A 57,671-nucleotide genomic window follows, 5' to 3' on the forward strand; every position below is an offset into this window, starting at 1 on the left:
CCTCCAAACTCGCAGACAAGAAGGTCGTCGACATCATCAACAATGTTGAAGAATGTCTTCAATGTCCAAGCAACATGTTCGACTACGAACGGGGCTGCATATACATCCGCTGCCGCGACGACTCTGCCTTGGTCCAAAAAGAAGTGCAGGTACCCGCGTTTGTTCAACTCGTTGAGGCGGGCTAACAGGGCTGGACTGGCTTCGACGCCGAGAACCAACGGCGAATGCATCCGCACCAAAGGCGGGTCGGCCTGGTACCGGACAAAGACGATGGCGGTGCCGACACGTATGGCGATATCCCCGTCCTGATCAAAGGCTAAATCGTTGAGATTTGTACACCCCTGAACAGCGGACAACAGCCGTTGGCGCATTTGATCCGGGTCTTTGTCCGCTGGACGTGTCTTGCGCTTCACTTTCAGGTTGGGGAAGGCCAGGGAGTTCCGGTCCGCGTCGAAAGCGTCATATTCAAGCCAGCCAGGATGGGTCACCCGAAGGATCGCATCAAATGTCCTGACCGTCAGGTCCGCTACTGTATTGTACGCCACGGGCAGCGGGTGATCGATGAAAAAATTCGGCGAGCCTCCGGGATCATCTTCCGGCAATGCCTCCGGGGTCCTTGTCGGGCTGTTCCAGCCATTTTCCGTGAGCAGGGCAATCTGCTGTTCCGTAAGCTGATCGGACTTCAAAAGGTAGTGATTGCTCGTAGTTTCCATCCGCAGCCCGTACGCGCCTTGGCCGGCGAACTGGATGTACCGGTTGGATCGCTTGGCTTCAAGAATCAGGTACTGGTCCTCCTGCAATCCCGCGAGCACCTGGGCCAGGTTTTCGGCAAAAGCCGTCCAGACGGACGGCACGCATTGCGCCGCATCAATATTCTTCTCCAGCCGCTGTTGCATAAACCCTCCTTTGCTCAATGCCTTTGACCTCTTTGGGAACTCCTGACCAGCCTGGAGCCGCGGCCATTACCTCGTGCACCGTCAGTCGCTCTGAAGGCGCAAAGGTGCAGGACACGATCATTTGCCACAAGAATACCGCCTCTAACGGTCTTGGCTGTAATCCGGACATCCTGACCAAGCCCCAGGGCATCGAATGCCTCCATGGACGATTCAATGATCTCCTTGATAAAGGCTGCAGCTTGGTCGTTGGCAAACTGCTCTTGGTCCTTGGCCCCACGTTCCAGGGCGTCAATGGCAAAGCTGCGTACGATCTTTACATGAAGTCTTGCGTAGGTCTGGGCACTGTCGAAAGATTCCAAACCGACTGCCTTGCCATGCATCCCGAAAACCGCGCCCACCTGGTTTTCAACTGCAGGCAACGCTGACACATAGCCTTCTAGAAGATCCTCGGATTGCGCATAGGCATCAGCCATGGCCGCGGAAGGGGAATGCAAGGACATGCGCTCCATCTTTCGGGAGATGTTGTCCCACACATCTCGCTGATCCGCCTGCCTGGACCGGCTGGTCCTGATGTTCTCGGACACCTGAGACATTCTGGCCGCGCGGCCTTCGGCAAAATGCATTTGTCTGGTCGGAGCGAAGTCCATCCCGTCATGTCGCCATCTTCCGGCTTCAACGCAGGATACGGGAATTTTCATTTCACTTTTGGCAGATGCGAGGATGGTCAGGTTCATCACGCGGTTTTGTTTTGCCCCTCGGATCTCCTCACCATCCAGGAGTAGCACAGGACGTTCGCAGTGGTTGACGAACAGCAGTTGGTTGACGTTGCCCGACTCCGAAACCTCGTCCACATGGGCGCAGCCGGACTTCAGGGCCTCTTCCAGAAGCAGGTAGTCAGGGTCGGTTGATTCGCCGAAGAGCGGAACCATTGCCAATCCTTGAAATGCAACAACATCTCCCAGCTCAAACGACGACAATTTTTTCTTGATCGTTTCCATCTCCCTCTCCCTTTGGCTCTGTTCATCAACGGAATCCATACTTCCGAGGAAGATAAAATTTACACTGCCCCTGTTCCATAATCAGGAACGGAACCAAAATTATTTTATTCCAGAACGACAAGATGTTGCATGAGGGTCAAAAAAAGAGATTTGGACCCTCAAAAAATGCTTGCACTTGAGGGTGATTAGCGGTCATGTTCACGCCACCACAAAGGGGGGATCATGCCGCCGAAACACGATCAGTTCGCAAAGCCGGCCCAGAAGCTTCTTGGCCTCTTCGGGGCCTTGCTGTTCACTGGGAGGGAATATTCCTTGACCGGGTTGGCCACGATGCTCAATTGCTCCAAGCAGACCGTTCTGCGGATGATGGAAAGCATCGAGCGCAGCAGGGAGGTCAAAATTGAAAGCAGGCTCGCCTCCGACGGGCAGCGCTGGTACCGGGCCAAAGCCCCTCGAACAAAACCCTGCGTGTCCTTTTCGCCGGAACAGATCCAGCATCTGGTGCTGTGCCGGGACATGGTCATGCACCTCTTGCCCAAGGGGTTGCGCGACGAGATCGAGGGCACCATTGCCCGGTCCACGGTTCTGCTGCCGGACATGCAGGAACGATCTGAAGCCTTGATCTCCATGGCCCGTTCCATGGTCAAGGGCTCCATCGATTATACGCCGCATCAGGAAACCATTGAAAAGCTCTTCCTGTGCATTCGGGAGAAGGTTGTCTGCACCGTCGTTTACCAGGCCTCACCAGCTTCACCGGAGAAATGCCACAGCTTCGCGCCTTTGCGCATGGTTTCCTATCGCGAAGCCTTGTATGTCAGCGGGTTCAAGGTACCACACGAGGGCAGGCCGGAAATCGTCAACCCCATGACCCTGTGCGTGCATCGGATCAAGGATGTCGTTCCGACCATCAGGGTACATGATCACCATGCGGATCAGGCCAACGACGGATACTTCGGATTCCAGCGCGAAACCCCTTTCCGCGTGACAGTCAGGTTCAGCCCCGAGGTGGCAAACTATGTTCTGGAACGCACCTGGAGCGAGGATCAGAAGTGCACCCAACGCAAGAACGGGTCAGTGGTGCTGGAATTCACCGCCCAGAGCAGACCCGAGGTGGTCTCCTGGGTACTGGGCTTCGGCGGTCATGCGGAATTGATCAGGCCGAAGGACGTGAAAGAGGATATCATGAAGGAAGTCGCGCGAATGTATGCCTTATATCCGTTGGCGGAACAGGGAAGCGAGTAGCAGGTCCACAATCAGACGTCGAAACAGGAGAACTCTTCATGGGCGCAATGACCGCACAAATCCTGATCGGTTCCGGGCATCCCAATCACGACGGCATCGGGCCGAGTCACTACCTTTTTCTTTCAGAAAACAGCAGGCCGGCCTGGTTGCTGGTGGAACAGAACCTTTTCCAGTGCGCCAGGAACAGGAAGATTGTCTGGATTCCCACGGTAGAAGACATGCTTGAAGACGCCCTGTTGATGATCGCCGTGCATGTGGTCAAGGATCAGGAAGTTGTGGATTTGATTAAATCGCTCAACAATTCCGCGACATCCGACCGGTTGGAGATGTATGACAGTTTCGATGAAGCCCAGCGGAAGATGCTTTACGAGAAATGCCGCGCCGTCGCGTTGCCCAAACTGGTTCTGTCCGTTTTCCGGGGATCGTCAATATTGACCCAGTTGTCGGCCATCGATAACTACATGATGGACATTGAGGTCTGCGTTGCGGTCTATTCCAGGTTGTCGTCGCAGTGGTCACCGGACAGAAACATCCAGGGCAGCCTGAATGTCTTGCAGTACAGGTAGTTTTAATGAATATTCAAAGGGAAGGCTTGAATGCAGATGACAAGGAAAATCCCGGAACAGGACTGGAAGTATCTCTTTGCGATACGTGATGACCTTCTTCAGACATTATGCCGAAGGATCAATGCCGAGACCATGGGCATTCTGCGGGAACAGGGACTGACGGAGCATGAGCGGTATCTCAAGGCCTTCAAGCAAATCAAAAATGCAGATCAGGCAATCAGCAAATGTTTCGACGACTGGCGACGGTCGTCCATGCATATGACACTGATCAACCTTTGCCAGAACAAGCTGCTGACCCAGGAGCATCTTGATCATTTCACCAATGAAACAAGCGATTTTCTTCTGGGGATTATGCGGGATATGCCATGATTTTCGTGGCATTTTCCGGATCGCGCGAGATACAAAAAGATGCCATTGGGAATGCACAAGATACGGAAATCTTCCGGCCGGTTAGTTCCTCTTCATCAGCAAATTCAACAAACAAGGTGTCAAGTCATTCTCTGGGAATAAAATACAAGCACCCGCGTTCGGTGAATCTAAAACGGGAGGTACGTGATGCGCGTCGCCGTATTCAGCACCAAAAAGTATGACCAGGTATTTCTGGACGATGCAAACAAGCAGGCTGGCCATGAACTGCGCTATTTTGAGACACGGCTGACCTCGGAAACCTGTTCTCTGGTCCGTGGGTTCGACGCGGTCTGCGTGTTTGTCAATGATTCGGTGGACAGAACCGTCCTGCAGTGCATGGCTGAAGGTGGAGTAAAGCTCCTGGCGCTTCGTTCCGCCGGATTCAACCATGTCGACCTGAAGGCGGCGAAGGAATTCAATATTACAGTTGCCAGGGTGCCTGCCTATTCACCTCATGCCGTGGCAGAACATACATTGGCCCTTGTGCTGTCTTTGAACCGGCATATTCACAAGGCCTATAACCGCGTCCGCGAAAGAAACTTCGCCCTGGATGGGCTTTTGGGATTTGATATTCACGGGAAAACAGTGGGCGTCATCGGCACCGGACAGATTGGGTCGATCTTTACTAGGCTGATGTCCGGCTTCGGATGTGATCTGCTTGGATATTCTCCCCATCCCAGGGAAGAATGCCAAGCACTCGGCATGAAATACGTCCAGCTTGATGAGTTGTTTGAACGCTCCCACATTATCAGCCTGCACTGCCCGCTGACTCCTCAAACACGTCATCTGATCAACGGTGAGGCCATTTCCAAAATGCGCAAAGGGGTGATGATCATCAATACCAGCAGGGGAGCCATCGTTGATACCCGGGCGCTTATTAACGGCCTGAAAAGCGGCAAAATCGGCAGCGTGGGCCTGGATGTCTATGAAGAGGAAGCAGACCTCTTTTTCGAGGATCTATCTGACGAGGTGATCCAGGATGATGTGTTTGCTCGGCTCTTGACCTTTCCCAACGTCCTGATCACCGGACATCAGGGTTTCTTCACCGAAGAGGCCCTGCGCAACATCGCTGAAACCACTCTTGAAAACATCACCGCCTTTCAAACAGGCGGAGACAATATCCATTTGGTTATTCAAGAGCGGGTCAAGGGTTGATCATTTAGCTCTGCCCTGCGGTATGGTGAATCACGCCATTTGAAGCCACACAGTCCAGTGTGGGGCATCGCCATCATCCGCTTCACGCAGACAATAAATGAGACTATCAAGGGCGGTTAGACTTCAGACGCAACAATAGAAGGCCCTGATTCAGCTGTTTTGACAGGCAAAAGGGTTTTTGGATGAGCAAAGTTAAAAATAGCCACCCTTTTCATCATTTTGTCGGACAAATCACGCCCGGAAAATCGTTTGCATTCAACTCCGAAACTTTTGATGCCTTTGTAGATTTTTGTTCGCGGTCCTGGGAGCATACTTGGATTTTGATTGCCAAAGTTTGGGAAACGCAGTCTCAGCGAAGTAAAAAAATATTTTGATTATGGTTAGTTAGATGCCCTAAAGCACTGGAAGAGACAGCTTGCAATATGTGCGGACGATTTGGCCTGTGGGTCACCTTGATCATCCATGAACACTACGGCCTTTCCACGCTCGGAGAGCCAATCCTGCCAAGCTACAACATTGCGCCGGGGCAGGAAGTTATGGGGGTGCACCAAGATGCTTCTGGCCGCAGACTCGCCCGCTTTAAGTGGGGCTTGATTCCATCCTGGACCCGCGATCTGGCCAAAGCTACGAAGTGCATCAATGCCCGGTCCGAGACGGTTTGGGACAAGCCGTCTTTTCGTTCCGCCATACAGCACAGACGTTGCCTAATCCCGGCCAACGGGTTCCTGGAGTGGAAGAAGTCAGGAACCAAAAAGCAGCCATACTTGATTGGCTTCGAGAACCTGGAACTATTCTCCATGGCCGGAATCTGGGAGTCCTGGAAGAACCCGGCGACGGGTGAGGTTTTCGACTCCTGCGCCATCCTGACCACCAATGCCAACGAGACTGTGGCGGTCATCCATGACCGAATGCCGGTGATCATCAGACCCGAGGATTATCAAGCATGGCTTGATAATCCTCGGGTTCAGATCGACGCTCTACTTCAACCCTTCAACGCCATGCACACCTTGATGATGCCGATTAGCCCCAGGATAAACAGCCCGAAAAACAACGATCCGGAATGCATCGCTCCGGTTCTGCAACAGAATGCCACTCAAGGCTGAACATGCCACCTTCGAAGATCTTCGCCCTGATGGACTGCAATAATTTCTACGCTTCCTGCGAGCGGGCGTTCAACCCCAAGCTGCGGGGCAAGCCCATCGTGGTCCTGTCTAATAATGATGGATGCGTCATTGCCAGGTCCAACGAAGCAAAAGCCTTGGGCATCCCCATGGGCGCGCCGGCCTTCAAGTTCCAACCCTTGTTCAGGAAGCACGGCGTTTACGTGTTTTCCTCCAACTTCGCCCTGTACGGGGACATGTCCCGGCGGGTCATGGATACGGTTTCCCGGTTCACGCCGGACATGGAAATCTATTCCATTGACGAAGCATTCCTGCACCTGGACCTGATGCACGACCACCCCCTGGAACTGGCTCGCAAGATCAGGGCTACTGTTCTGCAATGGACTGGCATCCCGGTGTCCATCGGCATCGGCCCGACCAAGACTCTGGCCAAGGTTGCCAACCGGGTGGCCAAAAAGCAGCCGGAGCATGGCGGGGCTTTCAGCCTTGTGGATTATCCTGATCAGGACCGCATTCTGGCCGGCATCGACATTGAAGACATCTGGGGCATCGGGCGGCGATACAGCAAGAAGCTACGAGAGTTTGGCATTCGTAATGCCTTGCAATTCAGCAAGCTGGACAAGGACTGGGTGAGAAAACGGATGACCGTCTGCGGAATGCACACTCTGCTGGAACTTCAGGGCATCCCATGCATCCCACTTGAACAGACAGTGGCTACACCCAAGAGCATCGTCTGCTCACGGACCTTCGCCAAAGCCGTCACGGACAAGGAGCAGCTTGAGCAAATTCTTTCCGGGTATGCGGCTAGAGTAGGGGAGCGCCTTCGCGCTCAGGAATGCGTAGCTGGACAGGTCCAGGTTTTTGTGCTGACGGATCGCTTTCGTTTGGACAAGCCCCAGTACAGCAACGCAGCCACCGTCTCCTTGGCCGTGTCCTCATGCTACACGCCGGACATTATCCGGGCGTCCCTGAGAGCCTTGGAGCAGATTTTCAAGCCGGGCTACGAATACCGCAAAGCTGGGGTGATGGTTTTTGGCATCGAACGCGAACAGGGCCGTCGACTGCACCTGTTTGACCCGCCCCAAGAAGAACGCGCACGGAACAAGGCGGTGATGGACACCATGGACCGGATCAATGCCAAATGGGGCTCAATGACAATGCGACTCGGATCGGAAGGCACGGGAAAGCGCTGGGTTATGCGTCAGGCCCACCTGAGTCCGAGATACACGACGAACTGGAAGGAGTTGCCGAGGGTAAGTTAATGGAGGTCGTTAATGCAGAAGCGAATCTGCATCCCAACCCAATCATACCAGGACTGACAGCGCCTGCTCGTCTGCTCGTCGGTTACGATCTTCGAGTGCACTGGGGCAATTGCTTCAGGAAGGCTCCACTTCCATAAAGCAACTCTCCAGATATTGGTGCCGACTAAAGGCCATAGTCATCACGAAAAACAACGTCTTGATCTCTTTCCCTACTACCCAATCCATCAGGCGCAGGCCAGAGATCCAAAGTCCACTTGAGCCGCCTCTCCGCCTTTAAATCCAGAAAGATCATGGCCGAAGGTCCTGGCTGATGCGTCTGAAGAAATCGCTTCATTAATTTGTACGCACCGATAAAGCCATGATCACGCACCAAGCACTGATGAGTGGCTACCCCGGAGATGCCCAAGCTGGCCCACTGCAGAACCTGAGTTGCGTAAGGCTTTACCAGTGAGTTCCGACATTGTTGCTTCCCCTCCGGGTTTGGAAAGTTCGTCAATAACGTCATTAGCAGGAATATCCGCCCCTGGTTCCAACCATCCGTGCTCACTAGCAAGGCGCGTAACCTCGAAGCCTTGCTTCGTCCCATCAGACCATCCTTGGCTATTTGACGGTCCGTCTCCCCAAGCCGCATTCTGACAATGACATCGCATGTCTCGTGCACCGAAACCTCCTGTTTGCCATCATACTCCTCCTTTGTTGAATTCGGAGGGTGATAGCAGGTTGGGAAGATCGGAGAAGACGGTTCGATCAACAAAGTGGCTCTATTAATGCGGCCATCGACTGGACTCATTAGACCGGCCCTCAGGTGGCTCTATAGTGGTGGCCGCCAACACCCCCTGACTGAATCAACCCTTACGTCGGTCAATGCCAAGCCCACCAACTTCCCCGGCCGGAAAGTGTGGCATCTGACAACGCGATCCATTCGCAGTCGTGATATTTTCCCGTCATGTGAAAATGGAAATGAGCGAAGTACCACTTCTTCGGGCGCAAGCGCAAAAAAGCTTCATCAAGAACATCTCTTGTTGTATCATCAGTCATATCCCAACCTTCATCGAAATGAGGGCTGTTGTATTTATTTATGTCAAAAAAATTCGGTGCGGTGTGTGATATCACAATATCAGCCAAAAAAGGCAGCAATTTTATTGTTTCCATTGTCAACAATTCTTCATTGAACCAATTAATTCCTTCCGTTCCATATGGCCTGTCTACTGACCTGGCCCCACCCAAGAAACACGCTCTTTCACCGTTAGGCAGTTCAAGCACGCTTCCCCTAGGCATCCAGTAGACTTCCGGAGCTATCTCAAAAGGTTCAAGTTTGCTACCGGCAGCATGCCATTCTGAAAATAGTGTTGAAAAATCCTCGTGATTGCCATCGCAAAAATAGATCGGAACGCGTCGACCGTCTGGAAGTGTATTTGGGACCCGAAGCGCGGGGTAATGCTTTTCGGGAAAGTATCCAAAATCACCACATTGAATGATGATGTCAGGGACTTGTTGATTGATAAAGTAGTTCAGAAGATCAAAATACTCATGTAGATCCCCGACTATTGCAATTTTACTCATAAAATCACCACAATGATGTGAATCATGTAATGCAGCAGCTAAGGGCTAAAGGTTTTTGTTCAAGAGTAATTTCTGGAAATGCCGTTGATGTTTAGCAGCTGTGTGAATGGAGGGCAGTAACTTGGTATCCTGTCAGCTTGCCCAAAGAAGTATTTCGTCATCTGCTTCGAACAAAGATTAAGTCACAAGACCGCATCAATCAACTCACTGACCTTCCTCCCCAAAATTCAAGAATGTCTCAACGTTTGGTTTTCAAAAAAATATAAAGAATTAAAATATTTGACTGTGCTTTTATAGATCGGACTATGTGAAGGATCACATTCAGAATTTGCCTATCTTGGTCTGCTAAGAACAGCTGCTGAAAAATATAATTTTCCAATGCTAAAAAATTCTGAGCATCGTAAATATGTGTGCGGTATAATCTTTTTTATTTAATTTATTCAATGGTTCATTTCAGACTCATAAGTATAAAATTTGCTCACAGATAATTATACACAGAGAACATAAGAGCATTGCGCTTGTGAAAGCGCTATATGAAAAATAAAATTTGAAATTTATAATCAATAAAAAAATAATGTTTTATATATAATTTGATAAGTTATGTATTGTAAATATGGCAAAAAAAATAAATATAAAATAGAAGTACAAATTTACTATTGACATAATGCAACAAGTATGATAAGATGAGGCCGGGTGTTCTATAAATATTAACATTAACACGGAGGTTGAACATGTCTATTGAAAAAGAAATTAGAGATTACATTATGGAAAACTCAAGAAAAGATAGTAAAAAGGATCGTAATTTTGAGCTAGTTGCGTATCACTATGGATTCCGAGATCAAGCCTGGCCAACCTACGATGTGACAAAAAGTAAGTTCGATATAGGTACCAAAGAAGCAGTCAGGATTATCTTGAACAGATATGCTCGCTCAATAACGAATACATATAAAATTCCTTCTGTTTATCACATCATTGATTTGATATCTAGCAAAGATTATTGGGTGTGCTCTGAACTAATGGAAAATATAAAGAAAACGGGATTGGTTGGAGACAATTTTAGCATACGTGGACTTCTTAATCTTTTTAGTGATTTAAAAATTGATCATGAGTATGAAATATATGATTGTGATTTGCAAAAATCATCAAGAAGAATTATTGATAATGTAGATAAAACATTTGTAATATCAGATAAAATAATTGAAAAAATGCAAGGTTTGTATAGCTTAGTTGTTAAGTTGCCTGGGCAATGCGGCATAGCTAATATCAACTATTTAAAGAATTACCTTGTTGACAACGAGATGTATAGATTAATTTGTCTTCTTATTCAAAAGTCTGAAAATGCATGGTGTTTAGAAGAAGGCGAAGGGTTGTGGTATATATTAGAAAATAGAGAAAACACATTAAATAATTATAGCTCAAAGTTATTCGGTGTTGTAGATGTTGTAGATTATGAAAAGCTTTCAGATTGTTATAAAAAAGCTTTGCATGGCAGAAAGTGTGAATACCCATATCCGCCTAGAAGAGTAATCAAAGAATACATTAGAACATCCAAAAAATTTACGATTAAGAATAATGGTGCGCATTATTTGGGAGAGATTCGAGAGCTATGTGATATCGAGAAGTCTGTGGTGGATTACTTACAAGAAAAAGAACAAGTCTCACATGCGGAAATTCGTGATTACTTGTTAACAAATGGATATACGATACCATATATCAACAAAGCTGTGTTTTTTTCACCGCTCGTTTACGTTGATAAATCTTTAGGTAAAGGCTCGCATATGTATAGTTTTGTTGGAAATTCAAAATATAATAATTGTACGAGAGAAATATTGCGTATCAAATACAATAAGAGGTTGAGTAAAATCTATAACAAAGGAAGTGATATTAATTCGAAATCAAAAATAAGGAGAGAACAGTCTATCTTGAAAGATTATATTTTTAGCGGCAAGGACCATGTGCGCTGTGCAATTTGTGGTAAGAATTTTATGAGAGATTCGATTGTTGCTGCTCATAAAAAGAAAAGAAGATATTGTACAGAAAAGGAAAGATTAGATATTAATATAGTTATGCCTCTGTGTAAATTTGGTTGTGATCATCTGTATGAAAACAGATATTTAATTGTTGTCGATGGAAAAGTTGTTGCTAATAAGGTTGATGAATTACTAGCTTCTGAGGCAAAAAAGGTTCGTGAGCTGGACGGTAGAAACTTGCAAAAATTTTGGCTTCAAGGTGATAAATCATATTTTGATAACTGAATTGCTACTATCAAGACTTATAAACGAAATCGACATTTTTTTTAAACATTAAAAGCCCGGAACAGCAAATGGCTGTTCCGGGGGGAATCAGAGTACTCATGTAGATGTGCAGAATTCAATTGTATCGACGCGGGTCAATCCTTCGCTTCGTAATCTCCCGCGTGTTTCGTGGACACTATATTTCCCACCTCTGTCAGCCTGTTCGGTGCCTCGTGGCCACCCACAAAAGGGAATTGCTTTTCTTGCTCGAAGCCTAGCCAATAAGATTTCAACACGTTTACAACATGATAACAACACAAAAACAACATGAATATTATTTCATAATCACCTTTTATTTCAAGTATTTAATATTTCCTGAGCCTGAACAATCAACATGAAAACAACTTGAAAAACACATGATAATAACGTGTTGCTACTCGCTCCAGGAGCGATCAAGCTCCGGAATGCAGAGGATAACCTGCGCTTGCCAGAACTTCAAACCGAGTTAACCAACTGTTTGCCCTCACGCAGCAACTCCACAACCACTGTCAGGAGGCGGTCAAGGCGATCATAGAAGCAGTTGCCGAACCACGGCACAATCCTGAGATGGCCCGTCCCTGTTTGCGTTAGCTTCTTTTGGGCCGTGATCCCGTTTCCCTTGATCAGTGCGTGTTATGTATGCCAAGGAAGACATGCCCACGGACTCTTTGCCACATTACAAGCCATAGTGACCGTTTGCCCTCAACGCTCAGAAACTTTTGAGGAGCTTTTTTGGATTACGGCACCATTGATATATTATCCTATATTTCGATTTCTCAGATAGAATGATCCACAGGACTAGCGACGACGCAGGCCAGAAATACATTTAGTTCATAGATTTTATGAAGATGCCAGACTGCCGACAATACTCGTCCTGGGGGGGCCGCTTGATAGCCATTTGTCTATGTGTTCAAGCCAGAAATTGATCTTTTCGGGATTAGATGCTCTGCGATTGATAGCTGCTGCCATTTCGAATCCTTCTCGCAGGTTGGTGAGAGGATTACTATGGCATAATCGGAACGCGTGCGGAAGAAGTACCTGTTCTAACGCTTACGTTTAAACGTTTAGTTTCCCTTGAAGAATTCGTTGACATACCACTGAAGCTCGCCATCGTCGGTCAAAACCATTTTCAAAAGCCGCACAGAACCGAGCAGACGCCCGATATGCTCAAGCTTGTCCGTCAGGCGGGAGGTGTCGTATTTCCTCATTTCGGCCTTCAGCAGGTCGCCTTTGTGTTCGACTCGGAACCCCATCCTTTGGAGGATCATGGCCATCAGTTGGGCTCTTCTCGTTCGTCGACCAATGTCAGCGGCTCCGCCCTTGAAGGTGAAAGTCACGAAATTCGAATTGACCTGCTCAGAGCAAAAGGAATCTATGGTAGCGAAGTGGCAGCCGAGTCGGGCGTTGAAATTGAGATACCTTTTTGAAATTATGGCATAATTCGGCTCTGTCAGTACGTCGCGTTTATGAAAATCGTTCGCCACAGCTCTTGAAATCGCCGACTCCAACGACCTCGGGTTTTCCAACAATGGACCAGACCATTGCACGCCCTCATGGGTCACGCCCTTGAGCAGGGCCTTAAAAGGGATGGAAGAGATATCTTTCGCCGCGATATCGATCGAATCTTTCACGAAGATTTCTTTTTTTTCGATTCCCCCGCCGAGATCCAAAACATATGCGTTAAGCGGCGTATCGCGAATTTTTCTTCCTATTCGTCCAATATTGTCCTTGAGCCCGTCTCCCAAATGAAACATCTCATGCATTGCCATTTCGTGAGCGAACCGGATGACGTCGTGCAGTGAAGTGCAGCCTTCTGGTACGAACTCAGAGCTTCGCGGGTCCAGAAGATTCAGGGGAACAACCTTTTTCAGCACCCCGCGGACGTGGATATACACAGGACTGTCCGCGATCAGATTGACCGGAGCCTTGTTCCTGAGAACTGCTGACACCTGATCTTTGTAGATGGTTCTGCGGGTGGCGTCCAAGGTGATGGTTTCTCCGGATCGAATAGTCGCTGTCCCGGTTTCGGTCCCGACCAGCGTCGGAATCTTGAATTCCCTGGCAACGGAAGCCATGTGGCCGGTGACGCTGCCCACATCCGTCACAATTCCCTTGACCCTGCTCATGGCCGGAACGAGCGTCGGCGAGGTCTGCCGAGCCACGAGAATGCAGCCTTCCGGTATATCGGCCAGGCTTTTGTCATCCTCTAGAACATAGGCCGGTGCGCAGGCCGCGCCGGGAGCCGCGGTCATCCCCGCGTGAATCAGGATATGCTCTTTGGGGACATGGACGTCTTGTTCCAACTCCACGACCGGAACATCGCCCGCAACTCTCTGCAGAGGGCGGGCTTGAAGGATGATGATCTTGCCGGCTTTATCCAGTGCCCATTCAATATCCAAAGGCGAATCGAAGTATTCCTCCAGCTTCAACCCATAATAGGTCAAGGTGCGCAACTGATCCGCGCTCAGACACGCGACGGATTGTCTGGCCGATGGCACCGTGATCAGGCGTAGATGTTGTTCGCGCCCCATGACCAACATGCTGTCCTTTTTGGCGATCTCCTCCACCAATGCCGACTTGCTCTCCCGGCAGATCCGCCAATAATCCGTTCTCGCCGATCCATCCACGATGCTGACCCCCAATCCCCAATTGGCATTGATGCAGATGTCGTCGGCCAAGTGATAATTCGGGTCAATGGTATACATACAGCCGCTGGACACGGCATCAACCATGATCATGCACAGAACGCTCATCAGGTCATCGATGTCCCGGTATCCTTTCTCGCGCCGGTATAAGACCGCTCTGGGGTTATATATCCCGGCCACAACCTCCTTGTAGGCAAAAAGAAGATTTTCGACAGAAACGTTCAAGACGCTGTCGTATTGCCCGGCGAAGGAAGACAATATGAAATCTTCTGCGCTGGCGCTGCTGCGGACGGCGAAACGTACATTGCCGCCAAAATCTCCAGCCAAGACACCGGCTTCATGGAGGACGGCCTCTGAAATTTCGTCAGGTAACGGTGAGCCAAGAATCAATGCTTTGATATCATTGCAAACCGCTTCAAGGCGCTTCATGTCGCGGACGTCGAGATGCCGCAGCTTCCGGCTGACCTTTTCGTAGATTCCCATCTGCTTCAAAAAGTGGTGACAGGAATAGGCCGTGACCACAAACCCCTTTGGGGTCGGCAAGTGAACCCGATTTGAAATATCAGCCAAATTGGCCGCCTTGTTGCCTACCAGGGCGCTTTTCTCTCGGCTCAAATTGGTCAGAGAGATGGTCCAGTTGCTCTTTTCCAGTTTTTGTCGCCCGCGAAGTTCCTTGAGAACAGATCGGCCGATCCTGTCGGCGATACTTTTCAGACCAGCATGCCTGTTCAAAGACAGTACATGCAGGTCGGATGAAAGATCCCGGACAATCGCCACGAGTTGCTCACAGTGAGCGACAACATCATTGTAATCGAACGTGTCCGGATTGAGCATCATGTCTTCAACGTCGTTGATAACTTTGAGCGCGGAATTATTTTTTTCCAATAGATCCTTGAACACCTTGTACCGTTTCGCAAAAACACCCGTTTTGTTTTCGGTTTTTGCAGCGAATCCAGGCAACTCTCTGAGAGATGTGGTCATTTCATCCTCCTTCCATTATTTGATAATCCAACGTATTCATTCATACTGGAACAAGGCTGCTGTTCCGCCTCGCACCCTGCTTGTTCGCCTCGTATTTTCCCTGGTCAACTGGATAGTCCCAAGAGCCGCTTCTCAGCTCAACCTTGCCTCCAAAGCCTGTCTTGAACCGGTACAGTCCATGAAACCGATGACGCGGATCCAAACCCGGCGATACTCCTCCCATGTCGTAGGCCGTGCATCCATTATCTCTTGCGTAGAGCATGGCTTCCCAGTGCAAGAGATATGGAGCCATGAAGTTGCGTTTTATATCCGCTGAAGCACCGTAAAGATAATACGCGATCCGCCCTGATACGGCGACGATGGCTCCGGCCAGAAGATCACTGCCATGGTGCGCCAGCAGCAAGGAAACTTCCGAGTTCTTCTGATTGCGGGCTTGAACGAGGAACATAGTCGCAAACTTTGAATATTCTTGAATGAAAAAGCCATTCCGCAATGCGGTTTGCCGGTAGAGATCATAAAATGCCGGAAGTCGCTCCATGGACGTTCTCTGGACCAGGACATCCTTGCGTCGGGCCAAGCCGATATTATACCGAGTCTTGGGTTTCATGCGCGAAAGGATTGTTTGCTCTGAGCCACTGATCTCTACAACCAGAGAACTGGGTACGGACATGTCCATGGGCGCTTTCCTCAACTTCCATTTTTGTGTTCCCATGTTCATTCGCAATTCCTGAAGCCTGATTTCGGGAAAAGCACTCCATCCATTCTTCTGCATTTCCTCGGCATACGGAGACACCCAAGGCAGGTCAAAGCGGATAAAGGCGATGTCTTGATCAAAATTATCAATCAAAGACTCGGATAAGTTCTCGAGAAACGGCCCGTATTCGTCAATTCTCGGAGCGAACTCTGGACCTTGGGGAATGCAGGCGAACAGGTCATTGTCTTTGTTTCGCTGGATAAGCACCAAAACATAACCCCAGTTTTTTGATGAAACGATTTCGTAAGCCAAGGTCTGCAATCCACTTTTCTTTTTAACCTGTGCCCAATATCGGCTTTGATAAAGAATGTTTGTTGGGTAAAGATCGCAGGTACTTTTCGAAGAAAGATGAATCATTTAATGTACTCCTTCTTTATGTTTTTCAAGAAAACAAAAAAATGGGCTCCGGTAAAAACCGAAGCCCATCATGCAAAAAAGTGCAAAATTTTTGTCGAGAAAAATTAGATCAATCTTATACTTGCAATTCAAACAAAGCAAGCTTGCCGGAATTAATTATTTTTAAAACAAAATGTTTCGCTTTGATTATTTTATTGTTGTTTTAGAACCTCTTAATCCTTTGTAAAATCAGATCTTGATGAAGTCAAACAGAAACATGAAACAAAAAAGCACCATCCCCACATCTTCAATTTCTTTTGTTGAAAAACCAAGACCACGGTTTTACAGGCTGATACTGTGAGAAAAGCCATATGACGATACAATCACCCAAGAGATGCAAGCCGCCCACTTTTTCCCGTAGGTGTTTTCTTGCCGTATCCATCGCCCCTTTTGTGACCCTGACAGTTAGAACACCTTCGGAATCAACGGAAAAAAGCGTTCCGGGAAACAACCCGCAGCAGCAGCACGGAAGTATGGAAATATGCCTTCAGTCGGCATAGCCCTGGGATCCGGGGGAGCCAACGGGCTGGCGCATATTCCCATGCTTGAGGTCCTGGATGAATTGAACATAGTCCCCAGAATGATTTCCGGTTCCAGCATCGGGGCCGTTGTTGGCGCCCTCTACGCCGCTGGACTTTCAGGAGCGGAACTGCGCAGGCTGATGACCGACATCTCGTCCAAAGACAGGCACATAATATGTTCCTTGCTTAAAGGGGGCGAGGGATTGAGTCTGTTCGACTTGATTCGCCCCGACCTGGACGATGGAGGACTGACTAGATAGTCAGGGGGTTCTCGATTTCCTGCACAAAAAAATTCGGGTCTATACCTTTGAGGAACTGGCCATTCCCCTGAAGATAGTGGCAGCGGACTATTGGAAACGGGAACAGGTGGTCCTGGATCAAGGCCCGCTGATCCCTGCTGTCAAAGTCAGCATGGCCGTCCCAGGGCTGTTCGCCCCTGTTTCGTTGAACGGAAGGCTGCTGGTGGATGGCGGGACGGTGAATCCGCTGCCCTTTGATTTGCTTCAAGGGAAGTGCGACATAATCGTGGCCGTGGATGTTTCCGGTGACGTTGCCGAGCCGGGTGAGGGCAAGCCCGATGTGCTGGATTCCCTTTTCAACCTTTGAAATCATGCAACGGTCCATTGTCACGGAAAAAAATGAAGCACATCCAGCCGGACATCTTGCTCAGACCGAAAACCTCCGGAGTCCGCCTCTTGCACTTCCATAAAGCCGAACAAATATTTTCCCAGTCCGCGTCGGCCGCCGATGAATTCAAGTCTGCTCTACTCGGATTATTGGACTAGTAGTATGTTTTAACCAGCACTTTTCTTGTGACATGTACACGGAATTCACCAGAGAGAATGTCGCCAGGGGTTATGACACCAACACTGTTCTCAACGACATGCACGCCATCACGTTCTTTATACACGAAAATTTGATGCCCTTGACAGGCATAAATATTTTGCTCAAAGTGTGTCTATTGGAGGTGTATTATGCGAGCAACCATTGCCATTGATGATCAACTCTTGTCGGAAGCATTCAAGGTCACGGGAGTAAAGACCAAAAAAGAGCTTGTGGACATTTCCCTGCGCGAACTGATTCGCAAAAAACGGCTAGAGCAGCTCGCCGGAATGTATGGCTCCCAGGCCGTGACCATCTCACAAGAGGAACTGGAGGAATACCGTGCCGGGGATGAATAGGCCGTTTTTTCTGGATACGACGGTATGGATTCATTTTTTGCGCGGGGCCGGCAAGAATATCGAAGAGCGAGTCACCTCGCTGCTCATGGCCGACAACCTGGTCACTTCCAGGATCGTCATCCTGGAACTCCTGCGCGGTGCCCGTTCCCGCAAGGAATATGCCTCACTGCAAGCTCGTTTTTCCGCAGTGCGCTGTTTGGAAATGACCGATTCGATCTGGGAGCGGGCCGGGAAGACCGCCTATCTCCTCCGCAAGGAAGGGGTGAACGTTCCCTTGACCGACACGTTGATCGCCGTCCTTGCTCTGCACAATGAAATGATTTTGCTGCATGACGACCGTCACTATGAAATGATCGCGTCGGTTGTTGATCTGCGGCAACAATACCTGAAACCGGCGCTATAGTGAGCAACCGCCCCCATGATCCCCTTATGATCCCCCCCATCCTCTCCTTCCAGCTCTAACAGGAGTTTAGCAGATCGCACCTAGTTTTTTTGAAATAATTTGAAATTCCGGCATATTATCCGGAAAATTCGTAACTGCTCAATAAGGCAGGGCAACCAACCACCGCGGATCCGTGCTGCCTGGATACCGGCCTGCGCCGGTATGACGGAGTGGAGTACCTCGAAAGCGAGTTCTCTCGGTCGTCACCCCGGCGCAGGCCGGGGTCCAGGTGATTTTTCTAGGATTCACTGCCCGGAGTTATTGAGTAGTTAGGGGTATAGAAAATACTAATTTACCGTTATTGGCTGGATGAGGATATCGTACAGTGAGAATTTTGAGGAGCGCTTCAAACGTTGCTCAAGGGCGGCCTTCTCCTTTCTGCAAAGAGTGACACCTTTTTCATAAACACTGCTCATCAGATTCACCGTGGCACGAAAACCTTTCCAAACAAAATTAGCGGTTCTGTTTATAACAGCTATTGGCGTATCCAACAGGTAACCATTCCATGATTTTTCAAGCCCAGCCCAATAGCGCTCAATTGCATTGTACTTGCTATGATAAGGCGGATAGTAAGTGAGCCGGACAGTGAGTTGTGTCATGTCGGCAAACTCAACCATGCGTAACAAAAACTGACTGCGGCGCCCACTGCACTCCGGACCGTTGTCCATATTGACCACAAGATTTGTCACTTTTGAAAAATGCTGCTTTGCCTTATTTTCATTCCACCAAAGCAGAAGCCCATCAACCATAAAATCGCTAGTTTTGTTGCTGTTGGTGTAAAAAATGAAGGCTTTGCCAGTCACTGGTTCAAGAATGCCGCCAGGAACAAGTTTTTCCTTGGTGTACATGTCATGATCCAATGCCTTGACGGCCTTAAGGCCACGGGACTGACCTCTTCTTGAATATTCGCCAACATGGACGGTCGCTTTCGTATCCATACTGATTCGCAACGTTGCAGGGTCCGCATCGGCCATCATATTCACCTCCCTGACGTTTGCGAAGATCGCATCGGTATCTGCCGTTTTTTTTTAACCTTTGTCTTTTCAACTGTGCGTAACCGATAACCGTGGCGCTCCAAAATGTTAGAAATTGTCCGCATGGTCGGCAATGCCTCTTCAGACCAGCCCTTTTCCAGCAAAGCGCCATATACTGTTTTTGCCGTCATGTTCGTATACAACAGCGTTGTTCGTAAATGTGATTCGGATTGGCAGTGAGGCTCCATGATTTCACGAATATCAGCAAGCAATTCAGGTTCTCTCTCCTCTGCCTTGGGCCTTTTCCGAGTAGAGATGTCATTCAAACATAAAAGCCCCGTTCGAAGTTCGTTCATGCCTAATTCGACCACGGAACGTCCCCAGCCAAATGCTTCTTCGGCGGCACGATGCTTGCCTTTGAGGAGCGATAAGGTCACATCTGCCATTGCTTGCCGTCGCAGGGGCCAAGGGATTAAGTTAACCAGGCGAGAGATTAAGGGTACGACTTGTTCAGGAACCTTGTTTTGTGTCAACGTCGATGTCTTCATGCATTGCACCTCTTTGGTTGAGATTGGTTGCATGAAAACATCATTAACGGTAATTTAGTATTTTCCAAGTCCCTTACGAAAATTCATCTAAAACTGTAGTGGAAATGTATAACAATCGCTCAATCTAGGCCTGGGTCTTTGGCAAGCGTGTCAAAGGATGACAAATGACGGCAGGTTCCATCAAAGTGCCAGCACAAAATTTGAGTGAACAACTCGGCGATGGACGCTCCTTTTGAATTTTTGCGGACTCTCCCGAAAAGCAGTTCAATCAAGGGGATGATCTGGATTGCATGCAGATACTCTCGTGAACAAGTTGATGCCGGCCCGGCTGGTCAAGGTCTCGTTGGTGGCCTCAACTTTTTTCACGACATGGGCCTTGTTGCGATTGTTCTTGGACATATTCTCCTCCATCCAGTGGGTGCATTTCCGTAATGGCCTGAATGAGAATAATTATAAACAAAAACAATATGTTATGCAAGAGAAACTGTGCTGAGAATGTATAACAATCGCTCAATCTAGGATGAAGTCTATTTCTCAAGAATTGCTAAGGGGCTTGGTCATGTCCGAACTAGTATGTTATTGTTTTTTATACACAAAATATGATATTGAACAGGATGTTCTTCAAAGCGGAAAATCTACTGCTTTTGGACACAGCCAAAAAGAGGCTGGGAGGGGTTGATTTTACTTGTGCGGATACTCGTTTTTTGGGGTGGGATTTTGAACACAACCTGGCGCGGAGCAAATCCAGACCGCTCCGAACACCCGGAACCTGCTTAACGTGCTTTATTTTCCAAATTCTGAGCGGCCAAAAAAGTAAATATCACGTACCAGGATTGACTTCCCTTCAGTTGCAATACATGTATCCCAAATGGAGAATATGAGCATGCAACAAATGGGACTGAGATTGCCGGCAGACGTTATTGCCAGATTGGACAACCTAGCCAAAGAGACCGGACGCTCCAAGGCATATTATGCCCGTGAAGCCATCCTTGAGCATCTGGATGATATGGAAGACCTCTATCTTGCGGAAAAGCGTCTGGAGGACATCCGGGCAGGCCGGAGCAGGTCTTACTCACTGGAAGAAGTAGAGAAAGAACTTGGCCTGGGCGATTAAGTTCGACGAACCGGCCAAGAAAGAACTGGCCAAGCTGGGACGGAACGCGGCGAAGGATATCTTGGATTTCCTCCGAACGCGCATCGCCACGGAAGAAGATCCCCGGCGCATTGGTGGACCGTTGCGAAAAGACCTGTCCGGCCTCTGGAAATATCGCGTCGGCGCCTTCCGAATTATTGCCGACATCCAGGAAGAAGAGGTCATTGTCCTGGTGGTCAGGGTTGCCCATAGAAGTAAAGCCTACGGCGGACATTAGCCTCCGCTTGGCCATGGCTTTGAGCCATTGCCTGCTATGCCCTTAACCTTTGCTTGGATGTCAATCAATCGCTTTCCATCTTCAGAAGAGGGAGTCAAGGAAAAAACTGAGAGACATTGGTGAATTCATGAAGTCTCAATTCCCTCAAGCCGGGACAACTTTTCCGCTTCAAGCTCTAAGGTTTGTCGGGAAATATGATCGAACAACAGCTTGGCTCCTTCGCCCAGATCGTTGCGCAAGGCTGCCTGAATAACATGGCGATGATGCACGAGAAGGTCCTGGCCCGTCATTAATCGCCACATCCGAAACGGGCTTTCTGTTTATCATCAAGCAGGTCACTACCTGAATCGGATACGTCTAAGGGTTCAGGGTGAAACAATAACACCTGTATCGCCCTATACGCTTATATTCTTTCTCCATGTCCTTCCTGCACGCCCAAATAGAGCGCATCACCTACGCCAACGAGGAAACCGGTTATGCAGTGGCCAAGGTGTATGCCAAAGGCCATGACGGCTTGGTCTGCGTTGTCGGAATCCTGCCTTCACCCAACCCAGGCGAAATTCTGAAGATGCAGGGCTGTTGGGAATCTCATCCCAAGTACGGTCAGCAGTTCAAGGTTCAGACCTGTGAAACAGTCCTGCCCGCTACGGCCAATGCCATTCAGAAACGAGGAGCATCCGCTTTCGGCTGATCTTCTTGTCGTCGACGAGGCATCAATGATCGATCAGGTGCTCATGTATCACCTGATCCAGGCAGTGCCGCTGGGCTGCGCCGTTGTCCTGGTCGGCGACATCGACCAGCTGCCTTCTGTGGGAGCGGGCAACGTGCTGCGCGACATCATCGCTTCCGGCGTTGTTCCGGTGGTTACGCTGAACGAGATTTTCCGCCAAGCCTTGGACAGCTCCATCATTATCAACGCCCACAAAATCAATGCCGGCCAAATGCCCGATCTTCAGCCCAGGAAAGATCCTGATGATTTCTACTTTATTTATCAGGAAGAACCGGAACAGGCACTGCAAGTCATCATCAACATGGTCAAGAACCGCATTCCCGCAAAGTTCGGATTGGATCCCATCAACGACGTCCAGGTGCTTTCGCCAATGCACCGGGGAATTATCGGCGCCGGCAACTTGAATCAGGTTCTCCAGGAGGCCCTGAACCCCACCGGTCCATGCGTTGAACGTGGAGCCCGGAAGTTTCGCGTCGGCGACAAGGTCATGCAGGTCCGCAACAACTACGACAAGGAAGTGTTCAATGGCGACATTGGCCGGGTGGTCCGTCTGGATCAGGAAATGCGTGAACTCATCGTCCGCTTCGATGGCCGGGACGTGCTCTACGAGTTCATGGAACTGGACGAACTGGTCCTGGCCTACGCAGCCACGGTGCATAAATCCCAGGGTAGCGAATATCCCGCCGTGGTCATGCCGGTGCTGACCACCCATTACATCATGCTCCAGCGCAATTTGATCTATACGGGGATCACCAGAGGTAGACGACTTGTGGTCCTGGTGGGTACGAAGAAAGCTCTTGCCATGGCTGTCAGGAACAACAAGACCGGGAAGCGGTTTTCAAATCTCGATGGAAGATTGCAGGGGATGGGTAGGTGATCAATGTTGCTGTGGTTCTATGAGTCGTAAATAATTGTTTATCAGTAAAGAGCAAATATTGACCGAATCGATTGAACCAATTCTGAAAGAGCTGTTAATTTCTAAATAAGCGAGTCCTGACGTGGGCTGATGAACGGTCCTGATTGCGGCTTGGCCAATCCAAACTGATTGCGCTTGAAAGCGATAGGGATCACAATGAAACCTGACTGTATTTCTGCAGGCCAAACGTAGTATCAAGATCACGCGCGAAAGGATTTAACCTCCATGAAAACAATTGGCCTTCTAGGTGGTATGAGTTGGGAATCCACTGCAACCTATTATCAACTTTTAAATCAGCAGGTCAAAGCCAAGTTAGGCGGGTTCCACTCAGCCAAGATCATCCTGCACAGTGTGGACTTCCATGATATCGAAAAGGAAATGAGAGCTGGTGATTGGGATAGGATTGGTGAACATCTGGCCGCAGCCGCCAAGGGGCTTGAAGATGCCGGCGCAGAAATACTTCTTCTGTGTACCAACACCATCCACAAGATCGCTCCAAGAATAGAAGAGGCAATTTCGATCCCATTTTTGCACATCGCCGATGCTACTGCCCAAGAGATCAAGCGATGTGGTCTTGATACCGTTGGTTTACTTGGCACCAAGTTCACTATGGAGGAACCGTTCTTGATCGACCGGTTCCGGCAACTTGGGATCAATATCCTTACTCCCATTACAGATCACCGCGAAACCGTCCATAGAATAATCTTCGAGGAGCTCTGCCTCGGGAAAATTACGCAAGAGGCAAAAAAGGCATATATGACGATTATCAGTGAAATGGAAGAGAGGGGAGCGCAGGGCGTGATCCTTGGGTGTACAGAGATTGGGAGTTTAATCAGTCAGCAAGATTCGTCTGTTCCGCTTTTTGACACGACATTCCAGCATGTCAATCAAGCTATTGAATTTATGATGAAAGGGGATTGATACAATCTATTCATCAACCAGGTTCCTCAGATGATCTCACCAAGGAACTATACTGTCCGCCGATTCCGGTCAGAGGACGTAGTCGGGGTAGCAGTCTGTTTTCGAGAAACCTATGGAGACAGTTATCCGTTAAAAGATTGCTACGATCCTCATCGGATTATCGAACTCACCAGGACTGGAAAACATATTTCGGCGGTGGCGGTGGAGGACAGCACAGGAGAAGTAGTTGGTCACTGTTCACTGCAATGCAGATTTCCCTGGCCTGTCGGTGAGTGCGGGCAGATTTCTGATGACAGGGCTGGGGTTGGGTCGTGCGAAAAACATGGGACTTGTGTGTGTACGTATGATTGATTCATGCGATTACGATAAGGCAGTGTTTTATGGGATGTTTGGTGCGCGGGTTTGACTTTGAAATTCAAGCAGAAAGGCAGGCTTCCATGAGAACTATTGGCAAGCGCAAGGAGCCGGAAATCAGTCTTGGTCCGCGCTGCCCCACCGAGGCGGAACGGGCATGGGTCAGGAGCATGGCCGAAAAAGTCCGTCTCCAGGTGCCCAAGGGCGTTTTTCGGTACGCATCCCATGAACAGGCCAACCAAGAATGGGAGGCCTGGATGGGCGAGACCATGGCTGCTATGGCCCAGGAGTCGCGTGATGAATAGAAACCCCCGGCCGGCAACGTGGGAAGACGTCCTGCATGTGGTACGCCTGCTTCAGAAGCATGGTGCGCGGTTCGTGCTGGTGGGCGGCTATGCGCTTGCCGCCCATGGATATGTCAGGGCTACCGTGGATATTGATTTCGGGGTGTCACCGGAACCGGAGAACTCCCGGAAATGGGTACTCGCTCTGTCCGAACTGCCCGACGGTGTGGCCAGGGAACTGGTTGGAGAGGACGACCCTTTCCAAGGCGACCATGCCCATACCATTCGCATCAATGATGAAATTACTATTGATATCATGCCCAACGTAGCGGGATTGAGCTTTGAGGATCTGCTGTCCCAAGCTGTCAATTTCCACTTGGACGACGTTGTCATTCCTGTCCTCGACCTGCAAGGACTTTACCGGACTAAAAAAAACAGCGTGCGGCCAAAAGACCAGGCCGATGCGCTGGTATTGAAAAAGGCCTTGTCGCGGCAAAAGTTAACCCTGTCTGGACGCGGTATTCCAATCTCGATGGAAGATTGCGGGGAATGAGTGGGTGATCATATGTATATCATCCTTGGCTAGACAATGACACCAATCGCCTGAGTCTTGCGGTCTAAGGACTCTGCTCCCAACCATTATAGTTTTATACTGTCCCGCCAGCCCTGCTATGATAAGTGCTCTGGGATGCAAGGATTAACTATGTTAGGGTGTTAGGATGTTAGGATGTTAACCTAAAATAACAAACACCATGTCGAGGGCTGCTCGGCATGGTGCAAATGGCGGGGTAAAATGCGGGGTAAAAACAGGGGGAAATAAAGAAAAACAAAAAACAACACATTGATAAAAAGGTAATTATTTTATGTTGTTGTCTTTGTTTTGTTAGTGCGCTGGGGGTGCTATGTCCGGCCTTTCACGCCGGTAACAGGGGTTCGAATCCCCTTGGGGACGCCAAGACAATTCAAAGGGTTGCGAGTAAATATGCTCGCAACCCTTTTTCTTTTCCAACCCTATTTCCAATCTCCAGGGCCAGTTTCCAACTTTTTCGCCTTTAGATTTTTCATGGCATGAATTTCCATCTGAGACGATTCTGGATCTCTCTCATCTCGGTCACACCATGTTCTCCGCATGCCTCACCGATCCCACACCCAGCCACCTCCAGACAGCACCCCCTTGTCGCCCTCAGCCCCAGAGTAGCCCAGCCGACCAACCCCGCCCTTGCCCCACAGCCCACCCCACGCCTGGAACGAGGTTGCTCCGGGGATATGGAGTTGATGTTCGGCCCGGTCCTCATGCAGCGACCGCCATCCCCTCGCCTCAGCCTGTCATGCCCGACTACTATGTACTTCTGGCCAAACCTTGGGCGTATGTCGGCACTCGCCCCAGTGCGTTAATATGCGTCCGAAAAGAGCCGTACCCGATCATCACACACAATAAAACCGATTTCCTTCATCGCTGCGGCACGATCTCGAGCTATCCAGCAGAACCCCTGCGATATTGGATTGAGATTGGCCCCCGTATACATGCTCCGGGCAACCGAAATCATTCGTCCCCTGCTCAAACCAAGGCATTTCGTCAAAGGTTCTCGATCATAAAAGAGGTCAATATACAATCTCAACAATACCTCGGTCTCATCGAGATGAATTCGATCAATACAAATCCTCTGCTTGTTTCCCTGCATATTATTTCCTTTTCCCCTGCATGAACGTCATGCTCCAGCAGATGAGATTTGTCCGCGCCTGCTGCACATGACTGTTGGGCTCACTCCAGCGATCAAGCATCGTCACCTTGCCAGTGGCACCATTCACCCGCACGCACATACCGCCCTTGAGTCGTTTGGTCGCTCTCAACCTTTCAAACAAGATTCGCATGATATGAGGGAAAAAAGATTTGCCATGACTTTCGGCTGCCTAACACAATCGTGCCCATTATCCGGAGGAAGGATGAAGCATTGGTGCTCGCTCGGGACAATTATTAATCAGTCAGGGCGGAGCAAAGCCATGCTTGGCTGTCCTGTGTATTTTGAATTGATCATTCGGATCAGGGGGCGCTTGTAGGGAGAGAAGTCGGTGCGTCCGGAGAAGGACGGCATACGGTCGAAACTGAAAATGACCCCGACCGTATGCTCATTTGTGGTGATTGGATACAGATCCCGAATCGTCTGCGATTTCGCGTCACAGAGACGTCCGCCGCGATGATCAAGGCTGTGCTTCTGTATTAACAGTTCAATCAGATCGGGCAAGCACCACCGCGGATCCGGATTGTCTGAGGCCAGGCGAGGCTGTCAGGAGTTTTTTGAGCAGGGACCTCATCTATTATAACTTATAAAAACTTTTAGATTAAGATTCGTTTGTAGGCTATAAGCGAACAAACTCAACCCGTCTGTTTTGAGCCTTTCCTTGCTCGGTCGCGTTGTCGGCTACGGGCTTGGAGGCGCCCCATCCCTTGGCCGTCAAACGATCCGGGCTGATTCCCCTGTCGATCAGGGCACGGACCACGCTTTCAGCCCGCTGCTGGGAAAGACGCTGGTTGAGTTCGGAGTCTCCGTCAGAGTCCGTGTGGCCTTCCACTGAGAAACGAAGGTCCTGGTGATCCCGCATGAGCTGAAAGACTTGATCGATGGTGGTCGAGGACTCAGGTTTGATGTCGGCCTTGTTCACGTCGAACTGGATTTCCGTGGTTGAAAAACTGCCTTCCGACATGACTCTGTCGTAAAGCGGCATGCCGCCTTCGGCCACGACCACGTTTCTGATAAACGCATTCGAGTTGGGTTTGGCATTGTTGGGACGCCCTCCGTGGATCAGGAAGCTGCGCAGTTCCTCTTCGAAACGGGGCACGTTCAAAACACGAACACCGTCGCAAAAGACGCGCAGTTCATGCTGATTGAACGAGAGTGCGAGGCGTCTCCATCCCGGCTGAAATCCGGCTCTGGTTTCGGAAGTGTTCCCTTCGGAAACGGCGCCGCCCCGCGATGAGTTCAGTATGAACCGCTCCCCGGTAATTCGCAGTAACCCGGATTTTCGTCCGTTGTCGTTGAAGAAGGTGAGTTCGTAGGCATGTTGCCTGAGATCGTTCATTAAATAGTCAAACTCAATGGTGAACGCCTGGGGCAAGTAGCTCTTTTCCCGCATGAGCGGCGCGACTTCCGTCCGGGTGACCAGGAGCGACAGGACGTTTCCCCCTTCGTGTGCGGCCACTTCCACACTGCCCTTTACCAGTCGCCATTGAGAGGGGAATTCGCCGGTCTTTTCGTATTTCAGGTTGTCTTCAAAAATGATCGTGGAACCGCGAAGGAATTCGGCCTGAGCATGAGCCGCGGTGGTTGCCAGGATGAGGACGACAACGCTGATGAAGAAATTCAGATAAACATGTCTCATGCTGTTTCCTTTTATGAAGGGATATACCTCACGTATTGCTGCGCATCGACTTTTGGGTTTCGTGCTGAAACTAGAAATAATCGTCTTCGTCGTCATCATGGATAAACACCTCGTGCAATTGCGTCATGTACGGAGTGACGGCCGTGATGTGCGACTGCGGGACGGATGCGAGTTGGACTTTTGTCTCCGAGAACATCTGGTATACGGGAGAATTCTTGAATGCCTCCCGTTGTTCCGGGTCCATGTCAGCCACTGATCTTTCAAATTCCGCGAACCGTTCCATTCCGACGGCGGCCATGTAGGCCCTGATGACGTACGCGTACGTTTCCGCATATGCACCCACGGAGGAATACCCGTGGCTCCCGACGATGCTCCGAATCTCTGAATTGCCGGCCATGGCCTCCATCATTATCCTTTTGGTTTCCTCGATGTTGTAGATGGCCATGTCGTCGCCGTCGTCCTCGTCTTCATATGCATCGTCGTCAAGCTCGCTGAAATAGGGAGCAAGCAATTTCGTCGTCTTGATGAACCGCTCCATCTCCGCTGAGGTAAGGTTCATCGCATGAGCCCCGCTGAAGACGAACAACGAGACAACCAACAGCACCATTGCTTTTTTCAACATCTGGACCTCCTTATCTGGTTGAGTGTGAAAAGAGGGACGGTCGCTGCCGTACATGGGCGCTGCTCTCGGCACATCCCGTTGTTGGACCGTCAAAATGGTGAAGCCGTTACATGCGTGAGAATGAGCTTTACGGCAACGCAGTATTGAATTGTCCAGCGACTGCCGTTTGACATGGCACGAAAGATGCCTGATCCCCAATAGTTTCATGTGGTGGTGGAGTCAAATCGACGTAACATCGACTTGGACTTGTCCGGTTGGTGTGAAGGATGATCCAAAAGTATGTTTTCCGCCAGCTAAGACGAAATAGTGCCAGGTTTATTTTTCTTGAATTGTCGACATCCAGGAAGAAGAGGTCACTGTACTTGTGGTCAGGATTGCCCATAGAAGTAAAGCCTACGGCGGGCATTAGCCCCGCTTGGTCTTGGCTTTGATCATGGCCTGCTATGCCCTTAACCTACGCTTGGGTTCAATAAGCCCAATGCGTTGACTACGGTTCCCGCCTGCAGTTAACAAGAAACAGCCCACTTCTTCAGCAGCCTGGCTTGGAGCCACGGCCACCTGCCCCTTACCTTAATCCTTGCTTGGATTAAGGGGCTTTTTTGTCACCTTGCGGGCAGTATCTTACGATATTCAAATGATATAAATCGAGATAAATCGACTCGGTATGGAGCCCGTCGTGATTGAAAAGGATGGCAGCAATGGATATGGGTCGACGTCGATCCCGTCATCTACGACAACTCCGACACGAAAAAGGAAGGGGTCACATACACCTACGACAAGCAGTTCGGATATGCCGTAGATCTTTGCCCACCTCGATGGTGGATGGATCACAGGTTCGGAAGGGCATGGCCGATGTATTCTCAAAAGGGCTTGAAAAGAAGCCAAATCTCTCAAGTAGGAAATCAAGAAATCAAGGAACTCTCCACGCAAAGATAGGCCAGTTGACGGTGGAACAGGATTTTTGGCGAATAACATCGGACGTTGAGACTGCCGGGCGGAAGGGGCTGACGTGGTCGAGCATCCGAGGTTCAGCATAGTGAGGCAGTGTGCGTGTTGGGCATTGGCCGCTGGAGGTACTATTATCAGCCCAGAAGTGAGTCGGGCTGAAAACATTTCTTGGATGCGGCTTATGGACACCAAGTATCTCCAGTCGCCATTCTTCTGGACTTGTCTAATGACCCTCTGGCTGGGCCGGAACGGGTGGGTCGGAGAAGCGTTCGTTCTGCAAAACAGATCTTATTAAACCAAAAAAGCTGTCCGGGCATCTAACGACGAGAGGCCCGAACAGCTTCATGAATGCCCTTGAGGCATTACACCTTACTAGTTATTTTCTCGATACTCGGGCTTGTTTTTCAATTCTTCCTTGGACATCTGAACGTTAACCCGGACATCGTCATCTTCCTTCTGGATGTTGACTTCATGAAAATCCAGAGCGACTTTGCGATCGTCGACTTCAATGACAACTTTTTCCACATCGCCTTGCTGAGTGATCAGCACTTTTTCAACGGACCCCACACTTTCCCTCTGCCGATCATAAACTTCGGCATCTTTCAGATCTTCCAAGGAAATCAGGTCACGCTCTTGCCCAACCATCGGCTGGGCTCTCTGTCCAGGCTGTCCAGGCTGTCCAGGTTGGCCGGGTTGGATGTCCTGCTGCATTTGCGGGCTTTGCTGGGCTCCGGTCTGCCCGGGCCCAGTGCCTCCCTGCTGAGCAAATACGGGGCTCATAGCCAATAAACCAATGATGATGCTTGCAAGTAATGTTTTCATGATAGAACTCCTTTGTCATAGGGTTTTATACATCCGGTGAAGAAGATTCTTTCAAGGATGTACATGCCGGCCGACCAAAATCGGCCGGTCAGGTTGTTGGATTGTGGAATAGGTCGGCCTCCCGGTGTTCAGCCGGAGGAATTACCGGCCAAAAAAAACCGCGCTGCCACAATCACCGCCTTCATTAGGGAGTAGTATATGATTATATTTTGCCTTGGGTATGGGGAGGACCACGTATTTGGTATCCACTCCTTGGAGTAACTGAAAGCTTCGGATATCGGCAGATTCCAGGAAATCCATACGATTATGAATAATTCAAACCGCAGATCTCCACCATGAATCAATGACCAAGGTGGACACGCAAAGGTCCCTCTTCATGCCGACGGCTTGACGAGACGAGTTGCTGACGTGGGACGGGGACGATGACAGGAGGTGAAACCTTGGGCGTATGTCGGCACTCGCCCCATACGTCCCTGACGGCACGAACATAGTATTCGTCAAATCTCTTGGGTTCGAGGCCGGTGGCGCTAGAGGAAGCCACGAGCCAAGCAAGCTCCAACGAGTCGCTGGTATTCGACCAATATCCGTAGCAGATCACGTTAAGCAAACTGCGGCACTGTGCAGAACCGTACAGGCCTGCAACTCATGCTTCGTCGGCAGCAGTCAGTTAGTATGACCTCCGAGGTGGCAAGCCCGGTTGCGGACCGCTGGCCTTCCAGTGCGGGCAGTCAAAATGCCGCGTGTCCCTCCTGAGGCAATCGTTTCTGGCAAATACCACGTAACCTTTGCTTGATGTTCCTCACAGAAGCACCCACTGCCATCTTGACTACCCGAAAAAAATGTTTCAGCATCCTTGTTACAAACATTTTATAACAAGGATGCTGAAATGGTTAACCCTTTCCAGGTAGAAACCTTGACTCCTGACAGTCCGTTTTGTGATCGAGAGGATCACCTGGACAGGCTGATTTCTTGCGCCCACAGCCATACAAACGTCATTCTTCATTCCCCCCGCAGGTGCGGAAAGACCTCGCTGGCCTTTCGGGTACAAGCCTTGTTACGCAACGAGGGACACGTGACCGTCTATTCTCAGCTTTTCGGAGTAGATTCTGTCGCTGATGCCGTGCAGCGCATGGCCAGGGATGTCCTTGAGGCGGTTCATGCCCGGGAATCACTGCTGGACAAGGGCAGGCGTTTTTTGAAGACATTTGGCTCCCTGCGTCCAGTGTTCAAGCCCAGCGGGGATGGCATGGCCGTGGGAGTGGAATTGACGCGAGAAGACCCACTGGAACTGCTGGATCGTCTTTGGGGGGATTTTGGCGAATTCGTGGCCTCGTCCGGCTACTCCGTAAACGTGGTCCTGGATGAATTTCAGGAAATCACCAGGCTCAAGGAAACAGGCCAAATCGAGGGCGTGATGCGGGGCAGGATTCAGGGGCTGAAGGCCTCGTTCTTTTTTCTGGGCAGCCGGCGTGGCATCCTGTTGGGTTTGTTTTCGGACCGTAAACGTCCTTTCTACCAATCGGCCCTGCCCATGCACCTTGGCCCGTTGCCCCTTCAGGATACGGTGGCGTTTTTGGAGTCCCAATTTGTTCAGGCTGGAAAAACATGCCCTGAGCAGGTCGGAGTGCGGATTGCCGAATACAGCGCATGCCATCCCTACTATATGCAACGCCTGGCCAGGGAGGTTTTCGAGATTAGCGGCCCCCAGACCACGGAAAAGGATGTCCAGCAGGCTTTGGTCCATGTGTTGGATACGGAGCGATATGTATTTGAAGCCATGCTTGCCAAACTCACGACCCAACAGATTCGCGTGTTGCGAACTCTGGCCCATGGTCCCGCGGAACTCCTTTCCCGTGAATTCTTGAACAGATGCGAACTTGCGCCAAGCAATGTCCAATACGCCAGGGAGCGATTGCGCGAAGACGATCTGATCGAAAAACGAGAAGACGGCGCATGGCAAGTGGTGGATCCAATCTTCTCAATGTGGTTGCGAAAGTTGTACGCAGGGGACTGATTCCCTATTCCCACAACGGGTGTTCGTGAATAACATCAGTGAAGCTTTGTAAGTATTCAGCACATACTTTGTGGTCACTCGCCAGAGCTGGATTCCGCTTTCGCCGGAATGACGTATCATGCCACGTCCTTTCCAGTTAAGTCATACCGGCGAAGGCCGGTATCCAGTCCGATTTTTCTTGGATGAGCTGAGTAGTTACGAAGCCTTCAGCGTAATCAAGGGCATTACCCAGGTGGAGCGGGAGATGTCCCGCCATAGTAGGGTAGGGGACAGCTGAATCTGTTGATTCAGACCCTGGAAACCCAGACGTCGGCCACAATGACCCATTGACACAACACCCTACCGACCAAACCATTCCCAAAGTTTGCCTTGATCTGCGTGGGGAATCTGTTTCGCATATGTGCGGCTTTCTTTTGCGTGTTCCCGGACTACAGGTCTTGACGGATTATGGTTAACAAGGGCAATTACATCGAGAAGTATGGTTGTGGAACAGTGCGTTGCAATATTTCTTGGAGATAACGCCTGATTTTCATGTTGCCGCAAGGGAGTTTTTCATGGGCGACACGAAAGGAAAGAAAGAAAAGGCCAAGGACAAGAAGCAGAAGGAAGTTAAGAAGGAGAAGCAAAAGAAAGGGAAGTAACTCACCTGTTTCCATGATCCCTCGCCTTGGAGCCTTTCATGCCTGACTCGACTCTATCCGCCACGACTTCTTCTCCGCACCCGCCACCTGACATAATCTTCAAGATTTTTTCGAGAACGCTCCCATCGGAATCTACACGTCCACTCCGTGTGGTTGTTTTTTTGACGGCCAACTCGGCCATGGCCAAGCTCTTCGGATCCGAAATAGGGACCTGGCTGTTACTGAAATACCGTTTCTGAAATGGGTGGTGCAGGCATTGTGACATGCCGCCTGCCCATCCTTACGGAGCAAAAAGTACGAGCGGAGCAAAAACGGTACATCAAGATCCCTCAACTCCCTTAACATTTACCGACTGGATGGAGAATGACGAACATGCCCAGCCCAGTATCTATCGGCATTATGCACTCCCTGCATGGCCCAATGGCCTTGAGCGAGGCGGCATTGGTGGATGCGGCGTTGTTGGCCTTAGAGGAGGTCAATGCCCGGGGTGGGGTGTTGGGACGGACCGTGAAGGCCGTGGTCGCGGATGGGAAGTCAGACCCTTTGGTTTTCCAGAGTCGGGCCAGGCAGTTGATCGAACAGGACGGCGTCCAGGCATTGTTCGGCTGCTGGACGTCCAGCTCGCGCAAGGCGGTCAAGAGCGTCGTGGAAGAAAAGGACTCCCTACTCTGGTACCCGATGCAGTACGAGGGTTTGGAGGAGTCGCCCAACATCGTCTATACCGGCAGTTGCCTCAATCAACAGGTCCAGCCGTTCATCCAGTGGGCGCTGGGGCACGGCCTGAAGCGTTTTTACCTGATTGGTTCGGATTACGTGTTTCCGCGAACCGCCAACAAGCTGATCCGGTCCATGCTCACGACGACGAGCGCCAGAATTGTAGGAGAAACCTACTTCCCTCTGTCCTGCGAGGATTTCGCCGACCTGCTGCCCAGACTGATGGAAAGTCAACCAGATGTGATCATCAATACGGTCAACGGGCTGGGCAACATCAGGTTATACGAGCAGGCGCTCTCCTCGCCAAACCTGAGTCCGTCTCTGGTGGTGGGCTCCATGAGCTGTTCGGAAATGGAATATGCGGCCATGACCAAGGCCCATGCGGATCAGAAGGTTCCGGGGCATGAGATGCGCCAACTGGCCTGTTGGAGCTATTTTCAAAGCGTGCAATCACCGGAAAATTCCCGCTTCCTGACGGCGTTTCGAGATCGCTACGGGGCGGACCGCGTAGTATCCGACCCCATTGTTACGGCGTATGCGCAGATTCACCTTTGGGCTGCCATTGTCAAGGCCACGCAGATCCTGAACCCTGGGGAGTTGAAGGATCATCTTTGCGGACATGTTCTGACCACCCCTATGGGTAATTTGGAGATCCTTTCAAACAACCATGTGCCGAGAAAGGCACGTATCGGCAGGGCCACTGCACAGGGGCAGTTTGAAATCATATGGGAAAGCGAGGAGTCGATAGCCCCGCAACCCTGGATGGGCGCGGAAGACGTGGACGGACCTGGCCGGTTTTTGCTGCTTGATCTCCTCCAGCAGCTCCCCCAGGAAGTGGAAGAGCAAAGCAGTCTGCAACGGGAGGTGGCCATTCGCCGGCAAGCGGAAGAATCGTTGCAACGCGCCAAGGATGCACTTGCGGCCACCGAGTATCTTTGGCGAACAACCCTGTCCAGCATATCGGACACCGTGGTACTCACCGACGACCAGTTTCGGATCACCTTTGTCTGCCCCAATGTACACTATATTTTCGGCTATACGGATACGGAAACCATGGCCCTGGGGACCATTCACAATCTGCTCCCCAATCTGGTCTATGACCATGAAAAGCTGGAACAACTCGGGAATCTGGAAAATTTGCACTGCACCATAGCTGATAAATTCGGCACAGAGCATGATGCCCTGATCGGGGTCAAAAAGGTGGATTTTCAAGGCCACGCCTACCTGTTCACCGTCCATGAGGCCACGGAACTCATGGAGTACACCCGCAAACTTCTTCTCGCACAGCGTCAAGCCGAGGCCGCCAGCATCGCAAAGTCCGAATTTCTCTCCAACATGAGCCATGAACTGCGCACCCCTTTCAACGGCATCATGGGCATGATGCAACTCTTACAGACAACTCCGCTGAGTGATGAGCAGAGGAAATTCGTCAGCGCGGCCATCCAATCCTCGGACAGGTTTGCCCACCTGCTTTCGGACATCCTTGACCTCTCCAGCATCGAAGCGGGCAAGATGTTCATCTGCCCTACGGAATTCCGCCTTGATGAGACGGTGGAATCCGTCCTGGAGCTTTTTGCGCTCAGGGCGAGGGAAAAGGGCATCTCCATGGAACGGTCTATTGATCCGGACCTGCCGGGAATCGTCGTGGGCGACGCGGTCCGGGTCAAGCAAATCCTCTTCAACATTGTTGGAAATGCCCTGAAGTTTACGCACCAAGGCATGGTCAGCATTCATCTCAGCGCCCTCTCCGCTGCCAAGGGAGGAGACGTACGGGTCATGTTCTCTGTCCGCGACACCGGAATCGGTATTCCCGACAACAAATTCAAGGATTTGTTTCAACCGTTCAGCCAGGTGGACGGCTCCGACACCCGTGCGCATCAGGGCGCGGGACTGGGGCTGGTCATTGTTCGCAGGCTTGTGGCATTGATGGGTGGGAACATTGACGTGGAAAGCGTTTTCGGCCAGGGAACCACGGTGCATATTGTTCTCCCTTTTGCTTTGCCGGTGGCCGGCGATTGCGAACATGACGCTGTTGCATCTTTTACGGGAGAGACCAAAAAGCACCTGAACATCCTCCTGGCTGAGGACGATCCCCTGAATCAGCTTTTCATGTGCTCCATCCTGGAAAAGCTCGGACATACCGCAACCCTGGCCCATAACGGTCAGGAGGCCCTTGATTTCCTGGAACATAACGACTTCGACTGCATTCTCATGGACATCCAGATGCCGGTGATAACGGGCGATGAGGCAACGAAAGCCATCCGTGAGTCAACGTTTCTCGGCGGCAAAAGAAACATTCCGATTATCGCCGTGACCGCGCATGCTCAACCCGGCGACCGGGAGCGATTTCTGGCTGTGGGCATGGACGACTACCTGAGCAAACCGGTGGGAGTCGATGATTTGGAGAAGATACTGGCAAAGCACACTGGCCTGTAACGCCTTCGTTTTTTTAATCAGAGTGAAGGATAAGCCGGTGGATAATAAGTTCCTTTCTTCAAAAACAGGCTTCGCGATCTCACTTCACAAATAATCGCAGAGTATTTCCGCTCATGACCTACCTGCACGCGCAAATAGAGCGCATCACCTATGCCAACGAGGAAACCGGTTATGCCGTAGCCAAGGTGCATGCCAGAGGTCATGAAGGTCTGGTCTGCGTGGTCGGTATTCTGCCGTCGCCTGCGCCTGGTGAGATTCCCAAGATGCAGGGAGTTTGGGAATCCCATTCCAAGTACGGCCCCCAGTTCAAAGTTCAGTCTTGTGAAACGGTCCTTCCGGCAACAGCTCATGCCATTCAGAAATACCTCGGCTCCGGACTGATCAAGGGCATCGGGCCGGTCATGGCAGGGCGCATCGTCAAGCTCTTCGGCGAACAGGCTCTGGATATCATCGAACATCAGGCCGAGCGACTGACTGAGGTCCAGGGTATCGGCAAGAAGCGCATCGACATGATCCGTCAGGCCTGGGAAGACCAGAAGGCCATTCGCGGTGTGATGATCTTCCTGCAGGGGCACGGCGTCAGTGCGACCTATGCCGCCAAAATCTACAAGCAGTACGGCAATGATGCCATCTCCGTCGTTCAGGACAATCCCTACCGGTTGGCCCAGGATATCTGGGGCATCGGGTTCAAGACCGCGGACAAGATCGCTCAGGCCATCGGCATTGCCCAGGATTCACCCATGCGTATTGATGCCGGGATCGTGCATGTACTGCATGAACTGGCCGATGAAGGCCATGTCTTCTTTCCCGATGAACCCCTCCTGGACAAGGCCGGGGAAATCCTGGAGGTGGATCGCGCTCTGCTGGAACCGGGTATTGCGCGTTTGGCCGGTGAACGACGCATTGTTTTAGAAGAACAGGGCGAGTCCGGCAGACCTGTCTATCTGGCCAAGTTTCATCACTGCGAGGTGGGAACGGCGCGGCGATTGTCCCTGCTGATCAATTCGCCCAGGAATGTGCGCCAGGTAGATGTGGGCAAGGCCCTGGAATGGGTCCAGAGCCAAATGAGCATGACGCTTGCCGACAAACAGCAAGAAGCTGTTCGGAGCGCCCTGACCGGCAAGGTCGTGGTGATCACAGGCGGCCCCGGAACGGGCAAGACCACCATCATTCGGTCTATTCTGAGCATTTATTCCCGGCTGACCAAGCGTATCCTGCTGGCAGCGCCTACGGGCAGGGCAGCGAAGCGAATGAGCGAGGCCACGGGACATGAGGCCAAAACCATTCACCGGCTTTTGGAATTCAGCCCAGGCCATGGTTCGTTCAAGCACAACGAAGAAAAAAACTTGCCCGCTGATCTTCTGGTCGTCGACGAGGCATCGATGATCGACCAGGTGCTCATGTATCATCTGATTCAAGCCGTGCCGCTGGGCTGTGCCGTTGTTCTGGTCGGCGACATCGACCAGTTGCCTTCTGTGGGCGCTGGCAACGTCCTGCGCGACATCATCGTTTCCGGCGTCGTTCCGGTGGTTACCCTCAACGAGATTTTCCGCCAAGCCTTGGACAGCTCCATCATCATCAACGCCCACAAAATCAATGCCGGCCAAATGCCTGATCTTCAGCCCAGGAAAGATCCTGATGATTTCTACTTCATTTATCAGGAAGAACCGGAACTGGCTCTGCAAGTCATCATCAACATGGTCAAGAACCGCATTCCTGCAAAGTTCGGATTGGACCCGATCAACGATATCCAGGTGCTTTCGCCGATGCACCGGGGGGTTATCGGCGCCGGCAATCTGAACCAGGTTCTCCAGGAGGCTCTGAACCCCGGCGGTTCATGTGTTGAACGCGGAGCCAGGAAGTTTCGCGTCGGCGACAAGGTCATGCAGATCCGCAACAACTACGACAAGGAAGTGTTCAACGGCGACATTGGCCGGGTGGCCCGTCTGGATCAGGAAATGCGCGAACTCATCGTCAGATTTGACGGCAGGGACGTGCTTTACGAGTTCATGGAACTGGACGAACTGGTCCTGGCCTATGCCGCCACGGTGCATAAATCCCAGGGTAGCGAATACCCTGCCGTGGTCATGCCGGTCCTGACCACCCACTACATCATGCTCCAGCGCAATTTGATCTATACGGGCATCACCAGAGGGAGACGACTTATGGTCCTTGTGGGAACGAAGAAAGCTCTGGCCATGGCTGTCAAGAACAACAAGACCGGGAAGCGGTTTTCAAATCTCGATGGTAGATTGCAGGTAATGGGTTTTGGGGGGGTGGCGTAGACTTAAACTCTGCTGTTGATATCCAGTTCCTGGACATAATCCCGCTCGACGCTGGGCCAGGGACGAAATGATCAAAGATGTGGTGGCGGAGCCGGCAACGTGATCGATTTATCCTTCGTTCGCCGTAACTATTCAGCAGGTCCAGAAAAAGATCTGGATACCGGCCTTCGCCGGTATGACCAATATTGAAAGCTTGCTCCGATGTCATTCCGGCGAAAGCCGGAATCCAGTGCGGGGAAATGGTCATGCACAGCGTGTGCTGAATAGATACCGTTCGCCTTACAATACCGCTCCATGAATCGCCACCTTGAACTTTTTTTGCTTTTTGCACTTGGGGCTTGGAACGGACTGTTGGATAAGGACTTTTTCAAGACTCAGCTAAGGCACGGTTTTCATCAACTCGCACAGGAATTGACGGATGTGTTGCAAGGCATCAAAAAAAGCCGCCCCGTAGCGAGGCGGCTTTACTGTAATGCGTTAATGCACGTCGGTTAATGATTCGTATGCGCGGACATCATCGGGCATTTGCCCATGCGGCCCATTCCGGGTCTCATGCCTCGGCCGCCCATGCCGCGGCCTTTGCCGTCGGCTGCGCCGCAGCGGATCAAATGCCCTGTTTCTTCGTGAATGCTGCGGCGCAGGTTGTTTTTCATTCTCAAGGTTTCACCATAAAGCTGCGTGATTTCGTTTGTCACGGAATTGATGGCCTCCTGATTTGTCTCGGATGATGCCAGAAGAACATCCAGTTCCGCCTTTTTGGCGCGCATACGCAGATTGTAGGGCAAAACTTCCTGGCGATGGGACTCGATCATGCTCCTGACGGCTTGGCGCTGCTCCCCTGTCAGTGTTCCGTAAACAGGATGTGAACCCATGATCTGGTTTTTTGATGGCTCACCTCCGTGCTGATGTTGGGCCAGAACGGGAAAGGACAACAAGGAGATGATCAAAACTGCCGCGCTGATGGTGGTAATTTTCTGCATAACTGTCTCCGAAAGGTTGAAGTGAACATACACATGGCTATACCGCGACTAATTCCACAATCGTAACTACTCAGCTCATCCGATAAAAATCGAACTGGACACCGGCCTTCGCCGGTATGACTTAACTTGGAAAGGACTTGGTATGATACGTCATTCCGGCGAAAGCCGGAATCCAGCTCTGGCGAGTGACCACAGAGTATGTGCTGAGTACCACCCACAATCCAGGTTAAGTGTTGGCAACCACTCAGCAGTGCCGGAGAAAAGATCCGGGTAGCGATGGCGCCGGCCAACGCCGGTGATCTACGAGAAAAGGCTTGCTCCGATTCGTCATTCCGGCGAATGCCGGCATCCAATGCCGGCGAATGGTCATGCGCCGAATGTGCTGAATAGTCACTGTAACTGAACGATTCCCAAATCCGGTCATGGTCCGTTGTTCCGGATTGTCTCAAATCCTGCGCAGTTTTGAGTGGAGGGTTTATGATTACATCTACGAAGTATTTCGCGCAAAGGTCACAACCAATGCGATATTGATATCGAACAGCCGAATATCATTTGACTATTTCATTTCCAGATAGCCACCGCCGTGACGACCACATGCTCCCGTGTTCCAGTTTCCCATCGAGCTTCATCAACCTGTGACTTTTTCCTGACAAAGAGCGTATATCTTCAGTATGTACACCGCGCGACGCAGTTGGCATGAACCCATGGAAAACGATGATCAAAGAATCGTTCTGCGAGTCCGTGCCGGGGAACAGCAAGCCTATGCCGTGCTTGTGGATCGATATCAAACACCTGTGTACAACCTGATGTTGCGCATGATTCATCGTGCTGATCTGGCCCTGGAACTGACCCAGGAGACCTTCATACGCGCTTATGAAAAGCTGAGCGGCTATGATGCGGACAGACCTTTTTTTCCCTGGCTGTACACCCTTGGTCTGAACATTGTACGGGATTACGCTCGTGGAATGGAGATGGAACGGCACTCTACCACGAGTCTGAACCAGATGTGCGAGAATGGATTTGACCCCTCCGGATCAAATGACGCTATTGGTTGTCCATACAACCGGGTTTTGGAGCGTGATTGGCTGAACAAGGCTCTGGCCAGTCTTCCTGAAGTGACTCGGGAAGCCTTGATCTTGCGTTTCCGTGAAGGACTTTCCTATCCTGAAATCGCTGAGTCATTGGGCATCGGTCTAAGCAACGCCAAAATGACCGTTCAGCGCGGCGTGGAAAAAATGCGCAATCTCCTGCCACGGGAGGACGTTTGATGATGAAACACACTGAAAATGATTTGGATCAATCTCGCATAGCGGGCTTGATCAGTCGCCTGGACTACAGCCTTCCGCCTGGCGACGTGACCGCAACGGTTATGAGGCGACTCAAGGCTCAACACCCTGCACCCGCGGCTTCGAGCCGCCTGTTTCGATTAAGGGACCTGTGGCGTTGGCTGATCACGCCGAAACCCTTGCGCATCGTTCCCGCGGCCCCGTTGGGCGCAGGCTGCCTGGTGATGCTCCTGGTGCTCGCCCTGAACATGGGCAAGTTCGAAGAGCCAATGAACGGTGGCGCTGAAAACCCCGGAGCAAACGCTCAAGCCGGGCTGCCGGCTTCCGACATGGTTCTCGGAAACATGGACCAGGACCTCCCGCTCGTAGTGTTTATGGTTCAGGCCGAAGATGCACGAAATGTGTCCCTGGTCGGCAGTTTCAACAATTGGCGTGAACAGGGGTATGAGATGCGGCCCGTGGACAATCTGGAAGGTTTTTGGGCCATCTCCGTGCCTTTGGAACTTGGGCAACATGAGTATGCGTTTCTCGTAAATGGTGAACGGATCATGGATGATCCCCAGGCCCTGCTGTCCATGGATGATGACTTTGGCAACCGCAATTCCGTGATCATCGTGGAGGGTCATGAACAAGCGCATGGATATTCCTAGAAAAGCTTTTTTCGTCGCGGTGCTGGGGATGACCCTGCTCCTGCCCCTGGCTGTCTTGGCCACGGATCCTGTTGCGTTGCCTGGACGGGTTACGGATCGTGTGCTGGCTCTGGCCTATATCCACAACCTGCCCCGGCACGAGACGCAATCCCTGCTCGACTCCCTGGAACAGGCGGCATCAGGCGGTTTGCCCGTGGAGCCTCTGTTGCGCAAGGTGGAAGAGGGGCTGGCCAAACGTGTTTCTTCCGAGCGCATCGTCGAGACCTTGGAAACGCTGTCCGGCCGTTTCCAGGAGTTTGTCCGAATTCTGGATGGAGCAGCGCCTCATCCACCCAAAAATCGGGACGTCATTCTTCGCAGGATGCACAATCTGTCCACCCTGGGAATCAGTTCACAGGTCATCGAGGCTTATCTTCGTGAACGATCTTCACAGTCCATGGGCGAAGTGCTCAATGCTCTGGAAATCAAGGCCGGGTTGATGCAACACGGAATTTCCAATCAGGATGCGGAACACATCGTGAAGGCCGGTTTGGCTGTCGGGTGTTTCCGCAAGCCGCAATGGAACCTGGTTCGATTGGCTCGCGCTGCCGGAGAGGCCGAAATCCCAAAAGAACATGTCGCAAGTTTGATTATGGACATCGTGGAAGGACGCACAAATGCCAGGATCGTGGCTGAAGAGCTTGGGATCAACCTGGAAAGATCTCCCGGGCGGGGCCGTCATGGCGGTGGGCATCGATTTGGAGGCCGAGAAGCAGGAGTCGGGCGGGGTGACGAAGGAGCGGCGAGGGGACTGATGCGGACAATGGACGAAACTGCTCCCCGGGAAGGCGACAACTAATTGAATGGTTTCATGTTTGGTCAGTTTTCAAAAAAGAGTAACTACTCAGCTCGTAACTGCTCAAAATCTTGTGGCAATCAACAGGATAAACCCTGGGAGCGCCGCACCCCAGTGCGGCAACAGTGTAACGCACTCGGGACAACGTTCCGGCTGGAATATGGCCCCCGTAGCTTGGACACAAAACTCCGCATCGCTGGGATACTTGAACAGAAGTAACTATTCAGCACATATGGTGCATGACCATTCCCCAGCACTGGATTCCGGCTTTGGCCGGAATGACGAATCGGAGCAAGCCGTTTCCATGTTAGTCATACCGGCGAAAGCCGGTATCCAGATCTTTTTCTGACTCTGCTGAAGAGGTTACAAAAAAGATTCCATTGCCATACCGGAGCTCCCTGGTCGATGAGCATTTTGAAATTCAGGATGGTCTACATGGCGTGTTCTCTGTCACCAAGTGCGGCTCAAAAATGGGCGAACAGCATAACACTGATGGAAAGGAGAAGCAGGATGTTGAAATCGCATCATGATTCCGGTGGTCGGATCCGGCGGTTAATGATCGGGTTCTGTGTTTTACTCGTCATGCTGCTGGTGCCGACTGAACGAGTGTTTCTTGTTCACGGGGCGGATTCCTCGCCTCCGCAACTCGATGTCGGATACGTGCCAACGCCGCATGAAGTCGTGCAGCGGATGCTGGAGATGGCTGAAGTGCATGACGACGATTTTGTCGTCGATCTGGGGTCAGGGGATGGGCGTATTGTTGTCGCGGCGGTTCGAGATTTCAATGCCCGCCTCGCTCTCGGCATTGACCTTGATCCGCAGCGGGTCGCCGAAGGGCGGGAGAACGCCAGAAAGGCCGGAGTCGGGGAGCGGACCGTCTTTCTGGAAGGGGATTTGTTCGAGATGGATTTCTTTGATGCCACTGTTCTGACGATGTACCTGCTGCCGGCGCTGAATCTGCGGTTGAAGCCGACCATTTTGGACAACATGGCCCCGGGGACGCGCATTGTCTCGCACGCATTCGACATGGGCGACTGGGTACCCGATCAGGCCGAAATCGTGAACGGTCATGCTGTTTATCTCTGGATTGTCCCGGCCCGGGTGGATGGCGATTGGACGGTCAGGGCGCCGGATCACAGCCTCTTTGCATTGCACTTCACGCAAACCAACCAGCAGATCAAAGGCCATGCCGTCATCAACGGCGTGAGGACGGATCTGACTGATCCGCGTCTGCGGGGAAACCGGATTCAATTTTCTATTGGTTCTGATCTGTATGTCGGGAGGATCATCGGCAACACCATCGTTCCTGACCAGTCAGAAGACGCGGCAACCGACTGGCATGCTCAACGTAACTGACAGGGCATTCAGACGCGTTCAGAGAGAGATCTCCGGATGTTTCGTAACTACTCATCCATGTTCAGGTTGATGAACCTCGAAGAGCATGAAGAGCGGATTTCCGCAAGGTAATCGCGAATTGCAGTGCGGCAAACAAGTGTTTCGGTTCCTGTCTTCCTTCGTGCTCTTCGTGCCCTTCGCGGTGTTGATTGGATGAATCAGAAAAGCCATGTCAGCATCAGATTTAGGTAAACTATTCAGCACATACTCTGTGGTCACTCGCCAGAGCTGGTTTCCGGCTTTTGCCGGAATGACGCATCATACCACTCCCTTTCCAAGTTAAGTCATACCGGCGAAGGCCGGTATCCAGTCTATTTTTCTCGGATGAGCTGAGTAGTTACAGAATTTGTTGAACAGTTTCATTATTCGTAACTGCTCAAAAAGATCGGGCGACAAGGTTTCCTGTGCAAGGATTTCCAACGGTGCGTAGTTTCGTGACCAAGTTTACGGAGGCCATGCTCCAGCCGGGAATTTGCCTTAGTGCGTTACACCGTTGCCGCACTGGGGTGCGGCGCTCCCGGGATTATCCGTTGATTTCCGCAGGTTTTTGAGCAGTTACCATTGTTCCTGCTGATGGAGAATCACCTCGACCGACGCCCATGGGCCGTCAATTGTGTTTACGCCCATGCCGAGTGAAAAATCTCCGCCCTGAATTCCGAAGACTTTCTGAAGTGTAGGAATGTGGTGCAAAGGCGCCCACTGAACACCGTCCGCACTGGCGTAGAGCATGCTTCCCGCAAACAATGCATTGAGTTCCGCCTCTTCTTCGGGCGTCAATATGTCGTCTTCCGCTGGAAAGGGTTTTTCCAGGAGTTCGCGGGGAACGTTTTTCGGCATCACCATGCGCAGGTAGATGGGCTGCTTGACCACCAGGGAGATGTTTTGATTCTGATCCAATTCCAGCCAGTCGCTTTCCAGGTGCATCGCAAAAGGAATTCGGTCGCCGGGCTCAAGATAGGCGACCATGGAGGTAAGCTCGGCTGGAGACGCCGCCATGTGCATCTCGCTGACGTGGACAAGGTTTTCCTGAGAAAAAGCCAGATGCTGAACACGACTTTTCGCGCATCCGGCCACGGTCAACAGGGAAATCAACAGGGCCAGAATCACAAGATTTCGGGGCATGGGAACATTCCTTGCTTTAGGGTTGCGTACGTCATGCCGAGCATGCGTGTCCGACGGGCACCACCAATTTAGACCATGAGTGACAATACAATGGTGTTCCTGGTATCACGGTTTATTGTGGTTGTCACTTCAAATACGAGCAGGAAGCTTGTATTTCCATCCTTTGGTTTTGCAATGTCATACCATCGGTCTATTGTCGTCCAACAGCAGTTGATTGTTCATCATGCAATCAGTGGGAACAGGTTTGGCCATTATGATTGGTAAAGTGAAATCCAAATGCAGGCAAGCTGCTGGTGGAGATATTGCAGGATTTATTGGGCTGATCCTGCAGGATATCCAACGGTTTGCGTCAAGACAATGCGTTGATGTTCCGAGAGGTTCAATGCCTTGCCCAGTTCTTCCCGATCGACATTTGCCCTGACTACCGTAGCCAAGCCTTCCGATACGCAAAAAAGATAGACATTCTGGCTGATGAAACCGACATCCGCGCCCATGTACAGATCGATGTTTTCCGGCGAAACCCCGCTCATTCGGGAAATGTCCGCGACAAAGACCAAATTGAGCGGGGCCGTGACCACGAACTCCTGCCGACCGGTAAGCTTTCGCAAGTCGCCGCCGGCGACAACCTTCAGGCGATGACTGCTTGGATCGTAAATATATGCCGAATTCCGCATCACCAGATAAATATCCACCTCTTGCCAGTTTCTGGCCGATGGCGCCGTGCGTTTGCCGGAATCCGGCCGGTTGATTCCAAATGCGGCCCAGAGCATGTCAGACAAGATCTGCTCCGGCAGATCTCGGGTGCTGAAGGATCGCGACGACTGGCGCTCCTTCAGGGCCTGCATGAGAGGCATCCCTCCCTCCATTCGTGGCGGTGGGAGAATCATTTCCGAAGATTCACCTGACAGGGAAGCGCTGGGAAAGGCGAGCAGGATCAGCAAGAACGAGCAAAAAAACGGCAGGGTTTTCATGAATTGCCTCCAGGTGCATTGTTTGGTGTGACCATTAGCTGAACAAGCAACCGCAAGAGATATATGCCGTCAGCGTTATGTGGAGAAGTCGCGAATATGTTTCGCGACCAGCCACTGAATCTCTTTGGTGATCAAGCCAAGGCGGGGCAGCGGGTTGTCCTGTTCTTCAGGCATGAGATCGCGCAGTCCCTGACCCAAAGCGCGCAGAATGTCCGTATGGACGTTCACCTTGCGTACCCCGAACTCCAGGGCTTGGCAGAGCAAGGATTCCGGTAACCGGCTGCCATTGTGCAGGACCAGTGGCACGTTGGTCTTCGCGGCCAGTTCGGCCAGCAGTTCGATGCGCCCTGCGTATTCCACCAGGGAGAGTCCCTTGGGAACGGAAAAAGCCAGGAAGTCAATACAGGTGTTGTCCAGAAAGTCCAATACGCGTGAAAATTGCTGGGAGTCGGAGCAGAGGGGACCAAACTCACCTTCGATCTCTGCCCCGACTTCGTGAGCCAGGTCTCGGGCTTCACGGGTCTGCCGCACGTTCTCGGCAAAGTCCAGGTTGGATCCATCAAACATCACGGAGGGCAGATCCAGTTCCAGAGCCTCCCGAACATCAGCCAGACTTCGGCCGTGATTGAGATGCACGGTCATGGGGATCGTCGCTTTTTTGGCCGCGAACAGGGCGGCCTTGGCCAACGGGCCGAGCCCCACATGCCGAACACTGGTCGCATCCAGCGAAATGGCGGCGGGTCTGCCTTCCGCTTCCGCCGCGGCCACTACGGCTCGCAGGGTTTCGAGATTGTAGACGCTGAAGCAACCGATGGCCGATCCAGAGGGATAATGTTCCAGGCATAGAGTGAGTCTGGTCAGGGACATGGCGGCAATCTCCTTTTTCCTGAGGCGCCTGGCGCCGTGGCCGGGAGAATCGTGATCAGTTTGATAAAAGCATACCTTCGGGAAGCGGCAGGAGCAATACATGCCATTGTCCACGGAACACTCGGATAGACTCAGATTATGAGCGGTGCCGCCATCCTTCATACTCGGTCTTTGGCGGCCACATTTGCTTCGCCTGGAATAGGCGTTACAGTCTAGTGATGATCTCCGGAGATTTGCTCCGGCAACTCTCTGTTCCGGGAACTTGAAGAAGGCGGCCTGCAGATCTTGCGGTTGCGATTTCAGGCGGATCGACATTGAACGAAACGACGGTTTTCCGGAACAGAATTATACTGAATGCGGGTACGTCATGTTGAACATAATCTTGCCGAGGGATCACGAATCCCTGTGCAAAGAACTTTCCGCGGATCCGGATATGGTGCTCGATTTTGCCGCCATGCTGAATTGCCTGGGGACTTGCAGGCTGTGCGAACGACGTTTTGTTCCTCTTGTGCCTTTGGTTGAAACCTTGAGCCAAATCTACGACGAGTCATCCAGGCTGCATGAAGAACTGAGATACAATCGCTACATCTCCCTCTCGGATTCTCTTTGCGGATTTTGCTACGCCAATCCGGGATTTTTGAACATGTTTCAAAAAATGAAGCAATTGTGAGATGGAGGACTGCCTTCGATCGGAGAGGATCAAGATCTGTCGATTCCGACAGGTTCACCGAAATGCGTTTAATGGTACATCGGGAGTAACTATTCAGTTCATCCGGAGGGTGGTCATTTACCTGCACTGGATTTCGGCTTTCGCCGGAATGACTTATCGTGGCAAGCAGCATCTATACAGTCATACCGGCGAACGCCGGTATCCAGATCTTTTTCGCGGATTTTGCTGAATAGATACCATCGGGAACGACTGCCATAAGCATGTAAACATCATTTGAAATCAGAATAGCAACCTGTCGCGCAAGGCACAGCATCAGTTCCGAGGAATCGCTCTGATGAGCTGTTGCAGTCCGCAACAGCCTATTGCGGCGAACAAAGCCTGCACCGCCACCTGTTCGTGAACAAGGGGCTTCTGTAGTTGTAAATAATTTGGAACTGTGGATATCTTTTGTCACCAAGGCTGGATGAAGCCCGTGTATTTGCCCCGTGAGGGATGTTTGCTGGTCTTGTACAGGCGCTTGCCCGTCATGTTCGCCAAAAGCTCCTGGGCAAACGCAATCCGGTCACGAAAAGGATTGGCGCAGCCCCAGGCTACGATGATGACATCGGACTCTTCAAAAGCCGCCCGAATTGCGACGTTGTTGCGCGAACCGATATCCTGAGGCAGGCCCTGGAAATTCTTGGTCTGGATCTTGGCGAACTGGTTGACCACAATCAGTCGCCCGACATCGGCAAACTCCGGCAATCCCTTGAGAAAGACGACGCGCTCCATGAACTGGACGGACTTATCGGCATGTTCGACGCAGGCGTAGCTGGGATTCATCATGATCACGCAGGCGGTCTCGTTGGCAGGCGGCGGATTTTTCAGCACGACATCAAGCCGGTAGCGGTACCGCTGGCCGCTCTCTTCGGCAAAGTCAGCTGTGACGGTAATTTCTGGAATGTGGTTGAAACGCACTTTAGGTCGCCGATTGATGAGTCTATTTTGAGAGAAAGGGGATGAGCCAATGATTCAAGAAATTGATAAACAGGCTTAATTACACGTTGGCTCTCAGATGCTTGTAAAGCTTGCGGCAGACCATGTCGATTTCATCCTGCCACTCTTCCTTGTCATGATGGATGAGCGGTCCTCCCGCAGAATCAATATGTTCAGTGAGTAGTTCATCCACTGTCATTTGCTTCTCGTCAAAAACAGCTTTTTCCACCAAATAGCCGCCAAGGGCATGTAAGGCAGTAGAATAGCAATTTCTGGTGGTTTTCGCCTTACCGTCGAGATCCAAGGCGTCCCAAAATTTGATGAAACATGCCACCAGTTCAGCGGATATCTCCTGTTCTCTTTCGGGATGTTCTCCGATCCTCCAGGCATCAACCCATGTTTGCTTTGGTCTGGTCATAATTTCTGGGTCTGGCTGAAATTTATGTTCATTAATATCCCTTCACGGCAGCGATCGAAAACCGATGTATTCTCTCTCAAATGTTGTTTTTCCACTGGACAGGAACGCCTCATGGTCCCATGCAGCATCTTCAAGGTGGACCCGATAGTTCGGTTTTGCGACATACGTTTGCGCTGATCCCAGTTCTCCGTTTTCAAGGCTGATTACAACCGACTCGCGGAAATACATCTCGCCTTCGAACAGATCAAGGCGATGCCACGCATCAGGCGAGACGTCGAAATAGACAATGCCTTCAACGTAAGAAAGGGCATCAGGAATCATAGCCGGATAGACCTGATTCTTGACAGCTCTGCGGCAATAGCCTGGTAAAATGCCGGGCATTCTAGGCAAGCGGCATCCTGATACCGCTTGCATGATGTCCTTGCACATAAGGGTGCCATATGCAAAAAGGTGGTTCATAGCTATTGAATCCTTCTCAACGATTCAGTCAAGCTGAATTCATTTTCTTTCAGAAATTGCCTTGCCTATTCCTCTTCTTTTAATCTCGCAATGATCTGATCGTGGGCAGATGCACCAGCAGGGCTGGCCTGGAATACGATCTTCTATCTGGCCCGCAAGCACACCGGATGTCCCTGAAAAACATTGGTGAAGCCTTCAACCGAGAGCATTCCAGCGTAATCGGTCCCGTCTTCTAGGGACACCGCACCAATCGTGCGTCCCCACAAATTGATCTTCGCCGTTGTGCTCACGTTTCGTCACCCCACTGCCACGGCCCTGCATCCGTGAGCTTTCTCTTGCCGCTGGCCCGCTTCCGCGCTTTGCCTTTCAGCTTGACCAGATCCATCGGGCGCGGTCCGGCCTCGGGGACCAATGTTTCCAGGCGATCCAACAGATCCAATGCCCGCAGAATCCGGATGAAGGTTGAAATTTGCGCCGTGGCCCCAGCCTCGATACGCTCCACCGTCCGTTTCGAGACGCCCGCCTGTTCCGCCAACATCTCTTGTGTAAGCTGAAGTTCCAGCCGCCGCTGCTTCAAGCGCCCACCAAGCTCCGCCAGAATTGCTTCGTCCGTCAGTAGTCCCTCAATCTTCATCAAAGGCTCTCCATTTTCTGACAAATGGATATCGTAAAATGTTGCGACTTACAAGGCATAGTCTACATATTTCTTCATATATGTCGACTTTGAAGTGAAAAAAATGGTTTGGGATCTAGGGCCGTTATCAGATGACGGAACCGGAAAGGCTTCATTTGCCGTAACTATTCAACTCATCCGATAAAAATTGGACTGGATTCCGGCTTTCGCCGGTATGACTTAACTTGGAAAGGGCGTGGTACGATACGTCATTCCGGCGAAAGCCGGAATCCAGATCTGGCGAGTGACCACAGAGTATGTGCTGAATAGTTACAATTTGCCATGCATAATTTATCAAGCTGGTCGCTTGTCCTCGTGACCGGCTTGCCCCTCATGACCTTGGCTGCCCGCCAACTTGGGTTTAAAGTTATGTATACAAGGAAATTGTCAGCAGCTATGGTCACAGGTGTTGAACATCAAGGACGGCGGTAGATATTTGCATTGACGCACGGACTCGATTTTCAAGTTGCGAAATTTGAGATGAGCCTTCGGATTCCTCCTTTTACATTTGGATTTTTTTTCTCAACATGTCGGCCGGCATTGCTCTGGACTAGGTGCCGGGGCTTTCGTTAAATTTCCGTTGTTTTGGTCGAGCTGTGGCCAAGCTGGTCACGAATCTTTTGGAGGCTTGCACCGCGTGGGTGGCTGTATCAGCATTTGCTGAAGCTGATAGATTGCCAACTCATTTTGCCGGCGTCTCCCGCTCTTATGAAGGTGCCGCGAATAAAAATCCAAACAGGTTGAGAGAATATGTACTGTATCAACGCAGCGCCGGAAAACCAGGATTGGCCTAAGTTGGCCTGGGATTTTCCACCCTGCAAGTCCAAGGATTTTTATGAGTGGGATGCAGAGGATCAACTGCCTCATATTCGTCAGACGCCGGCGTATCGATTTGCCGTCTTGTTGGGATGGATCGAGAATGACGAGTGGACGGGCAAATGTATCAGGCATTGGTATTCGCGGCATATTTCGGAAAATCCAAAGGAATAACCATGCAATCAGAAGTTTTGGAGCGTGCGCAAGGATGTCTATTGGGCCAGTTGGCCGGTGATGCGCTGGGCAGTCTGGTGGAATTCCAGTCCCCAGGCCAAATCCTGCGCACCTACCCGTATGGGGTGCGTGATCTGGCTGACGGCGGGACGTTCAACACCATTGCCGGGCAACCCACGGATGATTCCGAAATGGCTCTTGCCTTGGCCAGAACCCTGGTTGAACACGGTGCCTTCAATGCTTTGGCCGCGCAAAAAGCATATCAGGCTTGGCTGGACTCAGGGCCGTTTGATTGCGGCGGGACCGTCAGCAGCGGGCTGCGGGGCACTCCCAATCACGAAAGCCAAGCCAACGGCGCATTGATGCGCATTAGTCCCCTGGGCATATTCGGCGCGAGATATCCGCTACGCCAGGTTGCGCACTGGGCCATGGAAGACGCCCGATTGACTCATCCCCATCCTGTCTGCCGGCAAATCAACGCCCTGTTTGCCATGGCTATTGCCCATGCAGTCGCAACAGGAACCCGCCCCAAGGACTTGGTCGCCGAAATGTTGGTATGGGCACAGGACCTGGACGCGGATCAGATTGTGTTTCGAGTGATCAAGGCGTCCATCAAAATGCCACCCAATGATTATGTCCGCCAGCAGGGCTGGGTCCTGATCGCCTTTGGCAACGCGGTGTGGCAGCTCTTGAACGCTTCAAACTTGGAGGAAGCCGTGGTCGATACTGTTTCCCGAGGCGGAGACACGGACACCAACGCCGCCATTTGCGGCGCACTCCTCGGAGCCGTGCATGGACTAAATGCCGTTCCCCGCCGCTGGCGTGAAACCATCCTGAACTGCCGTCCCGAGCATGGCCGCCCAGACGTGCATAAGCCGCGTCCCCGAGAATACTGGCCGGTGGACGCGCTGGAACTGGCGGAAAAGCTGGTCCATGGCCAGCCGTGATGTGTTCAGATTCAACCAACCAAAAGGCTTTTGGTCTTGCTTATCGCCCACTACCGTACTGCTCCATGAACCGCCGTACAATCTCCCCCAGTCTGTCGTCCAGTATCTCGTTTACCGTGTCCTGGATATCTTCCGGGACATCTCCATAAAAAGCCTGGGCTATACCTCCGGTGATGCAGGTCAGAGTGTCGCTGTCACCGCCAAGAGAGACGGCTGTGCGGATGGCGTCCTCAAAGTCCGTTGAATCGTAGAATGCCCTGATGGCCTGGGGCACCGTGCCCTGGGAAGAGACGTCAAAAGCATAATCAGGTCGTATTTCGTCCACATGCCTGCTCAGGTCATACCCAAATCTCTGCTCCACGAACTCCCTGATCTCGTCCCTGGACTTCCCCTGTCTGGCCAGAAAAATGGCTGCAGCTGTCGCCTGTCCGCCCTTGATGCCCTCAGGATGGTTGTGGGTGACCTCGGTGAACTCCCTGGCTTTTTCCAGGACCGTTTCCAGATCGTCAAACGCGTTCCCCACCGGACTGATGCGCATGGCCGCGCCGTTGCCCCAACTGTTGTAAGGTCCAGCATCAGGGTCATTGGCCCATCGGTGAAAACTCCCGCCATACCCGGCCCTGGGGTACCAGTGGTAAAAGCGTCGCAGATTCACTGCGTAGGAAGTACCGGTCAGGATGCTGTCCGCCAGGGCCACGGTCAGGACGGTGTCGTCGGTGAAGTGGGCATATGGGGCAAAGAGTTGAAAATCCTTGGTCTTGATGTTGTTCCACTCGTACACCGAACCGATGATGTCTCCGGCTATGGCTCCGATCATGTTTGCCTCCAAACCTGGTTGGTGTCATTCCCCTTGTAGGATTATTCCTGTCTGCGCGATGGTTTTTAAGCTTCGGCGGCCATTTTCTAGGCCGTAAGCGTCAGACCTGCTGGACTGCAACCAGAGCGAACGTTCCTGTTGCCAGCCACTACGCGCATCTTACAGGCAGGACGACCAAACTCCTCAGCATTCACGCTTTCGTCCGCTACGTCCATGCAACTCCCATCGATGCTGACCACGCGCCACGATCGATACCAAGCCCCGCGGGTCGCTTCGGTTGCAATCGGCTTGACCAGTTCGTCATGCAACCGCTTCATTGGCTCCACTCCCAGACGAGTACGTGCTTGGGATATGCCCGACTTCCCAGTAATCTTCAGGTTGACCTCTTCTCCCCTCAACCATTGAACGCCCTCAAGCAAACGCCGAAGAACTTCACGGTAAGAGGATTGCATATACAAAGCCAGGGCCATTACATAGTCCGAAGATAGTGTCTACCAGCCTCGCCGCGTACGCCTCTTCCTTGAGGATTTGCATCGCCTCATGCGGGATCAAGCTTACCATCTCCGCGGACTTCTCCTTGCTCATCCAGGCCTTCTTCCAGGGCTTAGCAGCGGTGTGATCCAACAGATCTCGTCTACTTCCGGAAACGATCGGAGAGATTATCTGATACTGCCATACCGTAGATTTCAATAAATCAATGGGTGAATACCAAATACGGTATTTTCCCCCTATGCAAAGCAAGACCAAATCATAATCGTTAACTTATGATAGCTATGATTTAATTCCTTGTAATTTTCCTGCTGGTTTTCCTGCCCTGTCGGCCCACGCAGGTCAGGAGCAGCAGAGCCTGGTATGATTCGTAGCGGCTACGAGAACGAGATGATGGCCTCGTGCGAGATGAGGATCGCGCACCTCCTCATGGGTGAATGCCTTTTTTCGAGGAGGCCACAGGGTTCCGTGTTCGGAGTTCGGCAGGGGATTTTCTGCTGAAACAACAAAGGGGGTGAGAGTAATGCATGGAATCTTATGATTCAGATCGATAATGGGTAATAACGAAGAACCTGGCGGAGCAATGTTCATTGGTTTTCAGGGCATTTGACCAACTTTACGATTCGGAGAAATGGAGGACCGCATGACACGGAACAAGATTATGACGACATTGATTGGGTTGTTGGCGACAGCCCTGGTCCTGACGGCCTGCGGCAGGGAGGAGACCGTGGACATGCAGGCGGTCATGGACGCTCCGGCGACCTTTATCGGGTCGACAACCTGTCGCAATTGCCACCTTGAACATTATGATTCCTGGAAAATGACCTTGCACAGCCGCATGCTCATCGACGTGCGGGAAAATCCTCACGCCATCGTGGCGGACATGAACCCCGAACTGATCCGGGCCGATCTGGAAAAGATTCAGGACAGACTCAAACTCCCAGTGGACGAAATCTACATACCGACCCGGGATGAAATTCTATATGTGATCGGCACGCAATGGAAGCAACGATACATCGTGCAGATCGACGGCGTCTACCATGTCGCTCCGGTGCAGTACAACATCCAGACAAGACGCTGGGTCAACTACTATGAACACGCCTGGGACGAGCGCGACTGGCTGGTGCGTTGCGGAGGCTGTCACGCCACCGGAGTCAATCTGGATGCGTACGAATTTGCCGAAACGTCCATCGGTTGCGAGGCCTGTCACGGCCCTGGCTCCCGGCACACGGCCATTCCTCGGACCGCGGTATTCGAAAAGCGTGAAACCATCGTCAATCCGGCCAAGATGACAGCGGGCATTGCCGTGCAGATCTGCGGGTCCTGCCACACCCGCGGCAATTCCAAGCATGAGGACTATCCGGAGGCCGGTTGGCCCGTGGGCTATACTCCGGGTATGACCCTGGAGCCGATATATGAAAGCTCCTACGACAAGGCCGACATGCGCCGCCTCTACCCGGATTTCGCATCCCGCTCGCACCATCAGCAGTATATCGACTGGATTCAGTCCGAACATGCCGTACAGGGCGTAACCTGTACGTCCTGCCATGCCGTGCATCGTCTGGGCATCGCACCGACCCGCTTCCAGACAAAGGAAGCCGGTTCCAGCCAATGTCTGAGCTGCCATACCATGACGAATGCCAACCGGGCCCATTCCATCCATTCATTCGCCAACTGCCTGGGTTGTCACATGCCACGCATTGCCAGCACGGCCGAACCCAACGACATCCGCAGCCACACGTTTGACGCCAGGGCTCCCATGGACACCATCAACGACCCCGATCTGCCCAACTCCTGCCAGATCTGCCATTATCACCGCGACGACGATCTGGAAGAACTGCAGCGCAAGTACGAAATCCTGACTCAACTACCCCAGCCTCAGGGGAGGATGATCCCGGCCGTTACCCAGGATACGTTTGGTCAACTTGACGAAGAAGTTCCGTATGCCATGCCTGAATAGAAAGTTGGCTGCCTAATCAAGATCGTTTGCATCCGGATGATCATAATCCGGATGCAACAAGACAACGGGGGAGACATCATGTGGAAAAAATGCTTCCTTCCCCTGTTCATTCTGATGTTCTTCCTGCCTGAATCATCATTCGGGCAGGAAGAGATGGCCTCACGGTATTACCGCTATCGCAGCACGGAAATGAGCACGGGCATCTATGAGGAGTACGAAGTTCGTCCTCGAAGCATGGAAGGGCGGATCGAGTCGCCGGATATTCGCGGACGCGGCATCAGCAGGGTATTTGAGGAAGAAAATCGGGCAGTTAACCGATTGTTCCTGGGCGATGCACACCAAGGTTTGCGCTTTTACGAGCAGCGTCGTTGCGTATCCTGCCATGTTGAGGAAGCGGGGAACAATCGCCATTTCGTCAGACACAACATCACCTGCCGGCAATGCCATGGCCAGGAACCCATCGCCAGCAGCAGGCATTTCTTTTCCCGGCTGAATCCCATTCGCAGGCATACCCATGTCTGCGCGCAGTGCCATGAAGGGGCCGGTCCTTCCTTTGCTCTTTACAGGATTCATGAACCCAATCCGGCCAGGGCCGCGACAGCCGATGTGCTGCCGGTTCTGTATTATGCCTTCTGGATCATGATCGTCATTGCCGTGGGCACGTTCGCTTTGTTCCTGCCCCATACCATCTTCTGGGGCATTCGAGAACTCTTCATAAAGAAAGAGAGGTCCCCGGATGAGCAATGACGCAAAAACTCGGATCAAACGGTTCACCCTGACCCAGCGTCTGTTTCATTTGGTGCTCATGATCACCTTTCTGATCCAGGCCGCCACCGGCCTAGCCAGAATGTATCATGAAACAAGCTGGGGACAAGGTGTAGGTTATCTCTTCGGAGGATTCGACGCATCCCTGACCGTGCATATCTATGTGGGCATTTTCATGATCGTCGCTTTTCTGGTGCATGTGATTTATGCGCTGTTCAAGATGAAGTGGCGTCCGTTTCCTTCCGCTTTGTTCGGTCCGGATTCTCTAATGCCGCGATTCAGCGACATGAAACAGTTCTTTCTTCATCTGCGATGGATTTTTGGAGGATCGAAACACCCCCCGATAGATCGCTGGGGGTATTGGGAAAAATTCGATTATTGGGCTGTGTTCTGGGGCATGGTCATTCTTGGCGTCACCGGCTTGTTGCTGGCCTATCCGCTGACATCCAGCAAATACATCCCGGGCTGGGGCCTGAATGTGGCCTTCTGGATTCACAGAATTGAAGCCATCCTGGCCATGGCCCATATTTTCATCATTCATTTTTTCATCGCCCATCTCCGGCGCACAACCTTCCCCATGGATCGAACCATTTTCGAGGGCAGCGCGGATCTGCATGCCGCCAAGCACGAACGACCAGCCTGGATCGCCCGCCTGACAAGTACCGGACAAATCGATCATATGATCGTGGAGGAAGCCCCGGCATACAAACGGGCCGTTTTTCTGGTCGTCGGCTATGCGGCGATGCTTTCCGGCCTATACCTGCTGGTCGGCGGATTGATGCATGCTCTGCGAATAACCTGGTAACACTCCTTTCTGGTAAGCAAGAGCCTCCAATTTTTTGATTTGGAGGCTCTTTTACGTTGGGAGGATTCCGCGGTGGCTGCCGAGCAAGAGGTCAAAACGGCACACCCATGCCGTTTGAACATAGCTGCGTCAGCGACAAAATCGTCACATCTTCAACGGACGATTCAGCCGGAAGAGGGAAGATAGAACCCTCCGCCGGAGCGAGGTCTGCACCATTCCCCGGCAATGGTTTTGGCCAGGGTTTCACCGAGGCGGCGTACGGCCAGAACCGCATCCGGATTGTCTTCGAACCGCAAAAACATATTCCTGGTTACCCGCGTGAACGCTCGAAAATCTTTTTCCCGCCACGTCAATGCCGGAATGCCGACTGAACATCTCGGCCCCAAGCCGCAGGAAAAGCAGGGAGGCGTGTCGGATGTGAAAAGAGCCGCTCCGATGACGTTGCAGAAGTAGATGTTTTTCAAGTAGTCGGCCATGTCCTGAGCCGCCTTTTCCGGAGATTCTCCACCCACCGCCACGATCGCAGCGGGCATGTTCCTGAAGATCGGCTCCTGGTGATAGAGCGGAAACAAGCGTTCCATGAATACGTGCGCCAGGGAGTTGACCCGGCCGTTGTAATTCACGCCCCCCATGATCAGACCGTCGATTCGTTCAAATAAAGGGTAGAGGGAACGCATGTCGTCATTCTGCCGCAACGCTTGCTCTGAGCGCACTTCACGCAACCGGTACAGGGAGAAATTGACAAGTCTGCCAGCCGGACCAATTCATGCTCATGGCCTGAAGCCTGGGCTGCCTGGATGACCATCCTTTCCAGATTGCCTTCTTTCCGCGGGCTGGAGTGTATTGAAAGGATCACGTTCACCGCCTTTCTGACCTATCCTCGAAGCCTGATTTACTTGTTTGTCCTTGAGGTTTCAAAGTGCCGCATGCAATCTGCCGAATTTGAAACCCTCGAGTCCCAGGCATGGGAATGGTATCGTAATTTTTTCGAATCAGGTTTTTGGAAGAATCTCTGTAACTGCTCAAAAACTTGTGGCAATCAAAAGGATAAATCCCGGGAGCGCCGCACCCCAGTGCGGCAACGGTGTAACGCACAAAGGGGAAAGGTCCGGCTGGAATCCGGCCCTTGTAGCCTGGTGACGAAACTCCACGTCGATGGGGACAGGAAACCTCGTCGCCCGATCTTTTTGAGCAGTTTCAAATCTCTCAACTGAAACGCCTGGCGATCTCAAGTAG

The 57,671-nt window shown here is 51.5% G+C and carries 50 protein-coding genes, 1 tRNA gene and 3 pseudogenes; 31 read left to right on the forward strand and 23 right to left on the reverse strand.

Translation table 11 applies throughout. The features are described from left to right. The coding region (locus ACYQ15_RS00150) for a T3SS (YopN, CesT) and YbjN peptide-binding chaperone 1 (protein ID WP_459935522.1) at positions 1-896 on the reverse strand (896 nt) is incomplete at its 3' end. Between the two features lie 14 nt (positions 897-910). Next, entirely contained in the window at positions 911-1,894 is a 984-nt protein-coding gene (locus ACYQ15_RS00155) for an ARPP-1 family domain-containing protein (RefSeq protein ID WP_459935523.1), read from the reverse strand. A 222-nt stretch (positions 1,895-2,116) separates the two neighbouring features. Here ACYQ15_RS00155 and ACYQ15_RS00160 point away from each other — a divergent pair, with 222 nt between their 5' ends. From ACYQ15_RS00160 to ACYQ15_RS00185, 6 genes are all read left to right on the forward strand, one after another. Next, the gene (locus ACYQ15_RS00160; protein WP_459935524.1) at positions 2,117-3,136 is read left to right on the forward strand and encodes a helix-turn-helix transcriptional regulator; all 1,020 of its coding nucleotides are present in this window, start codon (positions 2,117-2,119) and stop codon (positions 3,134-3,136) included. A gap of 38 nt (positions 3,137-3,174) precedes the next feature. Continuing rightward, positions 3,175-3,702, forward strand: coding sequence for a hypothetical protein (locus tag ACYQ15_RS00165; RefSeq protein ID WP_459935525.1), 528 nt, complete (start codon positions 3,175-3,177; stop codon positions 3,700-3,702). Between the two features lie 30 nt (positions 3,703-3,732). Further along, positions 3,733-4,071, forward strand: coding sequence for a hypothetical protein (locus ACYQ15_RS00170; RefSeq protein ID WP_459935526.1), 339 nt, complete (start codon positions 3,733-3,735; stop codon positions 4,069-4,071). Positions 4,072-4,257: 186 nt separating this feature from the next. After that, positions 4,258-5,265: a 2-hydroxyacid dehydrogenase gene (locus ACYQ15_RS00175; RefSeq protein WP_459935527.1), complete on the forward strand. Its 1,008-nt coding sequence runs from the start codon at positions 4,258-4,260 to the stop codon at positions 5,263-5,265. Between the two features lie 422 nt (positions 5,266-5,687). Continuing rightward, complete coding sequence (locus ACYQ15_RS00180; protein ID WP_459935528.1) at positions 5,688-6,368, forward strand: SOS response-associated peptidase; 681 nt, start codon at positions 5,688-5,690, stop codon at positions 6,366-6,368. A gap of 2 nt (positions 6,369-6,370) precedes the next feature. Beyond that, positions 6,371-7,648: a Y-family DNA polymerase gene (locus tag ACYQ15_RS00185; RefSeq protein ID WP_459935529.1), complete on the forward strand. Its 1,278-nt coding sequence runs from the start codon at positions 6,371-6,373 to the stop codon at positions 7,646-7,648. An 861-nt stretch (positions 7,649-8,509) separates the two neighbouring features. Here the strand turns inward: ACYQ15_RS00185 and ACYQ15_RS00190 are convergent. After that, positions 8,510-9,211 (reverse strand): metallophosphoesterase family protein, encoded by a 702-nt coding sequence (locus ACYQ15_RS00190; protein WP_459935530.1) that lies wholly within the window; start codon positions 9,209-9,211, stop codon positions 8,510-8,512. 731 nt (positions 9,212-9,942) lie between these two features. Between ACYQ15_RS00190 and ACYQ15_RS00195 the strand changes: the two genes are divergently transcribed. Then, complete coding sequence (locus ACYQ15_RS00195; RefSeq protein ID WP_459935531.1) at positions 9,943-11,466, forward strand: hypothetical protein; 1,524 nt, start codon at positions 9,943-9,945, stop codon at positions 11,464-11,466. A 1,082-nt stretch (positions 11,467-12,548) separates the two neighbouring features. Here the strand turns inward: ACYQ15_RS00195 and ACYQ15_RS00200 are convergent. After that, positions 12,549-15,110 carry a PEP/pyruvate-binding domain-containing protein gene (locus ACYQ15_RS00200; RefSeq protein ID WP_459935532.1) on the reverse strand — a complete coding sequence of 854 codons (2,562 nt, stop codon included), beginning with the start codon at positions 15,108-15,110 and terminating at the stop codon, positions 12,549-12,551. Between the two features lie 40 nt (positions 15,111-15,150). Beyond that, positions 15,151-16,221, reverse strand: coding sequence for a lipid II:glycine glycyltransferase FemX (locus ACYQ15_RS00205; RefSeq protein WP_459935533.1), 1,071 nt, complete (start codon positions 16,219-16,221; stop codon positions 15,151-15,153). Positions 16,222-16,741: 520 nt separating this feature from the next. Between ACYQ15_RS00205 and ACYQ15_RS00210 the strand changes: the two genes are divergently transcribed. The 4 genes and pseudogenes from ACYQ15_RS00210 (at position 16,742) to vapC (ending at position 18,365) form a co-directional block, all read left to right on the forward strand. Further along, complete coding sequence (locus tag ACYQ15_RS00210; RefSeq protein ID WP_459935534.1) at positions 16,742-17,041, forward strand: patatin-like phospholipase family protein; 300 nt, start codon at positions 16,742-16,744, stop codon at positions 17,039-17,041. A 16-nt stretch (positions 17,042-17,057) separates the two neighbouring features. Continuing rightward, positions 17,058-17,387, forward strand: a pseudogene (locus ACYQ15_RS00215) (patatin-like phospholipase family protein); the annotation flags it as partial. Positions 17,388-17,755: 368 nt separating this feature from the next. Beyond that, on the forward strand, positions 17,756-17,962 hold the full coding sequence (locus ACYQ15_RS00220) for a type II toxin-antitoxin system VapB family antitoxin (protein WP_459935535.1): 207 nt from the start codon (positions 17,756-17,758) through the stop codon (positions 17,960-17,962). After that, positions 17,955-18,365 (forward strand): type II toxin-antitoxin system VapC family toxin, encoded by a 411-nt coding sequence (gene vapC / locus ACYQ15_RS00225; RefSeq protein WP_459935577.1) that lies wholly within the window; start codon positions 17,955-17,957, stop codon positions 18,363-18,365. Before ACYQ15_RS00220 ends, vapC begins: the two co-directional genes overlap by 8 nt. A 326-nt stretch (positions 18,366-18,691) precedes the next feature. On the opposite strand, the pseudogene ACYQ15_RS00230 reads toward vapC, so the two are convergent. Together ACYQ15_RS00230 and ACYQ15_RS00235 are read right to left on the reverse strand one after the other, a co-directional pair. Further along, positions 18,692-19,959 (reverse strand): annotated as a pseudogene (locus ACYQ15_RS00230) (ISAzo13-like element transposase-related protein). A gap of 231 nt (positions 19,960-20,190) precedes the next feature. Beyond that, positions 20,191-20,325 carry a hypothetical protein gene (locus tag ACYQ15_RS00235; protein WP_459935536.1) on the reverse strand — a complete coding sequence of 45 codons (135 nt, stop codon included), beginning with the start codon at positions 20,323-20,325 and terminating at the stop codon, positions 20,191-20,193. A gap of 484 nt (positions 20,326-20,809) precedes the next feature. On the opposite strand from ACYQ15_RS00235, the gene relB reads away from it, so the two are divergent. Next, complete coding sequence (gene relB, locus ACYQ15_RS00240) at positions 20,810-21,040, forward strand: type II toxin-antitoxin system RelB family antitoxin (RefSeq protein ID WP_459935537.1); 231 nt, start codon at positions 20,810-20,812, stop codon at positions 21,038-21,040. Continuing rightward, on the forward strand, positions 21,024-21,296 hold the full coding sequence (locus ACYQ15_RS00245) for a type II toxin-antitoxin system RelE family toxin (RefSeq protein WP_459935538.1): 273 nt from the start codon (positions 21,024-21,026) through the stop codon (positions 21,294-21,296). The genes relB and ACYQ15_RS00245 overlap by 17 nt, the downstream gene beginning before the upstream one ends. A 125-nt stretch (positions 21,297-21,421) precedes the next feature. Here the strand turns inward: ACYQ15_RS00245 and ACYQ15_RS00250 are convergent, their stop codons facing one another. Further along, complete coding sequence (locus ACYQ15_RS00250; RefSeq protein WP_459935539.1) at positions 21,422-21,586, reverse strand: hypothetical protein; 165 nt, start codon at positions 21,584-21,586, stop codon at positions 21,422-21,424. 128 nt (positions 21,587-21,714) lie between these two features. Here ACYQ15_RS00250 and ACYQ15_RS00255 point away from each other — a divergent pair, with 128 nt between their 5' ends. From ACYQ15_RS00255 to ACYQ15_RS00280, 6 genes and pseudogenes are all read left to right on the forward strand, one after another. Further along, positions 21,715-21,987 (forward strand): YrrC family ATP-dependent DNA helicase, encoded by a 273-nt coding sequence (locus tag ACYQ15_RS00255; RefSeq protein WP_459935540.1) that lies wholly within the window; start codon positions 21,715-21,717, stop codon positions 21,985-21,987. Then, a pseudogene (locus ACYQ15_RS00260) lies at positions 21,959-22,903 on the forward strand (ATP-dependent DNA helicase); the annotation flags it as partial. The gene ACYQ15_RS00255 and the pseudogene ACYQ15_RS00260, both read left to right, overlap by 29 nt. Before the next feature lie 264 nt (positions 22,904-23,167). After that, complete coding sequence (locus tag ACYQ15_RS00265) at positions 23,168-23,863, forward strand: aspartate/glutamate racemase family protein (RefSeq protein ID WP_459935541.1); 696 nt, start codon at positions 23,168-23,170, stop codon at positions 23,861-23,863. Between the two features lie 437 nt (positions 23,864-24,300). Further along, positions 24,301-24,522 carry a hypothetical protein gene (locus tag ACYQ15_RS00270; protein WP_459935542.1) on the forward strand — a complete coding sequence of 74 codons (222 nt, stop codon included), beginning with the start codon at positions 24,301-24,303 and terminating at the stop codon, positions 24,520-24,522. Beyond that, positions 24,515-25,054, forward strand: a complete 540-nt coding sequence (locus ACYQ15_RS00275) for a nucleotidyl transferase AbiEii/AbiGii toxin family protein (RefSeq protein ID WP_459935543.1) — start codon at positions 24,515-24,517, stop codon at positions 25,052-25,054. The genes ACYQ15_RS00270 and ACYQ15_RS00275 overlap by 8 nt, the downstream gene beginning before the upstream one ends. 318 nt (positions 25,055-25,372) lie before the next feature. Next, positions 25,373-25,456 (forward strand) — tRNA-OTHER (locus ACYQ15_RS00280). Between the two features lie 1,403 nt (positions 25,457-26,859). On the opposite strand, the gene ACYQ15_RS00285 is transcribed toward ACYQ15_RS00280, so the two are convergent. From ACYQ15_RS00285 to ACYQ15_RS00295, 3 genes are all read right to left on the reverse strand, one after another. Further along, positions 26,860-27,879 carry an OmpA family protein gene (locus ACYQ15_RS00285; RefSeq protein WP_459935544.1) on the reverse strand — a complete coding sequence of 340 codons (1,020 nt, stop codon included), beginning with the start codon at positions 27,877-27,879 and terminating at the stop codon, positions 26,860-26,862. 70 nt (positions 27,880-27,949) lie between these two features. Beyond that, positions 27,950-28,501 carry a hypothetical protein gene (locus ACYQ15_RS00290; protein WP_459935545.1) on the reverse strand — a complete coding sequence of 184 codons (552 nt, stop codon included), beginning with the start codon at positions 28,499-28,501 and terminating at the stop codon, positions 27,950-27,952. Positions 28,502-29,821: 1,320 nt separating this feature from the next. Continuing rightward, positions 29,822-30,271 carry a PRC-barrel domain-containing protein gene (locus ACYQ15_RS00295; RefSeq protein WP_459935546.1) on the reverse strand — a complete coding sequence of 150 codons (450 nt, stop codon included), beginning with the start codon at positions 30,269-30,271 and terminating at the stop codon, positions 29,822-29,824. Between the two features lie 886 nt (positions 30,272-31,157). On the opposite strand from ACYQ15_RS00295, the gene ACYQ15_RS00300 reads away from it, so the two are divergent. From ACYQ15_RS00300 to recD2, 3 genes are all read left to right on the forward strand, one after another. Further along, entirely contained in the window at positions 31,158-32,285 is a 1,128-nt protein-coding gene (locus ACYQ15_RS00300) for an AAA family ATPase (RefSeq protein ID WP_459935547.1), read from the forward strand. Between the two features lie 1,013 nt (positions 32,286-33,298). Beyond that, positions 33,299-36,076 (forward strand): transporter substrate-binding protein, encoded by a 2,778-nt coding sequence (locus ACYQ15_RS00305; protein WP_459935548.1) that lies wholly within the window; start codon positions 33,299-33,301, stop codon positions 36,074-36,076. Between the two features lie 113 nt (positions 36,077-36,189). Beyond that, complete coding sequence (gene recD2 / locus ACYQ15_RS00310; RefSeq protein WP_459935549.1) at positions 36,190-38,361, forward strand: SF1B family DNA helicase RecD2; 2,172 nt, start codon at positions 36,190-36,192, stop codon at positions 38,359-38,361. Positions 38,362-38,852: 491 nt separating this feature from the next. Here the strand turns inward: recD2 and ACYQ15_RS00315 are convergent, their stop codons facing one another. Continuing rightward, the gene (locus ACYQ15_RS00315) at positions 38,853-39,341 is read right to left on the reverse strand and encodes a periplasmic heavy metal sensor (protein WP_459935550.1); all 489 of its coding nucleotides are present in this window, start codon (positions 39,339-39,341) and stop codon (positions 38,853-38,855) included. Positions 39,342-40,045: 704 nt separating this feature from the next. Between ACYQ15_RS00315 and ACYQ15_RS00320 the strand changes: the two genes are divergently transcribed. The 4 genes from ACYQ15_RS00320 to ACYQ15_RS00335 all read left to right on the forward strand — a co-directional run bounded on the left by ACYQ15_RS00320 (position 40,046) and on the right by ACYQ15_RS00335 (position 43,468). Next, positions 40,046-40,609: an RNA polymerase sigma factor gene (locus ACYQ15_RS00320; protein WP_459935551.1), complete on the forward strand. Its 564-nt coding sequence runs from the start codon at positions 40,046-40,048 to the stop codon at positions 40,607-40,609. Beyond that, positions 40,609-41,277 (forward strand): glycogen-binding domain-containing protein, encoded by a 669-nt coding sequence (locus ACYQ15_RS00325; RefSeq protein WP_459935552.1) that lies wholly within the window; start codon positions 40,609-40,611, stop codon positions 41,275-41,277. The genes ACYQ15_RS00320 and ACYQ15_RS00325 overlap by 1 nt, the downstream gene beginning before the upstream one ends. Then, positions 41,264-42,115 (forward strand): hypothetical protein, encoded by an 852-nt coding sequence (locus ACYQ15_RS00330; protein WP_459935553.1) that lies wholly within the window; start codon positions 41,264-41,266, stop codon positions 42,113-42,115. Before ACYQ15_RS00325 ends, ACYQ15_RS00330 begins: the two co-directional genes overlap by 14 nt. Positions 42,116-42,622: 507 nt before the next feature. Further along, positions 42,623-43,468, forward strand: coding sequence for a methyltransferase domain-containing protein (locus tag ACYQ15_RS00335; RefSeq protein ID WP_459935554.1), 846 nt, complete (start codon positions 42,623-42,625; stop codon positions 43,466-43,468). A 594-nt stretch (positions 43,469-44,062) separates the two neighbouring features. Here the strand turns inward: ACYQ15_RS00335 and ACYQ15_RS00340 are convergent. From ACYQ15_RS00340 to ACYQ15_RS00350, 3 genes are all read right to left on the reverse strand, one after another. Further along, complete coding sequence (locus tag ACYQ15_RS00340; protein ID WP_459935555.1) at positions 44,063-44,629, reverse strand: hypothetical protein; 567 nt, start codon at positions 44,627-44,629, stop codon at positions 44,063-44,065. A gap of 311 nt (positions 44,630-44,940) precedes the next feature. Then, the gene (locus ACYQ15_RS00345) at positions 44,941-45,600 is read right to left on the reverse strand and encodes a SagB/ThcOx family dehydrogenase (protein WP_459935556.1); all 660 of its coding nucleotides are present in this window, start codon (positions 45,598-45,600) and stop codon (positions 44,941-44,943) included. Positions 45,601-45,675: 75 nt separating this feature from the next. Next, positions 45,676-46,467, reverse strand: coding sequence for a class II fructose-bisphosphate aldolase (locus ACYQ15_RS00350; protein ID WP_459935557.1), 792 nt, complete (start codon positions 46,465-46,467; stop codon positions 45,676-45,678). A 367-nt stretch (positions 46,468-46,834) separates the two neighbouring features. Between ACYQ15_RS00350 and ACYQ15_RS00355 the strand changes: the two genes are divergently transcribed. Further along, on the forward strand, positions 46,835-47,137 hold the full coding sequence (locus ACYQ15_RS00355) for a hypothetical protein (protein ID WP_459935558.1): 303 nt from the start codon (positions 46,835-46,837) through the stop codon (positions 47,135-47,137). A gap of 172 nt (positions 47,138-47,309) precedes the next feature. Here the strand turns inward: ACYQ15_RS00355 and ACYQ15_RS00360 are convergent, their stop codons facing one another. The 5 genes from ACYQ15_RS00360 to ACYQ15_RS00380 all read right to left on the reverse strand — a co-directional run bounded on the left by ACYQ15_RS00360 (position 47,310) and on the right by ACYQ15_RS00380 (position 49,623). Beyond that, positions 47,310-47,591 carry a hypothetical protein gene (locus tag ACYQ15_RS00360; protein WP_459935559.1) on the reverse strand — a complete coding sequence of 94 codons (282 nt, stop codon included), beginning with the start codon at positions 47,589-47,591 and terminating at the stop codon, positions 47,310-47,312. Next, positions 47,588-48,094: a DUF1643 domain-containing protein gene (locus ACYQ15_RS00365; protein WP_459935560.1), complete on the reverse strand. Its 507-nt coding sequence runs from the start codon at positions 48,092-48,094 to the stop codon at positions 47,588-47,590. Before ACYQ15_RS00365 ends, ACYQ15_RS00360 begins: the two co-directional genes overlap by 4 nt. A 79-nt stretch (positions 48,095-48,173) precedes the next feature. After that, on the reverse strand, positions 48,174-48,446 hold the full coding sequence (locus ACYQ15_RS00370) for a hypothetical protein (RefSeq protein WP_459935561.1): 273 nt from the start codon (positions 48,444-48,446) through the stop codon (positions 48,174-48,176). Between the two features lie 126 nt (positions 48,447-48,572). Next, on the reverse strand, positions 48,573-48,989 hold the full coding sequence (locus tag ACYQ15_RS00375; RefSeq protein WP_459935562.1) for a gamma-glutamylcyclotransferase family protein: 417 nt from the start codon (positions 48,987-48,989) through the stop codon (positions 48,573-48,575). Between the two features lie 286 nt (positions 48,990-49,275). Then, on the reverse strand, positions 49,276-49,623 hold the full coding sequence (locus ACYQ15_RS00380) for a helix-turn-helix domain-containing protein (RefSeq protein ID WP_459935563.1): 348 nt from the start codon (positions 49,621-49,623) through the stop codon (positions 49,276-49,278). Positions 49,624-50,654: 1,031 nt separating this feature from the next. On the opposite strand from ACYQ15_RS00380, the gene ACYQ15_RS00385 reads away from it, so the two are divergent. After that, on the forward strand, positions 50,655-51,599 hold the full coding sequence (locus ACYQ15_RS00385; protein ID WP_459935564.1) for an ADP-ribosylglycohydrolase family protein: 945 nt from the start codon (positions 50,655-50,657) through the stop codon (positions 51,597-51,599). Between the two features lie 40 nt (positions 51,600-51,639). Here the strand turns inward: ACYQ15_RS00385 and ACYQ15_RS00390 are convergent, their stop codons facing one another. Both ACYQ15_RS00390 and ACYQ15_RS00395 read right to left on the reverse strand, forming a co-directional pair. Continuing rightward, positions 51,640-52,416: an ADP-ribosylglycohydrolase family protein gene (locus tag ACYQ15_RS00390; protein WP_459935565.1), complete on the reverse strand. Its 777-nt coding sequence runs from the start codon at positions 52,414-52,416 to the stop codon at positions 51,640-51,642. Positions 52,417-52,502: 86 nt separating this feature from the next. Beyond that, the gene (locus ACYQ15_RS00395) at positions 52,503-52,886 is read right to left on the reverse strand and encodes a transposase domain-containing protein (RefSeq protein WP_459935566.1); all 384 of its coding nucleotides are present in this window, start codon (positions 52,884-52,886) and stop codon (positions 52,503-52,505) included. Positions 52,887-53,548: 662 nt separating this feature from the next. Between ACYQ15_RS00395 and ACYQ15_RS00400 the strand changes: the two genes are divergently transcribed. From ACYQ15_RS00400 to ACYQ15_RS00410, 3 genes are all read left to right on the forward strand, one after another. Beyond that, the gene (locus tag ACYQ15_RS00400) at positions 53,549-54,865 is read left to right on the forward strand and encodes a cytochrome c3 family protein (protein ID WP_459935567.1); all 1,317 of its coding nucleotides are present in this window, start codon (positions 53,549-53,551) and stop codon (positions 54,863-54,865) included. 78 nt (positions 54,866-54,943) lie between these two features. Beyond that, the gene (locus ACYQ15_RS00405) at positions 54,944-55,612 is read left to right on the forward strand and encodes a hypothetical protein (protein ID WP_459935568.1); all 669 of its coding nucleotides are present in this window, start codon (positions 54,944-54,946) and stop codon (positions 55,610-55,612) included. Continuing rightward, positions 55,602-56,435: a formate dehydrogenase subunit gamma gene (locus ACYQ15_RS00410; RefSeq protein WP_459935569.1), complete on the forward strand. Its 834-nt coding sequence runs from the start codon at positions 55,602-55,604 to the stop codon at positions 56,433-56,435. The genes ACYQ15_RS00405 and ACYQ15_RS00410 overlap by 11 nt, the downstream gene beginning before the upstream one ends. A gap of 164 nt (positions 56,436-56,599) precedes the next feature. Here the strand turns inward: ACYQ15_RS00410 and ACYQ15_RS00415 are convergent, their stop codons facing one another. Beyond that, positions 56,600-57,148: a flavodoxin family protein gene (locus ACYQ15_RS00415; protein ID WP_459935570.1), complete on the reverse strand. Its 549-nt coding sequence runs from the start codon at positions 57,146-57,148 to the stop codon at positions 56,600-56,602. Positions 57,149-57,671: the final 523 nt, after the last annotated feature.

Source organism: Desulfonatronum parangueonense (genome assembly GCF_054656975.1).

Bases quoted from the DNA above. Each gene is read 5' to 3' on its own strand.
- ACYQ15_RS00155 (WP_459935523.1), bottom strand. From the start codon at position 1,894: ATGGAAACGATCAAGAAAAAATTGTCGTCGTTTGAGCTGGGAGATGTT.
- ACYQ15_RS00160 (WP_459935524.1), top strand. From the start codon at position 2,117: ATGCCGCCGAAACACGATCAGTTCGCAAAGCCGGCCCAGAAGCTTCTT.
- ACYQ15_RS00165 (WP_459935525.1), top strand. From the start codon at position 3,175: ATGGGCGCAATGACCGCACAAATCCTGATCGGTTCCGGGCATCCCAAT.
- ACYQ15_RS00170 (WP_459935526.1), top strand. From the start codon at position 3,733: ATGCAGATGACAAGGAAAATCCCGGAACAGGACTGGAAGTATCTCTTT.
- ACYQ15_RS00175 (WP_459935527.1), top strand. From the start codon at position 4,258: ATGCGCGTCGCCGTATTCAGCACCAAAAAGTATGACCAGGTATTTCTG.
- ACYQ15_RS00180 (WP_459935528.1), top strand. From the start codon at position 5,688: ATGTGCGGACGATTTGGCCTGTGGGTCACCTTGATCATCCATGAACAC.
- ACYQ15_RS00185 (WP_459935529.1), top strand. From the start codon at position 6,371: ATGCCACCTTCGAAGATCTTCGCCCTGATGGACTGCAATAATTTCTAC.
- ACYQ15_RS00190 (WP_459935530.1), bottom strand. From the start codon at position 9,211: ATGAGTAAAATTGCAATAGTCGGGGATCTACATGAGTATTTTGATCTT.
- ACYQ15_RS00195 (WP_459935531.1), top strand. From the start codon at position 9,943: ATGTCTATTGAAAAAGAAATTAGAGATTACATTATGGAAAACTCAAGA.
- ACYQ15_RS00200 (WP_459935532.1), bottom strand. From the start codon at position 15,110: ATGACCACATCTCTCAGAGAGTTGCCTGGATTCGCTGCAAAAACCGAA.
- ACYQ15_RS00205 (WP_459935533.1), bottom strand. From the start codon at position 16,221: ATGATTCATCTTTCTTCGAAAAGTACCTGCGATCTTTACCCAACAAAC.
- ACYQ15_RS00210 (WP_459935534.1), top strand. From the start codon at position 16,742: ATGCCTTCAGTCGGCATAGCCCTGGGATCCGGGGGAGCCAACGGGCTG.
- ACYQ15_RS00220 (WP_459935535.1), top strand. From the start codon at position 17,756: ATGCGAGCAACCATTGCCATTGATGATCAACTCTTGTCGGAAGCATTC.
- vapC (WP_459935577.1), top strand. From the start codon at position 17,955: ATGAATAGGCCGTTTTTTCTGGATACGACGGTATGGATTCATTTTTTG.
- ACYQ15_RS00235 (WP_459935536.1), bottom strand. From the start codon at position 20,325: ATGTCCAAGAACAATCGCAACAAGGCCCATGTCGTGAAAAAAGTTGAG.
- relB (WP_459935537.1), top strand. From the start codon at position 20,810: ATGCAACAAATGGGACTGAGATTGCCGGCAGACGTTATTGCCAGATTG.
- ACYQ15_RS00250 (WP_459935539.1), bottom strand. From the start codon at position 21,586: ATGACGGGCCAGGACCTTCTCGTGCATCATCGCCATGTTATTCAGGCA.
- ACYQ15_RS00255 (WP_459935540.1), top strand. From the start codon at position 21,715: ATGTCCTTCCTGCACGCCCAAATAGAGCGCATCACCTACGCCAACGAG.
- ACYQ15_RS00265 (WP_459935541.1), top strand. From the start codon at position 23,168: ATGAAAACAATTGGCCTTCTAGGTGGTATGAGTTGGGAATCCACTGCA.
- ACYQ15_RS00270 (WP_459935542.1), top strand. From the start codon at position 24,301: ATGAGAACTATTGGCAAGCGCAAGGAGCCGGAAATCAGTCTTGGTCCG.
- ACYQ15_RS00275 (WP_459935543.1), top strand. From the start codon at position 24,515: ATGAATAGAAACCCCCGGCCGGCAACGTGGGAAGACGTCCTGCATGTG.
- ACYQ15_RS00285 (WP_459935544.1), bottom strand. From the start codon at position 27,879: ATGAGACATGTTTATCTGAATTTCTTCATCAGCGTTGTCGTCCTCATC.
- ACYQ15_RS00290 (WP_459935545.1), bottom strand. From the start codon at position 28,501: ATGTTGAAAAAAGCAATGGTGCTGTTGGTTGTCTCGTTGTTCGTCTTC.
- ACYQ15_RS00295 (WP_459935546.1), bottom strand. From the start codon at position 30,271: ATGAAAACATTACTTGCAAGCATCATCATTGGTTTATTGGCTATGAGC.
- ACYQ15_RS00300 (WP_459935547.1), top strand. From the start codon at position 31,158: ATGGTTAACCCTTTCCAGGTAGAAACCTTGACTCCTGACAGTCCGTTT.
- ACYQ15_RS00305 (WP_459935548.1), top strand. From the start codon at position 33,299: ATGCCCAGCCCAGTATCTATCGGCATTATGCACTCCCTGCATGGCCCA.
- recD2 (WP_459935549.1), top strand. From the start codon at position 36,190: ATGACCTACCTGCACGCGCAAATAGAGCGCATCACCTATGCCAACGAG.
- ACYQ15_RS00315 (WP_459935550.1), bottom strand. From the start codon at position 39,341: ATGCAGAAAATTACCACCATCAGCGCGGCAGTTTTGATCATCTCCTTG.
- ACYQ15_RS00320 (WP_459935551.1), top strand. From the start codon at position 40,046: ATGGAAAACGATGATCAAAGAATCGTTCTGCGAGTCCGTGCCGGGGAA.
- ACYQ15_RS00325 (WP_459935552.1), top strand. From the start codon at position 40,609: ATGATGAAACACACTGAAAATGATTTGGATCAATCTCGCATAGCGGGC.
- ACYQ15_RS00330 (WP_459935553.1), top strand. From the start codon at position 41,264: ATGGATATTCCTAGAAAAGCTTTTTTCGTCGCGGTGCTGGGGATGACC.
- ACYQ15_RS00335 (WP_459935554.1), top strand. From the start codon at position 42,623: ATGTTGAAATCGCATCATGATTCCGGTGGTCGGATCCGGCGGTTAATG.
- ACYQ15_RS00340 (WP_459935555.1), bottom strand. From the start codon at position 44,629: ATGCCCCGAAATCTTGTGATTCTGGCCCTGTTGATTTCCCTGTTGACC.
- ACYQ15_RS00345 (WP_459935556.1), bottom strand. From the start codon at position 45,600: ATGAAAACCCTGCCGTTTTTTTGCTCGTTCTTGCTGATCCTGCTCGCC.
- ACYQ15_RS00350 (WP_459935557.1), bottom strand. From the start codon at position 46,467: ATGTCCCTGACCAGACTCACTCTATGCCTGGAACATTATCCCTCTGGA.
- ACYQ15_RS00355 (WP_459935558.1), top strand. From the start codon at position 46,835: ATGTTGAACATAATCTTGCCGAGGGATCACGAATCCCTGTGCAAAGAA.
- ACYQ15_RS00375 (WP_459935562.1), bottom strand. From the start codon at position 48,989: ATGAACCACCTTTTTGCATATGGCACCCTTATGTGCAAGGACATCATG.
- ACYQ15_RS00380 (WP_459935563.1), bottom strand. From the start codon at position 49,623: ATGAAGATTGAGGGACTACTGACGGACGAAGCAATTCTGGCGGAGCTT.
- ACYQ15_RS00385 (WP_459935564.1), top strand. From the start codon at position 50,655: ATGCAATCAGAAGTTTTGGAGCGTGCGCAAGGATGTCTATTGGGCCAG.
- ACYQ15_RS00390 (WP_459935565.1), bottom strand. From the start codon at position 52,416: ATGATCGGAGCCATAGCCGGAGACATCATCGGTTCGGTGTACGAGTGG.
- ACYQ15_RS00395 (WP_459935566.1), bottom strand. From the start codon at position 52,886: ATGGCCCTGGCTTTGTATATGCAATCCTCTTACCGTGAAGTTCTTCGG.
- ACYQ15_RS00400 (WP_459935567.1), top strand. From the start codon at position 53,549: ATGACACGGAACAAGATTATGACGACATTGATTGGGTTGTTGGCGACA.
- ACYQ15_RS00405 (WP_459935568.1), top strand. From the start codon at position 54,944: ATGTGGAAAAAATGCTTCCTTCCCCTGTTCATTCTGATGTTCTTCCTG.
- ACYQ15_RS00410 (WP_459935569.1), top strand. From the start codon at position 55,602: ATGAGCAATGACGCAAAAACTCGGATCAAACGGTTCACCCTGACCCAG.